51 protein-coding genes and 5 pseudogenes (2 of these 56 cut by a window edge) are annotated in these 57,671 nt (G+C 43.1%); 35 read left to right on the forward strand and 21 right to left on the reverse strand.

The genetic code is table 11. The features are described from left to right. The 3 genes from IX91_RS17165 to IX91_RS17175 form a co-directional block, all read left to right on the forward strand. Positions 1 to 1,175 carry the 3' portion of a hypothetical protein gene (locus IX91_RS17165; RefSeq protein WP_004744005.1) on the forward strand. It extends 568 nt beyond the left edge of the window, so 1,175 of the gene's 1,743 nt are visible here — the last part of the coding sequence; its start codon lies beyond the left edge, outside the window; it ends in the stop codon at positions 1,173 to 1,175. Continuing rightward, positions 1,159 to 2,907, forward strand: a complete 1,749-nt coding sequence (locus IX91_RS17170) for a hypothetical protein (RefSeq protein WP_004744006.1) — start codon at positions 1,159 to 1,161, stop codon at positions 2,905 to 2,907. The genes IX91_RS17165 and IX91_RS17170 overlap by 17 nt, the downstream gene beginning before the upstream one ends. Positions 2,908 to 3,131: 224 nt before the next feature. Beyond that, the gene (locus tag IX91_RS17175) at positions 3,132 to 5,522 is read left to right on the forward strand and encodes a hypothetical protein (protein WP_004744007.1); all 2,391 of its coding nucleotides are present in this window, start codon (positions 3,132 to 3,134) and stop codon (positions 5,520 to 5,522) included. A gap of 394 nt (positions 5,523 to 5,916) precedes the next feature. On the opposite strand, the gene IX91_RS17180 is transcribed toward IX91_RS17175, so the two are convergent. From IX91_RS17180 to IX91_RS17205, 6 genes are all read right to left on the reverse strand, one after another. Further along, complete coding sequence (locus IX91_RS17180) at positions 5,917 to 6,819, reverse strand: DMT family transporter (RefSeq protein WP_071881319.1); 903 nt, start codon at positions 6,817 to 6,819, stop codon at positions 5,917 to 5,919. A 75-nt stretch (positions 6,820 to 6,894) separates the two neighbouring features. After that, positions 6,895 to 7,521, reverse strand: a complete 627-nt coding sequence (locus IX91_RS17185) for a LysE family translocator (protein WP_004744009.1) — start codon at positions 7,519 to 7,521, stop codon at positions 6,895 to 6,897. A gap of 65 nt (positions 7,522 to 7,586) precedes the next feature. Continuing rightward, a complete protein-coding gene (locus IX91_RS17190; protein WP_236642957.1) occupies positions 7,587 to 8,069 on the reverse strand; it encodes a hypothetical protein in 483 nt (160 codons plus the stop codon). A 53-nt stretch (positions 8,070 to 8,122) separates the two neighbouring features. After that, positions 8,123 to 9,220, reverse strand: coding sequence for a YHYH protein (locus IX91_RS17195; RefSeq protein WP_004744011.1), 1,098 nt, complete (start codon positions 9,218 to 9,220; stop codon positions 8,123 to 8,125). A gap of 3 nt (positions 9,221 to 9,223) precedes the next feature. Then, entirely contained in the window at positions 9,224 to 9,895 is a 672-nt protein-coding gene (locus IX91_RS17200; protein WP_004744012.1) for a hypothetical protein, read from the reverse strand. A gap of 113 nt (positions 9,896 to 10,008) precedes the next feature. Further along, on the reverse strand, positions 10,009 to 10,560 hold the full coding sequence (locus IX91_RS17205; RefSeq protein WP_004749450.1) for a helix-turn-helix domain-containing protein: 552 nt from the start codon (positions 10,558 to 10,560) through the stop codon (positions 10,009 to 10,011). Positions 10,561 to 10,741: 181 nt separating this feature from the next. Here IX91_RS17205 and IX91_RS17210 point away from each other — a divergent pair, with 181 nt between their 5' ends. From IX91_RS17210 to IX91_RS17245, 8 genes are all read left to right on the forward strand, one after another. Next, positions 10,742 to 11,362: a LysE family translocator gene (locus IX91_RS17210; protein ID WP_004744014.1), complete on the forward strand. Its 621-nt coding sequence runs from the start codon at positions 10,742 to 10,744 to the stop codon at positions 11,360 to 11,362. A gap of 309 nt (positions 11,363 to 11,671) precedes the next feature. Further along, positions 11,672 to 12,721, forward strand: a complete 1,050-nt coding sequence (locus tag IX91_RS17215) for a hypothetical protein (protein ID WP_004744015.1) — start codon at positions 11,672 to 11,674, stop codon at positions 12,719 to 12,721. A 52-nt stretch (positions 12,722 to 12,773) separates the two neighbouring features. Continuing rightward, a complete protein-coding gene (locus IX91_RS17220) occupies positions 12,774 to 13,823 on the forward strand; it encodes a hypothetical protein (protein WP_004744016.1) in 1,050 nt (349 codons plus the stop codon). A gap of 135 nt (positions 13,824 to 13,958) precedes the next feature. After that, positions 13,959 to 15,947 (forward strand): sensor histidine kinase, encoded by a 1,989-nt coding sequence (locus IX91_RS17225; RefSeq protein ID WP_004749451.1) that lies wholly within the window; start codon positions 13,959 to 13,961, stop codon positions 15,945 to 15,947. Between the two features lie 99 nt (positions 15,948 to 16,046). After that, positions 16,047 to 17,114 carry a threonine aldolase family protein gene (locus tag IX91_RS17230; RefSeq protein WP_004744018.1) on the forward strand — a complete coding sequence of 356 codons (1,068 nt, stop codon included), beginning with the start codon at positions 16,047 to 16,049 and terminating at the stop codon, positions 17,112 to 17,114. Between the two features lie 29 nt (positions 17,115 to 17,143). Next, positions 17,144 to 17,485: a MerR family transcriptional regulator gene (locus IX91_RS17235; protein ID WP_004744019.1), complete on the forward strand. Its 342-nt coding sequence runs from the start codon at positions 17,144 to 17,146 to the stop codon at positions 17,483 to 17,485. A 58-nt stretch (positions 17,486 to 17,543) separates the two neighbouring features. After that, positions 17,544 to 18,413, forward strand: a complete 870-nt coding sequence (locus IX91_RS17240) for a PhzF family phenazine biosynthesis protein (RefSeq protein WP_004744020.1) — start codon at positions 17,544 to 17,546, stop codon at positions 18,411 to 18,413. Positions 18,414 to 18,617: 204 nt separating this feature from the next. Then, on the forward strand, positions 18,618 to 18,878 hold the full coding sequence (locus tag IX91_RS17245) for a DUF5062 family protein (protein ID WP_004744021.1): 261 nt from the start codon (positions 18,618 to 18,620) through the stop codon (positions 18,876 to 18,878). A 377-nt stretch (positions 18,879 to 19,255) separates the two neighbouring features. On the opposite strand, the gene IX91_RS26850 is transcribed toward IX91_RS17245, so the two are convergent. From IX91_RS26850 to IX91_RS27000, 3 genes and pseudogenes are all read right to left on the reverse strand, one after another. Further along, positions 19,256 to 19,492 carry a phytanoyl-CoA dioxygenase family protein gene (locus IX91_RS26850; RefSeq protein ID WP_236642985.1) on the reverse strand — a complete coding sequence of 79 codons (237 nt, stop codon included), beginning with the start codon at positions 19,490 to 19,492 and terminating at the stop codon, positions 19,256 to 19,258. Positions 19,493 to 19,500: 8 nt separating this feature from the next. Beyond that, on the reverse strand, positions 19,501 to 19,737 hold the full coding sequence (locus IX91_RS26855; protein ID WP_004744023.1) for a hypothetical protein: 237 nt from the start codon (positions 19,735 to 19,737) through the stop codon (positions 19,501 to 19,503). Positions 19,738 to 19,773: 36 nt separating this feature from the next. After that, positions 19,774 to 19,827 (reverse strand): annotated as a pseudogene (locus IX91_RS27000) (hypothetical protein); the annotation flags it as partial. Positions 19,828 to 19,860: 33 nt separating this feature from the next. Between IX91_RS27000 and IX91_RS17260 the strand changes: the two are divergent. Further along, positions 19,861 to 20,577, forward strand: a pseudogene (locus IX91_RS17260) (IS5 family transposase); the annotation flags it as partial. 88 nt (positions 20,578 to 20,665) lie between these two features. On the opposite strand, the gene IX91_RS17265 reads toward IX91_RS17260, so the two are convergent. Continuing rightward, positions 20,666 to 23,542: an HD domain-containing phosphohydrolase gene (locus IX91_RS17265; protein ID WP_004744025.1), complete on the reverse strand. Its 2,877-nt coding sequence runs from the start codon at positions 23,540 to 23,542 to the stop codon at positions 20,666 to 20,668. Between the two features lie 474 nt (positions 23,543 to 24,016). On the opposite strand from IX91_RS17265, the pseudogene IX91_RS26190 reads away from it, so the two are divergent. Beyond that, positions 24,017 to 24,644 (forward strand): annotated as a pseudogene (locus IX91_RS26190) (transposase); the annotation flags it as partial. Here IX91_RS26190 and IX91_RS25910 read toward each other — a convergent pair. Then, positions 24,623 to 24,760: a beta-eliminating lyase-related protein gene (locus IX91_RS25910; protein WP_081469096.1), complete on the reverse strand. Its 138-nt coding sequence runs from the start codon at positions 24,758 to 24,760 to the stop codon at positions 24,623 to 24,625. The pseudogene IX91_RS26190 and the gene IX91_RS25910 overlap by 22 nt on opposite strands. Positions 24,761 to 25,416: 656 nt before the next feature. Between IX91_RS25910 and IX91_RS17280 the strand changes: the two genes are divergently transcribed. Both IX91_RS17280 and IX91_RS26415 read left to right on the forward strand, forming a co-directional pair. Further along, positions 25,417 to 26,121, forward strand: a complete 705-nt coding sequence (locus tag IX91_RS17280; protein WP_004744028.1) for a hypothetical protein — start codon at positions 25,417 to 25,419, stop codon at positions 26,119 to 26,121. A 98-nt stretch (positions 26,122 to 26,219) separates the two neighbouring features. Further along, a pseudogene (locus IX91_RS26415) lies at positions 26,220 to 26,342 on the forward strand (IS3 family transposase); the annotation flags it as partial. Positions 26,343 to 26,514: 172 nt separating this feature from the next. Here the strand turns inward: IX91_RS26415 and IX91_RS26420 are convergent. Next, positions 26,515 to 26,693: pseudogene (locus IX91_RS26420) on the reverse strand (IS5/IS1182 family transposase); the annotation flags it as partial. A gap of 352 nt (positions 26,694 to 27,045) precedes the next feature. On the opposite strand from IX91_RS26420, the gene IX91_RS17285 reads away from it, so the two are divergent. Next, a complete protein-coding gene (locus IX91_RS17285) occupies positions 27,046 to 27,432 on the forward strand; it encodes a winged helix-turn-helix domain-containing protein (protein WP_004744029.1) in 387 nt (128 codons plus the stop codon). Positions 27,433 to 27,513: 81 nt separating this feature from the next. Here IX91_RS17285 and IX91_RS17290 read toward each other — a convergent pair whose 3' ends face one another. Continuing rightward, positions 27,514 to 27,939, reverse strand: coding sequence for a YybH family protein (locus IX91_RS17290; RefSeq protein WP_004744030.1), 426 nt, complete (start codon positions 27,937 to 27,939; stop codon positions 27,514 to 27,516). A 194-nt stretch (positions 27,940 to 28,133) separates the two neighbouring features. Here IX91_RS17290 and IX91_RS17295 point away from each other — a divergent pair, with 194 nt between their 5' ends. Then, positions 28,134 to 28,472, forward strand: a complete 339-nt coding sequence (locus tag IX91_RS17295) for a winged helix-turn-helix transcriptional regulator (protein ID WP_004744031.1) — start codon at positions 28,134 to 28,136, stop codon at positions 28,470 to 28,472. A 104-nt stretch (positions 28,473 to 28,576) separates the two neighbouring features. Here the strand turns inward: IX91_RS17295 and IX91_RS17300 are convergent, their stop codons facing one another. Continuing rightward, entirely contained in the window at positions 28,577 to 29,473 is an 897-nt protein-coding gene (locus IX91_RS17300; RefSeq protein WP_004744032.1) for a LysR family transcriptional regulator, read from the reverse strand. A gap of 101 nt (positions 29,474 to 29,574) precedes the next feature. Here IX91_RS17300 and IX91_RS17305 point away from each other — a divergent pair, with 101 nt between their 5' ends. The 3 genes from IX91_RS17305 to IX91_RS17315 all read left to right on the forward strand — a co-directional run bounded on the left by IX91_RS17305 (position 29,575) and on the right by IX91_RS17315 (position 31,564). Continuing rightward, a complete protein-coding gene (locus tag IX91_RS17305; protein WP_004744033.1) occupies positions 29,575 to 30,183 on the forward strand; it encodes a short chain dehydrogenase in 609 nt (202 codons plus the stop codon). Between the two features lie 20 nt (positions 30,184 to 30,203). Next, the gene (locus tag IX91_RS17310) at positions 30,204 to 31,100 is read left to right on the forward strand and encodes an SMP-30/gluconolactonase/LRE family protein (RefSeq protein WP_004744034.1); all 897 of its coding nucleotides are present in this window, start codon (positions 30,204 to 30,206) and stop codon (positions 31,098 to 31,100) included. A gap of 119 nt (positions 31,101 to 31,219) precedes the next feature. Further along, positions 31,220 to 31,564: a YajD family HNH nuclease gene (locus IX91_RS17315; RefSeq protein ID WP_004744035.1), complete on the forward strand. Its 345-nt coding sequence runs from the start codon at positions 31,220 to 31,222 to the stop codon at positions 31,562 to 31,564. 20 nt (positions 31,565 to 31,584) lie between these two features. Here IX91_RS17315 and IX91_RS17320 read toward each other — a convergent pair whose 3' ends face one another. Then, positions 31,585 to 32,013, reverse strand: coding sequence for a winged helix-turn-helix transcriptional regulator (locus IX91_RS17320; protein WP_004744036.1), 429 nt, complete (start codon positions 32,011 to 32,013; stop codon positions 31,585 to 31,587). A gap of 99 nt (positions 32,014 to 32,112) precedes the next feature. Between IX91_RS17320 and IX91_RS17325 the strand changes: the two genes are divergently transcribed. Then, on the forward strand, positions 32,113 to 32,763 hold the full coding sequence (locus IX91_RS17325) for a glutathione S-transferase family protein (protein ID WP_004744037.1): 651 nt from the start codon (positions 32,113 to 32,115) through the stop codon (positions 32,761 to 32,763). A gap of 129 nt (positions 32,764 to 32,892) precedes the next feature. Here IX91_RS17325 and IX91_RS17330 read toward each other — a convergent pair whose 3' ends face one another. The 4 genes from IX91_RS17330 to IX91_RS17345 form a co-directional block, all read right to left on the reverse strand. After that, positions 32,893 to 34,485, reverse strand: coding sequence for a hypothetical protein (locus IX91_RS17330; RefSeq protein WP_004744038.1), 1,593 nt, complete (start codon positions 34,483 to 34,485; stop codon positions 32,893 to 32,895). Positions 34,486 to 34,656: 171 nt separating this feature from the next. Beyond that, positions 34,657 to 37,521 (reverse strand): aminomethyl-transferring glycine dehydrogenase, encoded by a 2,865-nt coding sequence (gcvP, locus tag IX91_RS17335; RefSeq protein WP_004744039.1) that lies wholly within the window; start codon positions 37,519 to 37,521, stop codon positions 34,657 to 34,659. A 121-nt stretch (positions 37,522 to 37,642) separates the two neighbouring features. Then, on the reverse strand, positions 37,643 to 38,023 hold the full coding sequence (gcvH, locus tag IX91_RS17340) for a glycine cleavage system protein GcvH (RefSeq protein WP_004744041.1): 381 nt from the start codon (positions 38,021 to 38,023) through the stop codon (positions 37,643 to 37,645). 36 nt (positions 38,024 to 38,059) lie between these two features. Beyond that, positions 38,060 to 39,355: a serine hydroxymethyltransferase gene (locus IX91_RS17345; RefSeq protein WP_004744042.1), complete on the reverse strand. Its 1,296-nt coding sequence runs from the start codon at positions 39,353 to 39,355 to the stop codon at positions 38,060 to 38,062. A gap of 369 nt (positions 39,356 to 39,724) precedes the next feature. Between IX91_RS17345 and IX91_RS17350 the strand changes: the two genes are divergently transcribed. The 6 genes from IX91_RS17350 (at position 39,725) to IX91_RS17375 (ending at position 47,143) form a co-directional block, all read left to right on the forward strand. Next, positions 39,725 to 40,348 carry a helix-turn-helix domain-containing protein gene (locus IX91_RS17350; protein WP_004744043.1) on the forward strand — a complete coding sequence of 208 codons (624 nt, stop codon included), beginning with the start codon at positions 39,725 to 39,727 and terminating at the stop codon, positions 40,346 to 40,348. Positions 40,349 to 40,606: 258 nt separating this feature from the next. Next, the gene (gene gcvT, locus IX91_RS17355) at positions 40,607 to 41,725 is read left to right on the forward strand and encodes a glycine cleavage system aminomethyltransferase GcvT (RefSeq protein ID WP_004744044.1); all 1,119 of its coding nucleotides are present in this window, start codon (positions 40,607 to 40,609) and stop codon (positions 41,723 to 41,725) included. Between the two features lie 106 nt (positions 41,726 to 41,831). Beyond that, the gene (locus tag IX91_RS17360; RefSeq protein ID WP_236642959.1) at positions 41,832 to 42,794 is read left to right on the forward strand and encodes a S1 family peptidase; all 963 of its coding nucleotides are present in this window, start codon (positions 41,832 to 41,834) and stop codon (positions 42,792 to 42,794) included. 73 nt (positions 42,795 to 42,867) lie between these two features. After that, positions 42,868 to 43,896: a S1 family peptidase gene (locus IX91_RS17365; protein ID WP_004749051.1), complete on the forward strand. Its 1,029-nt coding sequence runs from the start codon at positions 42,868 to 42,870 to the stop codon at positions 43,894 to 43,896. A 131-nt stretch (positions 43,897 to 44,027) separates the two neighbouring features. Further along, positions 44,028 to 44,696, forward strand: coding sequence for a LuxR C-terminal-related transcriptional regulator (locus IX91_RS17370; RefSeq protein WP_038197018.1), 669 nt, complete (start codon positions 44,028 to 44,030; stop codon positions 44,694 to 44,696). Between the two features lie 161 nt (positions 44,697 to 44,857). Next, entirely contained in the window at positions 44,858 to 47,143 is a 2,286-nt protein-coding gene (locus IX91_RS17375) for an ATP-binding protein (protein WP_004745589.1), read from the forward strand. 24 nt (positions 47,144 to 47,167) lie between these two features. Here the strand turns inward: IX91_RS17375 and IX91_RS17380 are convergent, their stop codons facing one another. Then, positions 47,168 to 47,431 (reverse strand): DUF3012 domain-containing protein, encoded by a 264-nt coding sequence (locus tag IX91_RS17380; RefSeq protein WP_004745590.1) that lies wholly within the window; start codon positions 47,429 to 47,431, stop codon positions 47,168 to 47,170. 309 nt (positions 47,432 to 47,740) lie between these two features. On the opposite strand from IX91_RS17380, the gene rbsD reads away from it, so the two are divergent. The 7 genes from rbsD (at position 47,741) to IX91_RS17415 (ending at position 55,378) form a co-directional block, all read left to right on the forward strand. After that, the gene (gene rbsD, locus IX91_RS17385; protein WP_004745591.1) at positions 47,741 to 48,160 is read left to right on the forward strand and encodes a D-ribose pyranase; all 420 of its coding nucleotides are present in this window, start codon (positions 47,741 to 47,743) and stop codon (positions 48,158 to 48,160) included. 24 nt (positions 48,161 to 48,184) lie between these two features. Continuing rightward, entirely contained in the window at positions 48,185 to 49,690 is a 1,506-nt protein-coding gene (rbsA, locus tag IX91_RS17390) for a ribose ABC transporter ATP-binding protein RbsA (RefSeq protein WP_004745592.1), read from the forward strand. Further along, positions 49,687 to 50,670, forward strand: a complete 984-nt coding sequence (gene rbsC / locus IX91_RS17395; protein WP_004745593.1) for a ribose ABC transporter permease — start codon at positions 49,687 to 49,689, stop codon at positions 50,668 to 50,670. Before rbsA ends, rbsC begins: the two co-directional genes overlap by 4 nt. 60 nt (positions 50,671 to 50,730) lie before the next feature. After that, complete coding sequence (rbsB, locus tag IX91_RS17400) at positions 50,731 to 51,609, forward strand: ribose ABC transporter substrate-binding protein RbsB (protein ID WP_004745594.1); 879 nt, start codon at positions 50,731 to 50,733, stop codon at positions 51,607 to 51,609. 142 nt (positions 51,610 to 51,751) lie between these two features. Continuing rightward, complete coding sequence (gene rbsK / locus IX91_RS17405; RefSeq protein WP_004745595.1) at positions 51,752 to 52,672, forward strand: ribokinase; 921 nt, start codon at positions 51,752 to 51,754, stop codon at positions 52,670 to 52,672. 29 nt (positions 52,673 to 52,701) lie between these two features. After that, complete coding sequence (locus tag IX91_RS17410) at positions 52,702 to 53,703, forward strand: substrate-binding domain-containing protein (RefSeq protein ID WP_004745596.1); 1,002 nt, start codon at positions 52,702 to 52,704, stop codon at positions 53,701 to 53,703. A 127-nt stretch (positions 53,704 to 53,830) separates the two neighbouring features. Then, entirely contained in the window at positions 53,831 to 55,378 is a 1,548-nt protein-coding gene (locus tag IX91_RS17415; RefSeq protein ID WP_004745597.1) for a DUF3369 domain-containing protein, read from the forward strand. Here the strand turns inward: IX91_RS17415 and IX91_RS17420 are convergent. After that, positions 55,375 to 57,333, reverse strand: coding sequence for a PAS domain-containing sensor histidine kinase (locus tag IX91_RS17420; RefSeq protein WP_174329863.1), 1,959 nt, complete (start codon positions 57,331 to 57,333; stop codon positions 55,375 to 55,377). The two genes, IX91_RS17415 and IX91_RS17420, sit on opposite strands and share 4 nt — an antisense overlap. A 118-nt stretch (positions 57,334 to 57,451) precedes the next feature. Here IX91_RS17420 and IX91_RS17425 point away from each other — a divergent pair, with 118 nt between their 5' ends. Further along, positions 57,452 to 57,671, forward strand: the start of a protein-coding gene (locus tag IX91_RS17425) for an ABC transporter substrate-binding protein (protein WP_004745599.1). The gene runs 746 nt beyond the window's last position; 220 of the gene's 966 nt are visible here — the first part of the coding sequence; its start codon is at positions 57,452 to 57,454; its stop codon lies off the right edge, out of view.

A 57,671-nucleotide genomic window follows, 5' to 3' on the forward strand; every position in this document is an offset into this window, starting at 1 on the left:
GTGAAGTGCAAGCTTGCACTATTTGGGAGCTACTTTGTAACAGTGCCACTAACGAGGAAGAAAGTGGCTGCCGTGCTGCAATACTAAGGGCAATACTTCATTTTGGAGAAAAGTTCCCAACTTACTGGACGCAAATCGAAGACCTTATATCTACCTTTTCAGAGGTTACTCACCCAGAGGCACTATATGTAATTTCGGAACTTACTGCCTTTCAAAGAATCAATTTTCCAGAAAGTGTCATGAATCTTCTGCTAAATAAATTAGCTAATGTTGCCCCAGACCACAAAGGCACTATTGATAATATTGATCATTTGCTAGTCAAGTTGGTAGAGAAGGGAGCGTCTTCAGATGCCGTCGAGTTACTGGAATCGCTTGTGGCCGCTGATGTGGAAATTCTAGCATTTGACTATTTCTCCCGCGAGTTATTGACAAGACACAGAGATTTATTGAGTCACATCATTACAAAATGGTTGTTGTCTGGTACATCTTCACTTTGTCGTGGTGTTTCAGATCTACTTAATGATGTTTCAGGCAAGGATATAGAACTAGAAGCCGAAATTGCATTAGTAGGCGATGGAATGAAGCAAGAGTTTGTTGGTCACAAGGCTGTTGGTTGGCTGTTTACTCGCCCTGTTGTTGCGGTGAACTTCATTCTATCCATCTACGATGTAGCTTCGGAACCCACTCGTAAAGAACTTGAACAGGTATTGTATGACCCATTACTTTTAAGCTATCCAGGAGAGCTCAAGCAGTTCTTCCAATCATGTGTTGTTAAAGGTGTTCAAGTTAGTTTATGTGAACGTCTACTTGGCAAACTTAAGGCTTACCATGCTGATATTGAGCAAGTATCTGGTTTGAAAGAGTTAATGGCTCCGAGTGAAAATTTACAGGCGTATTGGAAAAATTCTAATAAAGATATGCAAGCAGCATACGAAAAAGCATCAAGATCATCATTCATAAGCCAAATTGTGACGACACAACGATTATTGTACGGGAATAGCTCTATTTACTACGTGCACCAAGGAGATGGAAGTCGAGTACGGCAAGAAATGCAAATGCACTCTTTCACTCACTCTACCGAAATGCCAAGGCTGAACGTTTTAGATCCTGAGAACTTAGATTATAAATTACGGGTTTACCGCTACGGGAGAATGAAAAATGAAGTTGATTCTTAAGCAATATTTAGCTTCATTGAAAGAACGAAAAGAATTAGATGCTGTGCTGCCAGATTTGTTGAGCAGTATAGGAATGAATGTGTTCATTTCACCCACTCGCGGTGTCAAAGAATATGGTGTCGATATAGCAGCGGTAGGACGGTTAACTGATGAGGAAGAAAAGGTATACTTGTTTTCCGTTAAATCTGGGAACCTTACTCGTGACACATGGAATGGAAGCGCAGATCAAGCTCTTAGACCTTCGTTAGATGAAATTCAAGACTCATTTATCCCTAGTCGTTTACCACCTGAACACAGAGATAAAAAGATTGTAATCTGTCTATGTTTTGGGGGCGATGTTAACTCAGGGATCAGGCAAGAAGTATCTGGCTATGAGCAAAGGAACACTAGAGACAATATTACTTTTGAGGAATGGAATGGTGATAAGCTGTCGGAGTTGATTCAACAACATTTGTTGAAAGAAGAGCTACTTCCCAATTCTAGTCAGGCTCTGTTGAGGAAGTCCTTAGCCTTACTCGAAGAGCCTGAGAGCTCTAGCCAACACTTCTCATTGTTAATTGAACAGTTAATGTCAAGCGCTAACGATGCAGATTCGGTAGCATCATCTATAACGCGAATTAACGTTTGTTTATGGGTTCTATACTCATGGTGTCGGGATGGTGGGAATTTAGAAGCTGCATATCTTTCATCGGAGCAAGCATTGCTATTAGCTTGGGACAAGGCTAAAGAACATTACACAGGAAGGAATAAGGCTTCAAAATCATTCGATAGCATTCTCGAAACATATCAACAAATAACAGATTGTTACGTAGATCAATGCTTAATACCATATGTTGGATTAAAGTATGCGATATCACACGCAGTCCAATCCCCAAGTTCCATCGATGTAAATATTAAGCTGTTTGATGTTTTAGGACGTTTGTCAGTGAAAGGACATTGGATTTTAGATGCGCTGATAAAAAGTTATACGGCAACTCCGCCAACAGATGGAGAGAACCAAGAGCAAGAACTGCTGCGCTTCCGTCTCAGAGAAATCACTAAGTCTATTAACCTTTTGGTGATTAATAATCCTCTACTACTGTCACCGTATAAAGACTCCCAAGCGATTGATTTAGCGCTTGCTTTAACTCTCCTTTCAAACAATTCAGAACTTGATGGGTTTGTTAAGAGTTGGTTGTCGGAAATGGTTAATATGTGTATGTTCGCTTTTGATAGCAATGGTATGTATCCAATTGTCCACAACTCCTTCGAGAAGCTGCTTGAGCATAAAAACAAAGACAGAGCAGATGGTAACTATAAGAACAAAGTTACTGAGGCTAGTATTTTATACCCACTTCTAACGGTATTTTGCTCTCTTTATGGACTCAATTCAGTTAGTCAAGAACTGGAAGAATTTGCTACAGATAAGCTAGCGCATTGCACGTTACAATACTGGTATCCGAATGAGTATAGTGAGAAATTTATGTATTCGAACTCAGATATGCACGGTTCGGCTTCGACCAACTTTCCAATGAACAATGATTTAGCCATAGAGCATATAACTCAGGAATGTGATTCGTCAGATTCGTTCAAGAAAATGTCTGCTGCGGTAGAAGGTAAGTTGCCACTGCTCCTAACAGCTTGTCGTTGCTACCGATATCCAGTTCCTTTTCATTTTCTTGAGGGTTTTATTGAGGATATTTTGAACGCTACAAGCGCCGCTTCAGAGCTCAGCCATGTTGAAACACAGTGACTGATACGAACCTGATTTTGAATTATGAAAACATAGTAAGTGAAGCGACAAATGAATCATTACCCATAACGAGGTTTGCAACTCTTTTAGCAAGTTAACTCAGCATAAAGTAACGCCCCGTCAAAAATTCATGCAAGTGGAGTTTAAGTTTATACATTCTGTTTTAATCGTTTGAAAACGTGCATTTTTGAGCATTGAAATTTATCTTATGAAGGAGGTCTTGTTTGACAAACAACGGCGGTGGAGCGGCTACAAATGCTGGTTCAGATTATCAGCAAAGAGTCTCAGCATACTTTGTACTGCAAATGGGGCTCGATATGGATTGTTCGAGTTCGTTAGATAAGCGAAATAAGGAAAAGATTTTAAAGGTCGCCTTTGAAACTGATGATAGTGTAGACGACATAGTACTAACCCACGAAAACTCAAAGTCATATCTACAGGCTAAAAGAAAGTTGGCTCTGTCAGATAAAGATGGTTCAGAATTTTGTAAGACAATAGATCAATTTGTGAAGCAGTCCCGAGCTTCTCAAAATGAGAGAGATTCCTACATAATCATCACATCAAACGAAACGTCGAAGTCAATAAGCAAGCATTTAAGAAAAATAACTAACTCTACACGTTTGAGCAGAAACGCTTTAGAACACAACCCACTCAGCAAGCCTGAACAAGCTGTTTATGGAAAATTAAAACGATGTATCCAGAAGTCTTATGAGAAGAACGGCTTTGGTAGTGTGACTCAAAATGATATTGATAGGATTGTTAGTAAAATCCACATCGTAATATTGGATGTTGAACGAGGTGGTATCCATGAGAAATCTTTTGTTGAGTCTTTGACTAACAAATTTAATGTAGAATCTGGTTTGATATGGAACATGGTTATAGCTCAAGCATTAGACTGGTCTAAAAGCCGTCAGTCCGTCGATTGTAAGGGGGTAAGTGAGTTACTAAGTAAATTTAAGCTCAAAGAATTTGAACAAAAAGCTAGTTACTTAGATAACTACTTCAAAGTTAGGTTTGATGCTGATAACGATATTATATGCTCTGGAAGGGAGTTAGTCTTAATGAAAAGCCCTTACCCAGAGCATAGCTTCCAATTGGTAGAATTGAAAAGATTTGATGAACAAGGAAATTTTAGAGTTGAGTTTAACGACAATTCTATCAAGTTGAGTAATGGGTCTACGTTTGAAATTTATGGACGATTTTCAACATATAAGGGAGCGGAACGATTTCTTGAGGAAAAACCTGAGTTTGCTGACAATCTGTTGTTGATACCAATTAACTGTGACGATAGTGGAGAGTATGATAACTCTGCTATAGCTAAAGCTTACTCAGAAAAAATCAGGCGGCATGTTCTGGAAAATCAAAATGCAACCAAGTGCATTCATTGTGAAAATGGGCTTTCTTTCCCTGCAATGCTGATAGAAGTTCAAGAAGAGGGAATTCCATTTGATGCGGGTAATATCCATGTAGAGTGTTTGCGCGTTTCTGACAGGGTTTTGGGGAAAACTGGAAATGGTGAGGTAGAGCAAACTCCTGAATTTAGCAATTTTGACTTTAATAAATGGATTTCGCTACTAGATAGAAGTCAAGGCTTGTGGGGTGGTTTGAGAGAGACTGTAAATCAGCCAGTAAAGAATGTCTTTTGGAACTCAAATCCTTTGGGAGATCCAAATGGCGCATATTGTATCAAAGTTAAAATGAAAGATGAGACTATTCAGTATTGTCTAGAGCGAGGAAAAGTTCAGAGATACAACTTAGGGGTGGCACAAGACATTTGCGACAGGCTAGAAAATTGGCGCCTTGACTCAATAAAGGGCAATAATCCTCTATGTTTGTCGACCAATGGTGAAGTTTTTGGAACGCAATTGGAGGCTCACAGGTTATCATCTAAGCTTCTAGATTTAGTTGAGTGTGAGTCATTCTCTGTAGCAAAATTTACCAGAGGCATTGCAATGGAATACAACAAGTTAAACAACTTCTATGCCCCATTGGTAGCCTTCACCAATATAGTTACAGGTGAATATATAACATTCAACAATTTGATTTTTCTTATTACTAACCCTACCGAGCTAAAGCATTATATTGAGAACTGGAGCAAGGTTGACTTTACTCTAGGTTCTTATAGGTTAGATATCATTGAAACAGATCCATGCTTTGATAAGTTTATGTTTTGGGCTACTGACAACAACCTCAAAGTGGTCGTCGACCCTTTCTTTGACCATAAAGCAAGCCTTGTGCGAGGTTCAATTGTTGAAGATTTAGAAGAAATAAAGACTCGCAGCGAAGCAAATGATTTGGAGAGTGTCGAAAAGTTTTCTCTTTTGTTCACTATCGATAATGATGAAGGAATGTACACTCATTTGTTTCGTGATTTTGTAAATGATGTGACTCTTCTTTTGAATGACAGGTGTACTTCGCAAGATTGTAGATGTCGCGGCTGCCAGATGTATGATGAAATGATTTTGCGCGATGGTAGGAATAATCTTGATTTAAGAAAATCAAATGACAAAACGCTTGTATTAAATGTAAGTGATCTTGAAGTTCGTTGGACTCAAGAAGAAATGGATAACCTAAATTTAGATTGGAATTATTGGGAAAAAATTGTGTTTCAGTGATAAACCCAAGGGACTGCTCCCGATTATGATTCTGAATTGCTGCCGTGTTGGATTCATCATTGATTTTTTCTACAGTGAGTTTAAGATGTACACGACAATTGGCAAATTCGGCTTTTGAACAAAAATCGTAAGTCACTGTAAAATAAGCGCTTTAATATTGCGGATATAGCTTTCAAATCCCTATCTCTCCGCCACATTTAAAAAGCCCGCTGATTTCAGCGGGCTTTTTGCGTTTTCTGTTGTATGTTCTTGAGTATTTTTACTAAAGAGCAATTGTTATGCCTGTTTTGTTATTTTATATAAAACAATGACTTATGTTTTTAGTTAAGTTGGCTGAGCAAATATTTACCTAGCATAAGCAAAAAGCTGTTGAACCATGAGCAACATGTTGATTTTATCGGTTTGACGTCAATGGTTTCAGTAGCCGTTTACCGAAGACGTTAATCAGTGCTCCAGTCACGATCAAACTTCCCCCCAAATAAGTCCATACGGAAGGAACTTCGTTAAATAGCCATACGCCAAGTAATGCGGAAAACACGATTTGGATGTAAGAGTAGGCTGACGCTTTTCCTGCTGCTTGGGTTTGCATCGCTTTGGTTAGACCATACTGTCCGACTTGGGTAAAAATTCCGACCAGTACCAAAATGAATGTGAGTGGTAAGCTTGGCCAGACAAACTCGTTCCATACTAAGAATAGGGAAGTGGGCAGGGCGACGAGCGGAAAGTAAAAAATGATGACGGAGCTGTCTTCAGTTTGGCTTAGCTTTCTGACAATCACGTATGCAATTGAACTGCCGAAAGCCCCAAGTAATGCCGTGACGACACTAAATAGTGGTAAATCTGAGCTTTGTCCACCACTCATGGTGGGCTGAACCATAACCCACAATCCGGCCAAGCAGAAGGCAATACAGATCATCGTTGAGGACTGAATACGCTCTTTCAAGAACAAGACGCCGAGTAAGGCGGTAAACACAGGGTGGACGTACTGTAAGATGGTTGCCTCAGCAAGCGGAAGCGTTGTGACCGCATAGTAAACGCACATCAATGCCACGGTGCCAACGGTTCCCCTGACTAAAAGCAAAGGTCTGTTATTGCCCCAAACCGAGATCCTTTTGCGTTTGACATCTAGATAGCTAATGACCAAAGAAACGAGAGCCCGCGCCGCGACAATTTCAAATACGGGAATGCCATGATTACTGACGTACTTTACACACGCAGACATTAGAGCGAAGCCTAGTGCGGAAAGAAGCATGAAGCGAACCCCTACAGGGATTTGATTGAGTGTATTGTTTAGCATGGTATCTAGATTGGGTGAGTTAGAATAAGGGTGACTAGCGCCACCCTTGGGTAAAGTCAAAGTAGTTAGGTGAACTTACTTATTAATGGCTAGATAGGTTCCGGCAGCAATCATAATACCGCCCGCTCCTCGATTGAGCTTTTGTTGCGCTTTCGGCGTCTTGATCACTTTGGCTAACCTACCTGCTCCTATTGCGACACTCATCAATCCAGTCATCAAAGCCACCATTGTGAGCACAACGGCAAGGGTAATATCTTGGCTACTTAGAGAGGTGAGATCCATAAATGTTGGCAAGAATGAAATGTAGAACAAAATCACTTTAGGGTTGGAGGCTGAAATGAGAAAACCCTGTACAAAGCCGGATAAACTAGATTGTTTATTAATTTCTGCACCTTGTTCAAGCGCTTCACTTGCTTGAGGCAGCGCTTTGATCATCTTGTAACCTAAATAGATTAAGTAAGCGGCGCCAACGTATCGGATTGCGACAAACAATGTTGCCCAGTTTTCGGCGATAGCGGCAAGGCCGAAACAAGCAAGAAGAAAGTAGATCACATCACTAACAACCATTCCCGCAGAAAGAGCAATACAATTCCGAGCTCCTGAAACCATTGCGCGAGCGATAATGGCAAAGACACCAGGGCCGGGTGTAACGCTGAAGATCAACATTGCGATAAAAAAGGTAACAGCACTTTCAAAGCTCATACGCAGACGCTCCGGTTTTCATTGATTCTTTGCACACTAGCACCTTTTTCTATGAGTGAAAACGACTAATGTTGGAGCGAAAAGTTTTGAGCAGTGCCTGCTGGTAGCTGGCTATAAACTGGACGAGATAATGAAAAATGCACGTCACCGAGAGATTTGGGGAAGCGGATCTCAATTTCTTGAGGAGACTGAAAAGTGTGCGTAGCAGAAAACCGAAATTCTACGACATGGCTATGTTGTGATTCGGCTGTTTTAACAGGCGACAATGGAATAGGCTTTCCGTCTATAGTGAGTTTAACGCCATTCTCGAGAAGCTTGTAAAGTTCAATGTTCAGGCGGCTTGATGTAAGTTGTGGCTCAGTAAGGAGAACTTCGGTATCCCCTAATAGCCAAGCTTGAGGATCTTGCAGCCTCATAAGCCAAGTTTCTATATCTACGTAAAGTCTTAGTTCAGCCTGTCCATCGCGCAAAATGAGTTGTGAAGAGGTTTGCGCTAATGTGTGGCTTGAGGATATGGCTGGGAACAGTATCGCGACTAGACTAGTCAAACACCACAATATAAGTTTCGTTTTATATAACATAATTGACGTCTGTTTGGTTATTAACGGCAGTAAGTTCCTGACTCAATGGCACCATTATTACTTATGGTTTTTTGTACGAACTCATAGCAGTTAGGCTTTGATTTTGATGGCGAATAACGTGAATAATATTCGACACCTTGATAAGTATAGGAGAGCTCCCTCGTTCCGTCTTCTGACTCAATGTGTTGCAAATTTTGAACTCCACTCTTCGGCGGTTTTAAATTCGCACGGGCCTTTGCTCCTTTAAGTGGGGCCACTCTAGGTAGAATCTTGGTGTCTACTTTCCCTACTAAGCATTGAAATATGTATGGGGGTTGTGGAGAGGTATGATAACGATAGCCATAAGTGGGGTCTGTTTGCCCGTTGCAAATATCGAGAGTGCCGTTTTCGATCTGGGTTCCATTTGGGTTTCTATCGGCAAACAGAGGGTATCCGTCGTAACCCCAGCCTATGATTGATGAATCCCCCCATTCCGGCATGGATTCGATCATGCAAACTGGCTTTGCGTGATAGTGGTAATCATCGCCTCGACCTGCATGCCCACCACATTGGTCTAACTGACCAAGCTCTACGGTATCTTTGGCTGATTGGTATCGCTCTGGGTTAAGTTCCCCTTGAGCTGAATAGTCGTAGATTGGGACACCATTGATGGCAATTCCAAGAGCGGCATCTATCGATGTGTAAGATTTGGCTTTCTCAGGAGAGAGTCGGATTGGAGCAACGTATTGACTGGCTGGGACGGGGATCTGTTCGTTTGTCCCCGTAATTCCATTCATTACGTCATGCTCAGGGTACGTATCTGACTGAACATATGCGTAATCCTCGTCACATACAACAGAGACATTAGAGAAACCGGCTTTGATAAAGCTCTCTTGTACTTTTGTACACTCAGGGCTATCGATACTGGTTGTTGGCAGTACTATGGTAGTTGGACGGTTACCACGCTTTGGCTTTTTGTCTTTTTTATAGTGTCTAATCGGGGCTTTCAGCACTTCAACTGAAAATTGGGTAGAAAGCTCTAACCTCGCTCTACTTTTGCCTTCAGACGCTGAAGAAAGTGAGGAAACAGAAGTTAGAGTAAACGCCAATGAAATTAGCAGTTTGCTGCCCAGCTTCATATCCTAAACCTCTTCTGAAGTGAGAGTTGCTCGACACAAAATCGTGTTGTCAGTCTCTAAATCTGCTGTCCATATTAACTTAGCATCACGATGCCATCGAATTAGGTCGTAGCCACCTTTTGGTTTTACTTTAGATTTTGGAAATGCACTCGCATTTGGCCACTGTCTATCGTCGAATGACGTTGTTTTCCAGTCGTGTGGTTCGGAGGTTATATCGCTCATGCAGTCTTTATTAGGTTGGCTAGATTTTTCGCAGCGCTTGTCGATTGGAGCAATATGGATCGGAAAGCATCGCCAAGCCTCGTTGGAAACTAGCAGAGTTTTGTTATTACTACTGTCAGTGAACTGCGCAATAAATCCGCCATCACCCATCTGTTGCTTTCGAGAACCGATATATTCTAAGCCCGTATCATTTTGTTTGTAGTCTTTTATTACAAAGCTCAGCGTTACGGGCAATGAAGATTGGAAGACAAAACTCTCTGCATTAAATGACCGCTCTGTATTAATGGAGACTGAGTCTTCCATGATCATTTGATCTTCTATGTACATGGCGAACCAGTTGTCTGCCCATACATCTGCTTGAATCTTGACCATTTCAGAACTGCTTGCATATGGCGTTGAAAGTGCAAGTGCAGATATAGCGAGAGTGGAATAGAAGCGAGAGGTTTTTAGCATAAAGTCATCAATCCTTTGACAGCGGTGCTCGCTCAAATAGTAGAACGGGATTTTAACTGTTCAAGATAACCTTCTTTTAAATGTTACTTTGGTCATATTCTCAACCACTTAGACTACCGATACTCCGACACTAACATTGCACGTGTATTTGGTTCTAATGCCTCAAATATATGAGCTTGATCTCCAGGATAGGTAATATAGTCGCCTTCACCGAGTTCATGCTGATCGGATAATAGCCCTAATCGAGCCCTTCCTTTGACAATGATCATATGTTCAATCACACCGCGATTGTGCGGCTCTGAATGAAACGGCGCACCCGGTTCGACTTCTAGCCAATAAATATCGCGGCTGACACTCGGAGGGCATGCAGCCAGTAAGGTTGCTTTGTAATCTTCATTCTTCGAGAAAACAGATACGCCTTCACCATAACGGATCACCTTGGTTTTTGCTGACGGTTCTTCTATCAAACGAGAGAAGGGGATATCCAAAACCACGCAGATTGACCATAGGGTTTCGATACTTGGGTTTCCAGAGCCATTTTCAAGCTGAGAAAGCGTTGATTTTGCGATGTTGGCACGTCTTGCCACCTCTGCGATGCTTAGACCAGAGCGCTGCCTTTCTGCACTAAGTGTTGCTGCTATCTGAGCAATTGGTGCTTTATTCATTGTCATAGGGTTCCAAGTTTCCTTACTCTTACTTCACCATGTTCATTATAAAAAACGAATGTACGGTTTGACAAATATTATTCCGGTGTTCAATATATAATCTCATCGTTCATTAAATCGACTGTTTGATTGAGGGATTGGCTGTACGCAATTAAACCAAGAGTAAAAGAGGAAGTTTGTTGTGGAGTATCTATTATCCGTAGCCTTGTTCGCTATTTCATCATCGGTAACACCTGGACCGAACAATATTATGGTAATGACGTCGGGAGTGAATTTTGGTGTTAAAAAAACATTGCCTCTGCTTTTGGGGATATGCGTAGGCTTTACCATTATGTTGCTATTAGTCGGGCTTGGATTTGGTCAGTTGTTTTATGTGTTTCCCCAGTTAGACTTGGTCATTAAAACGCTCGGAACGGCTTATTTACTCTATCTTGCGTGGCAAATTGCTCAGTCTGGAAATGTCTCAGCGGCAGGAGGTCAATCTAAGCCACTGGGCTTTATGAAAGGGGCATTGTTTCAGTGGGTAAACGGGAAAGCGTGGGTAGTGGCGATTGGTGCCATTTCGGCTTTTACGACCGTTGGCGATACTTACATGTCGCAAAACCTAACGATTGCTATGACTTTCTTTGTGGCTTCCTTTCCGTGCGTCGGAGTTTGGCTGATGTTTGGTTCAGTTTTGAGGCAATACTTGCAAAAACCAAGTTATTTAAGGTTGTTTAATCTCACCATGTCGATTCTGCTAGCCATTTCGGTGTTACCCGTTGTTATCGATATTGCCGCTGAACTGAATATAGTCGTGTAGAGATAAGCCTCTAGTCTTTTCCATTACTAAAAATCCCTACTTCAACATTTTGCTACAGATTTGAGGCGTAATGCATAAGTTGAGATTTGCGTATGACAAGTTTACGTAAATCTGCCATATGTCTCAAAAAGCAGGCTTATAGACGTTGTTTTTTTAACCTAGTGCAAAAGCTCTCGTCGGATGAGTTGATTGATAATCGCTCAGCTACTAACTCTATTAATCGAGCAGAAGTGGTTTCGATGTTTGAATTTTTGCTCCTTCTTTAAAGTAATGAAGCGAATCAAAGGATGATAAAGGTCAAATAACATCATGAAAAATATTATAAAAATTGCCTCTATAGTCGGGGCTGTTGTGTTTTCTAGTTTCACAAATGCTGCAATAGGTAACTATAAAGTCGTCTTAGTTCATGGCTTTCAATCTGATCAACTCCAGTCTAAACCCGATAGAGCGCAAGTCACTTTAGAGGGGGAAGATTATTGGAAAGAGTACTGGTTGCAATACGCCGATGCTCGTATCGATTGGCCTGCTTACGAACGGGTAGAAGGCAAAATCGCTAGTGATTATGCGTGGCCAAAATTAAAGGAATTGTCGCAACAAGGCACATGCCAAACCGGCTGTATTTTTGTCACTCACTCTGCTGGTGACTTAGTGACAAGATATCTGCTAGACAATCAGGAGAACTGGCTGACTAATGCGGGATTGACGCCATTGAATATCGTGGCCACGTTTGACTTTGCTGGGGCTGGTGGAGGCTCTGAATTGGGTGACATTGTCATCAATATCATTGAGGGTGGCGGCTTAGCAAACAGTGCGATGCGATATGCGATTTCTCTTTGGTTAGGGGAAATGCCAAACCAGCAAAACTCGGGCGTACTAAATGATCTAAAGGTTGCCAACGCTCGACAAATCGCAAGGCTATCCGAACATAGGACCCCACGTATTCGCTTTATAGGGAATGGCACAGATTACTTCAAAACGACATCGGCATTTTTGCCCGGTAACGACGACGGTGTCGTAGCAGCACATTCAGCCTGTGGCGCATCAAGTTCTGGGAAATTTGACAGTTGTTCAACAAATTTGGCCATGAACGGAAAGATTTCGAATCAGAGTAAAGGAGTCTCTAGCTTCATGCCAGAACATTATCCATTAATCATGGGTAATAGCTATAGCCATAGCGATGTCGTTGGGTCAAAACATAAAGGTGAGGTGACTTCCAGTGTGAATAAGGTTGAGCTAACGAACGGGCAGTATGTTGAGCTAAACACTTATAAAGAGCGTGGCTGGTGGGGAACTAAATACTTGTATGTTAAAGACTCTGCAAAACGCACTATGTCAGAACTAGCCGTCGCTATGAACTAATTGTCCGGAGGCTATGGTTTTGTTCCATAGCCTCGAGCAAAAGGATTGCTCTATGTATTTGAAACACAAGGCCTCTGTTTTGTCTCTGTCGATCGCGATATGTGGTGGAATTATTTGGCTGTATGAACAGGACGAGGAGCTTTCGTTAGAAGCTAACACCTTAGCTGTGTCAGTAAACGCTCAAAGCAGAGCGATAACAAGGCCACAAGTCGAAGAGACAACAGAACAAAAGAGCGCGGATGAAGGCGCAAGCACACCTGTTTTGACCTCTTTATCATTGCCTTTAAAGCAAGTCGCTTATATGCATCAACAAAAGCTGCAGTATCCATCTTATTCTCAGCCAATAACAAGCGATGATAGCCCATACCTTAACTGGAATGAGTTTATCGAACTGTCTCTCCCTGTGTTGGACGGGAAGTCGACGGCTTCACTAAGTGTTAAGAAGTTCAGGCATTTTTATCCAGATGAAATAGAAGTGGTGCTAAAGACGAGTGAACCCCTTATCTCCACTGTACTAGAGGTGGTGTCAGTAGAAGAGCAAAATGTTTTGGCGTCGCTCCCTTCAGACAGCAAACAATGGAGTATCGTTCCGGACTCGAACTGGCCTGAAGAGATTCGCTTGGTTGCAAACCTTGATTTCGAGCGAGGGGAGGACGTAGTGAGTGCTGACATTCGGTTTTATCATCCTGTCGCTACCATTCTAAGTGTTGGGCAAGGCTACGCGTCTGGCCCAGATATGTTGTTACCAGTGACTCTGGATGTTAGCCAAGCTGGAATCTATCGAATCAGAGCAAATCTGTATCAGAGCGAAGGGAAGGCGATTGCATCTTTAGTTCAAAAACAGCATTTATCTGAAGGCGACCAAACTCTTGAACTCAAGGCATTCAAAAGCGTTCTGCCCAAAGGGTTAAATAACTTCGAGTTGAGGAACATCGTTGTTGAAAGAATGTCGGGCTACCCAGGAGAGAAAACTGGCTATGGGCTTTCTGAGTCAGAAAGTTATCCCGTAGGGACATTTAACTCGGAAACCCTTAGTGATGAAGAGTATCAAATGAGTGAACAAGAACGGCAACAGGTGGCTTTTTTAGAACAATTGTTATGATAGCGGCAGCACACCCAATACGGATTTAGTGACTATGCTTTAGGAACAAATACGTGTAAGCGGGTTGTTATGCTAAGTCTACAGAGAATATTAAGAAAACTGTCGATTAGAAACAGATTGCTGTTCGGCTATTTGATGTTGTTCATAGTCGTGATTAATATTGCTAACCTCGCTAACTATCTGTTGATGAGAGAGGTGGTTAAGCAAGGCGTAGAGAAAGAGTTAACGTCTGCAACCGAGTCGATCACCAATAACATTGCTAACACAGTCGATATAACGATTCGCAGCTATTTACGTGGTATCTCAGAGCAAAATCTCCAATATATTGAGCTGTGTTTTCAGCAGTATCAACGTGGTCAGATTACAGAGCAAGAAGCAAAGCAAAAGGCAACTAACTTCCTATTAAGCCAATCGATAGGTGAAACGGGATACCCCTATGTCGTCGACTCTTCGGGAGTGATTAGGGTTCACCCCAAACAGCCACTGTTGAATACCAGCCTAATTTCCTTTGATTTTATTAAGCAGCAAATTGAGCTAAAGAGGGGGTATCTAGAGTATCAGTGGAAAAACCCTGATGAACTGGTTGAGCGGCCAAAAGCTCTGTACATGGTCTACTTTGAACCTTGGGACTGGATCATCACTTCTTCCTCGTACAGAGAGGAGTTTGCTAGCTTGATCAATATCGATGATTTTAGAGACTCTATCTCCAAGCTAAACTTCGACGAAACGGGTTACTCTTACGTACTGAATCAATTGGGTGACCCTATTGTGCATCCATTCGTAACGGGCAACTTTTATAACGTTACTGATTCCAATGGTAAATTTTTCGTACAAGAGATGATTCATCAGAAAAACGGCACGATTACTTACACGTGGAAAAATCCTCATGATGAAGGCTATCGAGAGAAGATAGCGGTTTTCAGATACCTACCGGAGTACGATTGGTACATAGTTTCTTCAACCTATGTGGAGGAACTCAATCAACCTCTGGTGGATCTAAAACTGGTACACGTTGCCGCGCTAGTGTTTGCAATTGCTTTAGTGATTCCATCGAACCTAATTCTTAGCCGCTCGATAGTGTTACCGTTAAAAGGCATGATGAACTGGATCAGCCAAGCATCTATGAGTAATCATCCTACATTGATGAAAGACAACTCTGGTTCGACAGATGAGCTCGCTCAGCTAACGGTCTACTTTAATCAGTTCTTATCTGACTTAGAAAAAGCCAATCAAAAACTACATAAAGAAATAGATGTTCGTATTGCAGCCCAAAAGCAGCTTGAAGATTTAAATGAAAACCTTGAACACAACGTAGCGCAACGCACACTTGAGCTCAAGCAGAGCTTAGAACGACTAAAACAGACTCAAGACCAATTGATAGAATCTGAGAAACTGTCAGCACTAGGGGGACTTGTTGCTGGTATTGCTCATGAAGTCAATACTCCTCTTGGAATAGCAATTACTTCCGCCTCGTTGGTCGCTGATGCAAATAGTGAGCTTAATTCTGCTTTTCAGAATCAAACTCTAACGAGCGATCAATTTGAATCTAATATGCAGCACCAATTAGAGGCTTTGGCCTTATTAAAAGAAAACTTAAATCGTGCTTCTTCACTTGTTCAAAGCTTTAAACAAACAGCAGTGCACCAAACCTCTGAATCACTGAGTGAATTTGTCGTTAGAGATGTACTTGAGTCATTGATCGCTAGTCTCCATCCTGAAACTCGAAAAGTATCAGTAGAGCTAATGTTAAAAGGTGACTCTAATGTTTCAATGACAAGTCTATCTGGCGCGCTGACACAAGTGTTTTCAAACCTGATCTTGAATAGTATCCATCATGCATTCGATCAACAGCCACAGCCTGAAATAGTGATCGAGTTCTTTGAACAAAGCCAAGATGTGGTATTTGTTTATCAAGACAACGGGTGCGGGGTTGAGCAAGGTTTACACAAGAAAATCTTTGAACCTTTTTATACAACTCGACGCGGCAGCGGGGGAACTGGAATCGGGCTTAATATGGTTTTCAACTTAGTTATTCAAAAGCTGAAAGGCAAATTAGAGTTCTCTTCAGATAAGGGCGTAAAGTTTGTGATTACTCTTCCTAAGCAAAGGGTGTCGGAGGACTAATCCGCACTGCGGGAAGTAAGCTTACCTATTTTTTAGAGGTATTTACCCTTCGTTTTTAACAGGTTACATTGTTGACACCTTAAATCGAAGGAATGAACCATGAGCGCTCATCTAAAACAGCTATGCGGTACCCATCTACCTGGAAATAAAGAGGATTCACCGGCAGAACACTTCAAAAAAATGGCTAAGTGGTGTGAAGACAATGACGTGAGCCATGATGTCTATGGTGAGGGTGAAACTATCCAAGCTTTCGAGCAGAAGGTTGCTGACTTGTTAGGGTATGAAGCTGGGCTTTTTGTGGTCACGGGCACAATGACACAGCCAACAGTATTGGAACTAGTGGCAAAAAAAAAGCGAAACCCAAATGTAGGCATGCACCCATCTAGTCATATTTATGTACATGAAAGACAAGGCTACCAACTTCAAAATCGATTCAATGTATTGCCAATAGGCAATCAGTTCCAAACATGGAAACTCGAAGATCTAAAAGCGTGGCCCGACGAATTGGCGGCGGTTTTGTATGAACTGCCTATGCGTGAAATTGGTGGTCAGCTACCTTCATGGCAAGAACTTGAAGAGATAAAAAGCTACTGTGCGGACAATAGCATTCATCTCCACATGGATGGCGCGCGATTATGGGAAGCGGCTGCTTACTATCAGAAAGAGTACAGAGAAATCGCGCGAGGCTTTGATACAACGTATGTATCGCTTTACAAGGGGATTAATGGACTTGGTGGTTCTATGCTACTTGGCTCAAAAGAGTTTATTGATTTAGCATCAATCTGGATGAAGCGCCAAGGTGGGAATGTTTACCACAGAACACCATATGTGGTTTCTGCGGCGATGCAGTTTGATGAAAGGTTAGCGAAGTTACCAATACTTTTTGAGCGTACGAAAGAGATATACAAAATCATTTCAGAGTTTCCAGCTCTAGCAGTGAATCCTATTCAACCACAATCTAACATGCTTCACCTAATCCTTCCGTTTAGTTGCCATGAAGCCAAAGAACTCCAGCAGGCTTTTGCGACGGAAAAGGGCATATGGTTTGGTAATCCACAAGTGACAGCCAATCCAAATCAGTCAGTTGTAGAATGGTATGTGGGCGACAACCTGCTAGAAATCGAAGATGAAGAGTTAAGAGACTTCTTTAAGGGACTCATTAACTGAAGGTAATAGTGGTTATAGGTGCCTATGAAATGAAAATTGGAATTGTCAGCGATCAAACAGGAATGAGCATTCACACTATTCGTTATTATGAGAAACAGGGGTTAGTTAAAAAGCCTGTTAAGGATGCTAGCGGTCATCGCTCTTATACCTCAAAAGATGTGGATGTCCTCAATTGGATCTCTTGTATGAAAAACTCTGGTATGTCGCTAAACACCATCAAAAGATATACAGAAGCTTTTTATCAAGGCAATGATTTAGAATGTATCGCATTTCTAGAAGAACACCTTAATCACCTTTATAAACAGCAACAGGATATCGAGCACTATATTGAGGTGACAGAAAACAAAATAAATCGCTTCAAAAACGCTTGACCTAGAGTATGGTCTAGATTGCTAACCTCATTGAACTAATCCAGTGAGGAGAAGCAAAATGGAAGTGAAAGTAGCAATTGTAGATGCGTTTGTTGATGGTGAAAACGGTGGCAACCCTGCGGGTGTTGTTTTAGAAGCAGATGCTTTAAGCGCAGAACAGAAACTAATGATTGCCAAGCAAGTGGGCTTGTCTGAGACTGCGTTTGTTTCAGAGTCGACTTCTGGCGCAGATTTTAAACTCGACTTTTTTACCCCAGATAGGCAAATAGCTCATTGTGGTCATGCCACTATTGCGACTTTTAGTTACCTTTCCCAACAGGGGGTAATTTCCAATCCAAATACGTCTAAACAAACGATTGATGGAAATCGGCAGATCCGAATGGAAGGCGAGTTAGCTTATATGGAGCAGTTAAAACCTCACTACCTCCGCTTTGAAGCCGATGCGGACAACGTTTTAGATGCGTTAGGTCTCACGCAAGACAACATTTTAACAACACCGATTATCGCGAGTACCGGAAATGCCTTTGCGCTAGTCGGTGTTAAAGATATTGATACCCTAGAAGCCCTTGCGCCAAAGGTGGACGTCATTGATGAGTTGTCAGAAAAATATGACTTGATAGGCTTCTATGTATTTACACTGGAAACCAATAAAGCGGAGAGGGATGCGTCAGCACGAATGTTCGCGCCTCGCTATGGGATTACAGAGGAGTCAGCGACAGGAATGGCTGCTGGACCGCTTGGGTGTTATTTATATGACTACTTGGGAGTCAAAAAGAGCGAGATACATATTGAACAGGGGTATGCGATGACAACACCGTCGCCAAGCTGCATTAAAGTGTTGTTAGCACTTCAAGATAATAGGATTACTTCTTTGTTTGCGGGTGGAATTGGCGTGGCTTTTAGTTCTAAATCTATCGTTTTAGAATAGTGTTAATTAGGAGCTTATTGTTCTGTGCTCTAAGCCTGAATAAACAGCCAGCTCATTTGTTCACCTATTTGTCAAAAAAAGACCTTTGAGTAGGAAGTAGGCTGGCAAAATCTATCTATGTCGTTGTTATTCTGAGAGGTTGCTAACACGCCTACTTACGAGCTTGATGTATTCTGGATGGAGTCAGGAAAGAGGAATTTATTAATGTCAAAAAGCTCCAAGCTTCACAATGAAGATAAACTGGTAAAAAAGGCACTAGAAATTGGTGAGAAAATGGCAAAGATGCAAGGCTTTGATTTGCCCAAATCACCACAGCCTGTCAGGGTGAAAGCGGTTTATCTATTTTTGGTTGATGCCAAACAAATTACTCCGTTACCTGACAGTAAACTTGATGGTGCAAACATCAAACATAGACTCGCGCTCTGGATTCATAGCGCATTGCCAGATAACGACCCTTTGAAGTAAACGATTCTCATAGGTAAAAAGGCGAACCATTTAGTTCGCCTTTATCTTATCGTAAGCAAACTTTCACAACACTAGGTTTGCGCCTATATCCTAAAAACTCCGCATAGAGGGAAAATACGGTTATTTCGTCCAATAGCGCCGCCTGAAGCTCTAGAGCCAAAATCGCAACTCAGTAGTCGGCGGGCGTGTAAACTAATAGGATCATCTGCAGCCATAAGGTTAATTCCAGTCTTCCTCACAGTGTCGTGCCGTTCTATTAGCTCTCGTAGCTTTTGATAGAGCTCGCTAGAAGTAGACCGTGCAACTAAGGCTGATGCATCATTCAAAATATCCATATTATGCATTTGTTGATTGATAATCACTTTTTCTCCTCCTTATCACGAATAAATATTACGTGTCTTGGACGGAGCTTTACCAGAGAGCAGTAAACTCGAATGCGCAGTGATATCTATGTTTGAACCATCAATAAAGTCACCCAAATGTCGAAAAGGGTAGATTTCCGTATCTATTGTCGTAACTCTAAAGTTAATAGCAAACCTATCAATAGCAGATGTATTTGGAAGAGAGCCATGCATAGTTCTTTCAGAGAAGATAACAAATTCTCCCTTTTTCATAGGGATAGTCACAATATCTTCTTGCGTCTCATCAACACCCGACGTTTTTTTGCCGGTAGTTTTTCGAGTTCAGTTAGAACGTAGGCTTTCACATCCTCGAATGATTTCCCGCTGACTTGATAATCTTCAAAAAGCCCGCTTGTATCAACATCCAATACTAGTGTGTAATTATTCGCCCGTTCGACAAGGTCATCAATGGTCTTGCAGTCGATAAATGGATCATGCCAAAACTCAGATTCAGTCATAGGAACCATGGTTTTAGGATATTGTTTTTTATGCGAGCCACGAATGAAACGTAGAGGCGCACAATTAAGGTCAACATCAGTAAGAGCGATCCAAACTGTTAGGTTCCACCAACTATTGCGCCGCTCTTCTCTCTGCCATTACGTGCACTGCAAGGCTTTATCGACTCGATTTTTAAGCTATTGGATGTTCCGCTGACATCCCCTGACTACACCTGTATCAGTAAACGCACGAAGACTGTTCAGGTCAATTATCGCAATAAATCTAGAGGGGCTATTCGTCATATCGCCATTGACTCGACTGGCCTCAAAGTCTTTGGTGAAGGTGAATGGAAAGTGAAAAAGCATGGTGCAGAAAAACGCAGAACATGGCGCAAACTGCACTTAGCTATTGATGTGGATACTCACGAAGCGATTAGTGCGGAAGTCAGCCTTGTCAATGTTGGCGATAGTGAAGTGCTACCTACGTTGCTCAACCCACTACGCAGAAAGATCATTGCTGCATATGCTGATGGTGCATATGACACCAAAAATTGCCACGAGACTCTGAAAAAGAAAGGTTGTACCCCGTTAATACCACCTCGAAAGAATGCAGCACTTTGGGAAGATGGCCATCCCAGAAATGAAACCGCAACAGCGCTGAAAAATGGGACAATAGCGGAATGGAAAGCCAAGTCTGGTTATCACTGTCGCTCAATATCTGAGAGCACAATATCCCGATATAAAGGATTCACAAGCGGTAAACTGAGCTTGAGATGTTACAACGCTCAAGTGGGCGAAATCATGGTGAATGTCAAAGCTATTAACAAAGTCATAGGACTAGGTATGCCCTTCAGAAGCTAACTGCTGGTATATATGGCATCGTTGATCCTCAAGCTGATTTGATCAACAACGCCTTTAGAGAATAGTTTTAGATAAATGGATTTATACATCAGGAAGCCTCTCTTGCTATATGTTGGCGCAGCTCCTCGATGAGGGCGTTTCTATCTACTTCGCTCTGTTGTTCTTCTAATAAAAATTTTTTTGCATAATAAATATCCAACTTGTTTTCCAACATGACTAGATAAATGTCGGGATCTAGGTGGCCAGATGTTGCCATTTTGAGCATGATATTGTGTGCCTCGGTTAAAGACTTGGCCTTTTTATAGGGTCTGTCTGAAGATGTCAGTGCTTCAAATACGTCTGCAAGTGCCATCACCCGTGCTGGAATTGAAAGTTGATCGCCAGACAGGCCTCTAGGGTAGCCCCTACCATCAATACGCTCGTGGTGGTTGCCTGCGATGTCTGGTACTTCTCGCAAGTGATGTGGCAAGGGTAGGGCAGACAGAAAACGCTGTGTTTGAATGATATGATCGTTGATCATAAAGCGCTCTTCTGAATTGAGTGTGCCTGCACGTATGGCTAAATTATGACGTTCTCCCCGGTTGTACTGATAGGGTGATGGGACCAGATTATACCGCTCTGTCCATTGCTCAGGGGGATAGTGCCCTTCCACCCAGGGAACCAAGTGAACAGGTTTGTCTGCCAATAACGACTCGGTCACCGGTAAAGTTTCTTGACTCTCGCCATGACGACTGAGCTCCAACCAAGAAATGCCAATTCGATCGCTGAGAGTCCGTGTCCATGTCCTCTGAGCTATAGTATCAAGTCGGGCTAATGCCGCATCGTCCATCCATTCGCTACCCAAATTGCATCGGGCGACAAACTCAAATTCTTCATCTAGTTGTTGTAAGGTTTCATCACGTTGTTGTATCGCCTCTTGTTGCTCTCCCCCTCCAGCGAGTGTTTGCCAGTAGTGGGTATGCGCTTCTTGCTTTAACAGCTCAAATCGCATGCGGACCTCGTGTATACGGTCATACAAAGTTTCCAGTTTCGTGGCTTTATCAACCACGAATTCTGGTGTGGTGATCTTGCCGCAGTCGTGGAGCCAGCCTGCTAAACGAAGTGCTTCCCACTCCTCCTTGTCTAGGCGGAAATTGGCAAACTGCTCTTGGTTATTTTCGAGCGCTTGAGTTAGAGCTTCGGTTAAATATGGGACACGTTGACAATGCCCCGATGTGTACGGCGATTTTGTGTCAATCGCTGAGGCTAGCAGCTCAGGAATGGCTTCCAAAAAGGCTTGCCTCTCCTTAACGTGAACAATATTCTCAGCCGCAATGGCCGCGAACTTTATCAACTGTCGAACAAAAGGGTGTCGCGCGGTTTGAGTGGTTCCCGGTGGCGTGTCATAACCAATCAACAAGACTCGGATGAGTTGGTCAGATTTATCGTGAATTGGGAACAAAAACCAATGGCACCCGTCAGGAGATGCTCCTAATGCGATGGTGTAGGGCTTGCTCAAGTTGGCTTGGATCTCGGGAGATTGTATCCGCTGTTGGATCCACTGCCAGTTATTTGTGCTGGCAATAGATGCTTGTTCTGGCTTCACGAACTGATATTTCTGCTGCTCGTTTTGCTCGACAACTAACATGGTGACCAGCTCGGTTTGCGTGACCGTGGCACAATGTTTGAGCAAGCGTTCAATGACTTCATCAATATCGACGCTTTTGGCGGTTTCCGCCAATAAAGCCAATAAGTCTGAAATGGTATTTTCCATTAATTTGATCGCTTGGTTGAGCTCGTTAATTTCCAGAATGTGGCTTTCGCAATAAACGTTCTTATTAAATGAAAATTGGCTGATGCTGTAGGTTTTCTGAGCCAGTGACTTAATTGGACTGGATAAATGGAGTGAGGCCCTCCACACCGCAACGGTGCCAAGAATGAGTAACATCAACGACGTTATGATTTGCTGCTTTCTTAAACTCAAAATATCTGCGAGTAAAATACGTCGAGGAGTCGCCTCAGCAAGATACAAAGTGATTTCTTCATCAAGGGTTACGGGAGTGAGCGTGCGAATCCAACTCTCTCCCTGCCATTCAACTTCTTCGACCGCCGGTGAGGTGACGGGCTGGGTAAACCTGTTAAAAATTGTAGTTTGTAACTTCTCGGGTTCAATGAATGGCATCCTCTCATCCCAACCCAACCCTTGGTGCGCCAAGATATTCATCTGGCTATCGAGTAATACCAATTGTGTTGCCTCGGATAACATGAGTGATTGCATGCTAGTGCTGAGGTTGCTTAGTGTGGTGTCGGCGGCAATGATATGCTGGCCATCGTAGCTTCGGCGCGACAAAGTGACGCCATAACTCCCAAGGCGATAGAAACGATACGGCTCGGTTAACTGAATGTCAGTTTGACTCAACGCACTGATAAACCAAGGACGGCTACGAGCATCAAAGCGTACCTCCGGCTGATCGACTTTGCTCGACAACAGGGTTAATGTTGATGAATAAAACTGTCGCTCACGCACGCCTTGCATATTGGTAAATCCGAGCATAAATGTGCTGTTCTCTGGAGCACCAAGCCGTTCTCTTTCTGCGTCATTTGTCACCGGTCGAAGAATTGTAAATGTACCCTTATCAGAGGCATAGTAGAGAGATGTTAAGTAGGGGAGGCGTTCAAAGGTCTCCTTGATGGAGTACAGCCACTCTTGCTCTTGAGCGGGTAAAATGGTGCTTTGGATCAGCGAACTCGAACTGATTAAGTCTAATGTATTGACCACTGGGCTCATGGAGAGTTGAAATGAAGATTCGATCTTGAGGCGATTGTTATGGCTGAGGTCGAGCGCATTCTTGCTCAGTAACTTGTTGGTATGATAGTCGCTCAGAACGACAAGAATAGCTCCAATAAGAAGCGTTAATCCACTGAAATAACAACTGAAGTATAGCCACAGCGGCCAAGGTTGTTTTTTCAACTTTGGGGAGTTCATAAGGGTATGACTCTAAGCGATGAGCAATGTTTTGAGTATAGCACCGTCTCGTTGTTCAATACAGGCTCACCAGTTGACGGGCTGACGTATGCTACCTTTGAATAACCCTTATCTCCTCCTAGGTGTAGGGGTATGAAGCCCAATGGAACAGAAAACAACTATAAGGACTTCCGCCCGGTGTCAAAGGGGAATTTTTAACGCAGCAATAATTAAGATTAAGATGCAGTATTATAAACGGTCATGTTGAAGCCAGTTTTAATACTTCTTCGGACCAAAATGAAAGACGCTCGCAAGAACCTCATATGCTAATCGGATATTTGACATCCTTAAGTTTTTACACGCCCCTCTTTTGGAGTTTTAACCCTTGTCATATTTGCGTTGGCATCATAAAAGGTCGATTATTCGTCTATGTCGAGTAGCAACTTTCGAATGACACTCCATAATGAAGGCTTGCCCATCAATCTTCGTAGCCTCATGTCTAAACCTCGTTACAAAACAACCAACTGGAAGCAGTACAATCAAGCCTTAATCAACCGTGGCTCTTTGACCTTTTGGATTGATGAGGAAGCGTTCGCCGAGTGAAAACAAAGCAAGCAAGGCAAGTGTGGTAGACCACGCCGATTCAGCGACATAGCCATTACTACCGCACTGATGGTGAAACGAGTTTTTCTCTATGCCGTTGAGAGCACTGCAAGGATTTATAGACTCATTATTTAAATTAGCTGTTATCCCGCAAGTTTGTCCACATTACACCTTTATAAATCGTCGAGCTAAGGAAGTTTTGGTTTCATTTAAAACCAAAACTAGAGGGTCGATACAGACAAAGATGAAATCATTGCCGCTGAGTTAAGTTTATCGAATGTGAGCGACGGTAAAGCGCTCCCCAATTTGCTCAAACAAACTCGCCGAAGAATCGTAGAGATATCTGGTGATGGTGCTTATGACACAAGATTGTGCCACGAAGCCATTCGCATCAAACGAGTCACACCGCTCATTCTATCAAGAAGAAGGCGCAGCCACCAGGGAACAAGGTCATCCTCACCATTTAACAGTCGGTTGCCAGAAGCTATATGGTTCAAATCAGCATTGGGAAAAGAATTTTTCCGAACTTCGACCTTGGAGAGTCGGTAAAAAGTACTCGTAACCAAAGACTTCTCGGACGGATTCAGTGAGCGCTTCAATACTTCGACTCCCTGAATAGGCTTCATCACCGACTATTAGTTCGGCCCATTGGCCTTGACTGAGTGCTCTAGTCCCCCCCCCCCCCTCCCGAGTCTGTGTAGATCAATATAGACTTCACGGCTTTTCAGACCAAAGAGGCTATAGCCAGAGTCAATCAAGGCTCGTTGTCTTGCTTGCTTCCTTGGATAAAAGTCGGATTGGCTCGACGGTTATGATTTTGTAGGCGAATGTGGCGAGTATGCTGCTTTCCGTTGACATAACAGTACTCCTACCATTCCGAGTTGCAAAACGAACAACGAGCTTGGATTTATAAGGGAAAATCCAAGCTCCTTTAAAAATTTACAGTCTTAAAATACTTAATTATCTGGATGCTGGTCTTTTCCAGAGCATTTAATTAATAACTACTAATAAATATACATTCTCCTTCTTTGATACTACGCTATAAAAATATATACAATTTTTAATTTGGTTCTAAATCTATTAAATTTCTTTTGGGATTTAATATCTAAAAATTCAAAGAATGAAAGAGGTCGAACACCATCTCAGAACGAAAATATTGCTGATGAATAATATAAATGTTTTCAAAGCTGATTTTTTAAAAAAATGGGGGTGAAATTATGAAATGAAAACTTATACCATATAACAAAGACCAGTGTTAATAGTATGTTACATTTTATAGGTAGGATTACATTATGTATAAAGTTATTACAACATTAGAATTAATTCCAGTTGAGCCATGTCCACCAGTTGGTATTATTCCAACTCCAGTTGAGCCATGTCCACCATTTGTTACTATTCCAACTCCAGTTGAGCCATGTCCACCATTTGTTACTATTCCAACTCCAGTTGAGCCATGTCCACAAGTTGTTATTGATCCAATTTCACCAGTTGATGTGACTCAAGGTGGTGGTTCGTGGAGAGTTTCTTTGAGAAAAGGGATGATGAAAGGTATTAGTATCCGAGTTGACGGACCGGGTGCATGGGCAAAGTTAAAAGGCAAGTCAACATTCAAAATGCACAAATTGGAAAGTTCCAAAACATATAATAAGATGCAAAAAAAATATAAAATTGGTGCTGGTATTAGTGGTTTTTTTAAATGGATTGGCCTTGGTCGTAATTCGGAAAAATATAAAGAAGAAATTAGAAAAACGTTAAATGAACTATCTGACACCCAGATGTATAATGGTAGTGTGGATATTGATATGTATGTTTCTGGGAGTATACCAGGATTTGAAGTTACAGCAACAGCATATATTTTTGTAATGAATTTTGAGGACTCATATGGTAATAAATACACTGTAACTTCAGGCCAGCAACCAAAGGATAATACGGGCGGAGCTGACGATAATGGAAATAGTTTACCGCAGAAAGGTAATAATTCAACGATAATTATTTAAATAGCATCCAAATTTCTACACTCTTATAGAAAAGGTTATTTTTATGTAAATATTTCTTAGGTTTGCGATTATGATTATATAGCTATCGCATTTTTAGGCGCAGCAAATATGCGGGGTTGGAAGTAAACGAAGCGAAACGCCTAAGAGAGCCTGAGAACAACAAACTCAAGCAACTGCTCGCCGAGCAGTTGCTTGAACTGATGAAGGACTTCGTCTCAAAAAGTGGTAACACCATCTTCTCGAAATCTTGTTGCCCGATATCTCATTGATACGCACCAACTTAGTGACAGAGATTGCCAATCTTCGTAGGTTCATGTCTAAACCTCGTTACAAAATAGCCAACCGTAAGCAGTGCAATAAAGCCTCCCCAGTATAATAATTCATAATCCAGTCTATATTATGAACCATAAGAGTCGTCGTAATCGCTAAATAACTAAACAGCGAGGTCTTCCGAGGTTTCCCTGCTTGATTTGCTTCCATAGCTGAACGGTCCCTTCATCAATCCCAAATGTTAGTGAACCGCGATTGATTAAAGCTTGGTTATAGTGTTTCCAATTAGTTGGCTTGGCCATTGTTATAAGTATTTGAGTGAACGTATCCGATTGGTTCATCGGTTGGTGATTTAGTTCACGGAACTAGGAAACAAAGTCGAGTTACCAATTCATAAGCAATTGGTTTTGTGTTGTTTGTTATTAATAATAATTAATATAACTTATGTTGTGATTCGAACACGCCGTCATAGAAAAACTAATGGGATGATAAATCGGAGTTTTCTGATTAAAAATCAATATTTGTGGTTATTTTTCAAAGAATAACGCAAAGCACCTGCTCTAATATATTGATTCACTTGCTCTAATATATTGATTGAAATAATCAAATATTCTATTTCAAATAAAAGAGTGGTTCAAAGAGGAAGGAGGAGTTATGACGGCTGTTGAATGCACCAAAATTTCGTGCGCATTTTGCCGAGACATCTGCTTGATTGAGGAGGTATTAGGAATTCAAATTCGTTCGTCCAAAGGCAAACTATCTATCGTCAAAGACAATCAGCGTATCGGGTGCAGTCTGAATGCAGTGCGAGCGATGTGCTATTTTTGCAAAATGCAGGACTGCCTCGTGACTACGTCAGAAATCGAAGATTACGTCTGGCAAGGAAGGATCGTTGGCATGAGTAGTTTACCGGTACTGATACATGAAGTCCGGCGCCTGATTAAGCCCGGACCCTACGAAATTGTCACGCTCAGAAACAGAGGGTTTGTCTTTCATAACGTAAGAAACAAGCGCATGATTGATCAGGAACTTGAAGAATAAATACATGCACCCTTGTCACCCTTTGTGATGTGCGCTCTTCCAATGTTCTTGAATGTTTCTTCCGTGTTTATCGAGCCGCGATTAATAACCATTTGGATTGTCGATGATGTACACCCAGCCACCATCTACGTAATGCATGACCTCTAACGCCGTTCCTTGTATGGTCTTCTGTTGTAGGGCGTTCGATATTTCCCAATCAGAGCGAACCATGGCTACGTCCTGGTTAATGTGGATAGAGACACTTTTGGTGAGGATACTAACATCGTCTTTCATGTAACCCTTTAACACCTGCTTAATCGCTTTTCTTCCCTTAGCTTGGTTACCTTCTTTATCTAAAACAAACACGGCGTCTTCATGAAAAAGCGTACCTAATCCCTCTAAGTCATTGTTCTCAAAATACTGACCAAATAACGAATGTAACTCAGAGGGTGTTTGTGGTTTTGAATAAAGGGTCTCAGCATTTAAGCTAACTGAGATAAGATAGGTAAATAGTAAAATGTAACGCATGGTTTAATCCTCATATTGTTGGCTCAGATACCACCGATACCCTTGCCTTGTGGCTATGGAGTAACAATAGAGAAGTTGGTTTCTAATTAAAACTAGGTACTAAAAGGTAACTAGTTACCCATAGATAACTAAAGGATAGTTATACCGTGCGTTATTAAACTGCGCTTTGGCAATGAACGAAATAAGGAAGAAATATGTCGACAGAAGTGAATCATCAATTACAGCCAGACGACTATTGTAGTGTGGACAAATACTTAACATTGATATCAACTAAGTGGACTGCACACATAGTCTGGTTGTTAGGGCAAGAGGAGATGATGCGTTTTGGTCAAATACGTAAGCAGTTGGCATTGGTCTCAAGTAAAGTACTCACTGAGCGTTTAAAGTTGTTACGACAGCATGGATTTGTCTGGCGAAAACAAGAAGAGACAATACCTGTCACAGTGCACTACGGTTTAACCTCTAAAGGCAAAGAGCTTGCTGATGTGGTTGATCTGATCGTACAAAAAACGTATGACTGGGATGATATGTAGTTCATGTGATAATGGGCTTGTAACCTAGTTAGGGCGACTCGCGTATAGAGAGATTTTTACCTGCTAACTGAGTACTGTGGAGGCTAGCCTTTATTAATCTACCCCTATATCATGTATGAGTTTTTAGACTCCAACCATTGTTTTACAGCAAGATTAAAAGTGACCAGTTTCTTGGGGGTAACTCGCCGCTGTGCATATATGAGACTTAGCTTTTGAGCCTTTACAGACCACTCAGGAAGAACGTGGACAAGTTTGCCACCCTTAATAAGGTCTTCGACTTGATAATATGGCAAACTAGCAACCCCCATTCCCTGTAGTGCTAACTCTAATATCGAACTGTATGTATTAGAGCGAAGGTTTCCTGTTACTTCAATATTATATCTTTGTTCGTCTCTGATAAGATCCAATTGATTCCAGCACTCATTTTGGCTGTTAAGAATGAAGGAGCACTGATGAATATCTTCAATAACAGCGACCCTGTTCTCTTTTTCATAATTACCGCTGCAAACTAGTACATTTCGGATGAAGCCCAAGTCTTTTGCTACAACATCGCCTGGCAATTCATCATAAGCTCGAAAAGCGACATCATAATCACCAGACTCAATTTTCTTCTTTATGGGGCCGAAATCGAGGATTAAATTAACCTTCGGGTACTGTTGTCTAAAGGGAGGGATTACATGGTGACAAAGAGCACGTCCAAACTCAATTGGAGCTGTTACCTTTAGGTCTCCAGTGACCTCTTGCGTCATATCATTTACACGCATTTCCGCCTCAGTGGCGAGTAACTGAATTTGCTTTGCCTTTGAATACAACTCTTCTCCTACTTCAGTCAGGCTGATAGAGCGAGTCGTTCGATGAAACAGTTTAGAATTCAATGCTTCTTCGAGTTTTTGTACATGCCGAGATACTAAGCCTTTCGAAACATCTAACGCTTCCGCTGCTTTGGTAAAGCTTTGCTCTTCGGCGACAGCCAAGAAAGTCTGTACATAAGTTAAATTCATGATTAGACCCATTTTGTAAACAGTGAGGTCATTTTCTGTTGTTTTTCTCGCGGGTTCAACTAGCTAAGATTCAAAATGTAAACACAAGGGAGAGAAATACTATGAAAGTTCTTGTAATTGGTGCATCGGGCACAATCGGCAGCGAGGTTGTAGAAGCTCTAGGTGAAATACATGAAGTTATCACAGCCGGCAAAGGTAGCGGCGATGTCCAGATTGACATTACCGCCTCCGGCTCTATTCGCACGGCACTTGAATCAATAGGCCAGGTGGACGCAATCATTTGTGCTACTGGAGATGTTGCATTGAACGCTTTCACAAGCTTATCGCGTGACGACTGGGATGTGGGCATTAATAGCCGACTTATGGGGCAAGTGAACTTGACGCAGATTGCTAGTGAGTATTTGAATGACAACGGCAGTATCACTTTGACAAGCGGTATTATCGCTGATCAACCAATTGCTTATGGCACTAGTGCAGCAACGCTTAACGGCGCAATACAGCATTTCGCAAAAGCAGTATCTAACGAGCTGCCGCGTGGTATTCGCATAAATGTTGTAAGTCCATCAGTCGTCACCGAATCGCTGGGTACTTATGGAGACTACTTCCCTGGGTTCCACTCCATCGATGCAAAAGATGTAGCCAAATCTTATATTCGATCTGTATTAGGAGTTGAATCGGGAAAAACGTTTAAGGCCTTCGCAGGCAACTGAGTTAGTAAGAGGTATTTAAAATGAATAAATTAATGTTTATGGCCGCCGTCACCGCCTTCTCGATTGGCGCTTCTGCTAGCTCTTTAGTGGAAGGTGATCCGACTCTTGTGGGTGATTCTTTTGGGTTTGTTGAAGGCCCCGTGTGGGATGCAAAACACCAACGTTTCTTGTTTAGTGATATCCCAAACAACAAAACGTATTCATATGTTCCTGATGGTAAGCTGAGTGTTTTTGACAATAACTCTGGTTATGCCAATGGTCTTGCTATTGATCTGAAGGGCAACCTTTGGGCAGCCCGTCATGATAGAAAACTGTCATACCGTCAGGAAAGTGGAGAGAAGGTCATTGCTGCCGCGACATACAACGGCAATCTGCTCAATAGCCCAAATGACCTAACCGTTAACAGCGATGGAAGCGTTTGGTTCACTGATCCTCCATTTGGTATCCAAGGTTATGGCCCTGCTAAGGCGGAGTCAGAACAACCCGTCAACGGTGTTTATCGATATCTAGATGGTGATCTAAAGCTGATGACTGGAGAGTTAGAGTTACCCAATGGCATTGTTTTTTCTTCTGATGAATCGTTGTTATACGTTGCCGATACTTCTGATGGCTGGGTATACCGATTTGATGTTAATGATCAATCAATCAGCAATAAAACTCAGTTTGCTCAGGTGAAAGCAACCTCCGGTTCTGAGCCTATGGTCGACGGTATTGCTGTGGATTTTCACGACAATCTTTTTGTCGCAGCACATGGTGGTGTTGGTGTGTTTGATAAACAGGGTAAACAAATTGACTTCATTGCTATCGACGCGGACCATATCAGTAACCTAGAAATTGGTGGCGAGCAACAAGACTTACTGATGGTGACCGCATACAACAAAGTGTTAGTGTTCAAAATTAAGTCATCGACAAACTAATTTATGGACAAAAGCAGGGATTGGTAGATACACCAGTCCCTTTTTATTAGGCCTGATCATTTTTTCCCAACTGTGTCCATGCTAGCATCTGACTGAATCAATGCCTATGGGGTAGCAAAATGTCTTCAGATTTTTACGGAACCAGTGCTAGCTATGCACGCAAAGAAGCTGATTATCGGGAAAAAGCGTTAAAACTCTACCCTTGGGTATGTGGAAGCTGTGCTAGGGAGTTTGTTTACTCAAATTTGCGTGAGTTGACAGTTCACCACAAGGATCATGATCATACAAATAATCCAGAAGATGGAAGCAATTGGGAGCTGCTGTGTCTTTACTGCCACGATCATGAGCACAGTAAATATCTAGAGCATGATCGTTATGGCAGTGAGATAAAGCCGGGTCAAGATGATCATCAAGGGGCGACCTACAATCCGTTTGCAGAACTCGCGAGTATGATGAAAAAATAGTCCAACCATTTTTGTTGCACTTAATTATTTTTCGATTCTGTAGTTAAGCCTTCTCGCAACTTTTGACGCAAGCGTTCAGGTTCTTCACGTAGTGTGCGAATGAAATCAGAAGGAACTTCGGTTTTGGTGTCGTATTTTTCGGACCAATCGATCATCGCTAGCATCATAGGTAGCAAATCTATTCCTTTGTCGGTCAATGTGTAGACGAACTTAGAACGCTTAACAGTATCACGTTTTTTACTGATTAATCCGTTTGATTCTAAATCCGCAAGTCGGCTCGCCAAGATGTTAGTAGAGATACCTTCGCCTGCCTCTAAAAACTCTTGATAGTAATGCCGACCTTTAAACATCAAGTCTCGAAGAATCAGAAAGCTCCATTTATCTCCGAATTGGCTCATGCCAAAACGAACCGGACAGCCTGACCACTCTTTAGTTTTTTTATCTACCATTCATTAATCGTACTCGTTTTAAATTTAACTTGCAAAATGAAAGTTAATTTTCTAGGGGTATTTTACTTGCAAAAAACAAGTTAAATTCAAGGAGGACACATGAAGCTATACGCAATTGTAGGATCGCCCAACTCTCGTAAAGTATTGGCAGTGATCAATCATCTAGAGCTAGATATTGAAATAGAGTATCTAGATTTGTTTTCTGGGGAGCACAAACAGCCCCAATACCTGAGCCTAAACCCGAATGCCATGGTGCCGACGTTTATTGATGGTGATATTTCACTGTGGGAATCTAACGCCATTATTCAGCATTTAGCTGAGACTTCAGGTACAAATGACCTATATCCAAACAATCAAACAGTAAGAGCGGATATCAATCGTTGGTTATGTTGGGAGCTCGCCCATTTCAATCAAGCCTTTGGAACGTTAGCGTTAGAAGCCGTCGCCAAACCCAAATTTATGGGTATAAAAGGCGATGATGCTGTTATTAATTGGGCCAGCCACAACCTAGTTCGATTTGCTGAAGTATTAGAGCAGCACCTACAAGGGCGCCTGTTCATGGTTGGTGATGCAATAACATTGGCGGATTACGCAATGGTGCATGTCGAGTTTTTTAAAGAAAGCATCCCTTTTGATTGGGAACCCTACCCCAACGTCAACGCGTATTTTGAACGCATGCGTAAGGCCCCCCATTGGGCTGCTACAGCATCAAGCAAAACTGAAGAGATTGGTAAATCAACGAAAGGGTAGTCCCTTACTCGATGAGCGTGAGGCATGAAATAAAAAAGGCGAACCATTGGGTTCGCCATTCTTCTTTACAAAACATATTCAATAATACAGGAGAAAAATTACTTAATAATCACTCTTACGATGATTGCTCTATTTTTGATTGAAAGAGTATAAGTTTCCAGCCTTGGTAAATATTTTTTCGATATAAGTTTCATCTATTTTAGAGTCCAACCTTGTTCCCAGTGAGACTAGTTGTAACTGAGCTCGCTGACTTCTAAGTGCAGGAGTCAGCTTGATACCCTCATCATTACTTAACTCAGACAGTTTATTATTAATTGAATCTACATTTCTGACATAGGTATAAGAGTCAATTTCCTCTCGATTAAGAGAAACCTCTAGTAGGTATAACGAAGAAACATAGTAATCCAACGCAGCTTCTATTTCAGACTGTTGCCTATATAATTCAGCTTGGAAAGACGAGCTGAATATGGCTTTATTTATCTCTCCATGATCTAGAAAGTAGTTCAGTGACGTCTCACCATGCTCGATTGCTTTTTTATAATCGCTATTATGTCTATACAGCATAGACTTAAGTTGCATTACTACACCTAAGTTATACGTGTAGGTGTGATCTTTCATGAATTTTTCTACTTGAGTTAAGCGTTCTTCTAATCTAAAAACATCATCTTTAGATAGTTCACCCTTTTTAAAAATATTGTAGGACATAAACTCGACGTAGCTAAGGTTCGCTCTAGCTATTAAAAGTTTGCTTTCTGATTCTTTAGCTAATCGTAGATGCTGTTTGTATAGGTACTCAATTTCATCTCGACTTGTCTTTGAGCCTTGATTTAAATTGGCGTGATAGCTAATGATTCTTCTATCATGACTTAGGGCTTCTTTCAGGTTGCCTAATTTAATAAAGTGGGCCTTAGCATTTTCCCAAGATACCAGAGCATTACCCTCTTGCCCTATGGTTGAGAAGATGAAACCATTTAACTTGTGAAGTGAAGCCATAGCATTCAGAGTTCCGATATTAACTAACTCCCTTCTAACCTTATTAAGCAGTTCCACTCTCCACGCAGAGTCTGATTTATATCCGAATACAACTTTTAAATATTCCAATTCTAGAATACTCTTCTTGTTTACTAAGAACTGATTATTATTTATTAACTCATTCAATTGTCCGAAGCTCAATAAATCATTTTTAATCAAGTAGTGATCTAATAGAATCTTAGCAACATTAAAAATTTCTTTGTTGTCAAGAGCATGCCTAAAAAAATACCGAGAACATACAAAACTATCTAGTAAACAAGTAGGTTTTAGGTGACTTCTGACAAGAATTAATAGCTTCTCATGCATCAAAGGCGATTCTATTCCGTTACTTTCCACCTGTTTAACTAGTACTTTAGACTGAGAATGTTGAAAGTAAATATCATCCATTTTAAGATTATTGGTACTCTCTAGGAGTTGAGTCGCTAATTCTTGATTTTTGGACTCCAGTAACTCACTAATTCTTTGATTGTAAATGCTTTCTAGATGCCTTTGATTGATTTGAACTAGTGAGGCGTCGACTAAATTAAAAACTGGTACAATTGCCGCTATAAGAACCGCAGGAATCCCAATTATTCTGAGAATAAATGATAGTCTTTCAAGAAGTGATTTAGGCTCGGGTTCGTTATTTTTAAGTGATTTTATTGTTTTGTTTAGTCGAGAAATGTTCCTAGCTAACTGAATGTTGTTCATGGTGATACCATTAACTTTATCTATGTAATATACAGATTAGACAACAGTGTTAAAGAGATAAAAATTGTTATGCGTTCTGAGGAGTATGTCACTATTTCAATTTTAGCGTTTAATAATGACAAACTAAAAAGGCGAACCATTGGGTTCGCCTTTGACTTACTGTAAAGAAACTTAGTCTTCGTAGCTGTCGATGCTTGGGCAAGAACAGATTAAGTTACGGTCACCGTATACGTTGTCTACGCGGTTTACTGTTGGCCAGTACTTCCAAGACTTGGTAGCAGGTGATGGGAAGCAGCCTAGTTCGCGAGAGTATGGGCGATCCCATTCATCTTTCGCTAGGTCTACTTGCGTGTGAGGTGCGTTGACTAGAGGGTTGTTTTCTAGTGGCCACTCACCGTTTTTCACCTTCGCCATTTCTTCGCGGATTGCGATCATCGCTTCGCAGAAACGATCGATCTCTTCTAGATCTTCAGATTCTGTTGGCTCAACCATCAGCGTACCCGCTACTGGGAACGACATGGTTGGTGCGTGGAAGCCGTAGTCCATTAGACGCTTGGCGATATCTTCTTCGCTGATACCTGTTTCTTCTTTCAGTGGACGAATATCAATAATACATTCGTGAGCCACACGGCCGTTAGTACCACGGTAAAGAACAGGGTAGTGAGGGCGTAGACGCTCCATCATGTAGTTTGCGTTAAGGATTGCGACCTTAGTTGCTTCTGTTAGACCCGCTTCACCCATCATCGCGATGTAAGCCCACGAGATTGGCAGGATAGAGGCACTACCAAGGTCTGCTGCTGATACCGCAAAGTCTTCACCTTCGACACCGTTTTCGATGTGACCCGGTAGGAAAGGTGCTAGGTGAGATTTAACACCGATAGGACCCATACCCGGACCGCCACCACCGTGTGGAATACAGAAGGTTTTGTGCAGGTTAAGGTGAGAAACGTCAGAACCAATCAGGCCAGGAGAGGTTAGACCAACCTGAGCGTTCATGTTTGCGCCGTCTAGGTAAACCTGGCCGCCAGCCGCATGAACCATTTCACACACTTCTTTCACTTGCTCTTCGTATACGCCATGCGTAGAAGGGTAAGTGATCATGATGCTTGAAAGATTATCGGCATGCTTTTCAATCTTGGCTGCTAGGTCTGACATGTCGATGTTACCGTCGTCGTCACACTTAACAACAACGACTTTCATTGACACCATAGATGCCGTCGCTGGGTTAGTACCGTGCGCTGAGCTTGGGATCAGACAGACGTTACGGTGACCTTCGCCACGGCTATCGTGGTAGCGTTGAATCGCGATAAGACCTGCGTACTCACCAGATGCACCAGAGTTAGGTTGCAGTGAAAAGTCATCGTAGCCTGTGATTTCACATAGCTTCTCTTTGAGATCTTTCGCTAGCGCTGAGTAACCCGCCGCTTGCTCGATTGGCGCGAATGGGTGGATAGAACCAAATTCTGGCCAAGTCACTGGGATCATTTCAGCGGCTGCGTTAAGTTTCATTGTACAGCTGCCCAGTGGGATCATACCGTGAGTTAGCGAGAAGTCTTTGTTCTCAAGCTGTTTCAGGTAACGCATCATCTGCGTTTCACTGTGGTGAGTATTGAATACTGGGTGAGTGAGGTACTCAGACGTACGGCGAAGTGCTTCTGGGATCGCTGCAAATTCGTTGCCTGCGATCTCTGAAGATAGAGTACTAACTTCTTCTTTCACGCCAAAGACAGCAAATAGTGCTTCAATATCATCCGTTGTCGTTGTTTCGTCTAAACTCACACCTAGCTTGCCTTGAAGTAGGCGAAGGTTGATATCAGCCGCTTGCGCTTTTGCGTATAGCGCTTCAGTATTATCAGCAGTATTGATAGTGATGGTATCGAAGAAGCTATTGTGAGCGAGCTCGAAACCAGACTTAGTCAGGCCAGCCGCTAGAATCGCAGTCATATGATGTGTGCGACGAGCAATCGTACGTAATCCTTCTGCGCCGTGGTAAACCGCGTAGAATGACGCCATGTTGGCTAATAGTGCCTGAGCAGTACAGATGTTAGATGTCGCTTTCTCGCGGCGGATGTGCTGTTCACGAGTCTGCATTGCCATACGCAGTGCTTGGTTACCGTTAGTATCGATAGAGACACCGATAACACGACCAGGCATAGTGCGCTTGTGTTTATCACGTGTTGCCATGAATGCAGCGTGTGGACCGCCGTAACCCATAGGAACACCAAAGCGCTGAGCTGAGCCGATAACTACGTCCGCGCCCATTTCACCAGCAGGTTTCAGTAGCGCAGATGCAAGAAGATCAGTTGCTACAGTAACCAGTGTTTTGTTTGCTTGCGCTTTTGCAATGATATCCGTTAAGTCGCGAACTTCACCTGTTGTACCCGGGTACTGAACAAGTGCACCAAACACGTCTTGCTCTGGCAGAGATTCTAGTGAGCCTACTTGAACATCAAAGCCGATGTATTTAGCACGAGTTTTTACAACTTCTAGCGTTTGAGGGTGAACATCGTCTGCTACAAAGAAGACTTTACTCTTGCTCTTACCAGCACGCTTACATAGCGTCATCGCTTCGCCAGCCGCCGTTGCTTCGTCAAGAAGTGATGCGTTAGCAATGTCCATTGCTGTTAGGTCCATCACCATCTGTTGGAAGTTAAGTAGCGCTTCTAGACGACCTTGAGAAATTTCTGGTTGGTAAGGCGTGTATGCTGTGTACCAACCTGGGTTTTCAAGTACGTTACGTAAGATAACGTTTGGCGTGAAGGTGTTGTAGTAACCTTGACCGATGAAAGTACGCTTAATTTGGTTTTGGTCGGCAAACTCACGCATCGCAACCAACATGTCTGCTTCGCTTTTTGCTTCCGCAAGAGTCATTGGTTTTTCTAGGCGAATTTGCGCTGGAACGGTTTCTTCAATCAACGCATCTAGGTTTGCTACGTTGATTGCTTCCAACATTTTCTGTTGGTCTGATTTGTTTGGGCCGTTGTGGCGAGCAACGAACTCGTTTTGTGTGCTGAGGCTTTGAAGTAATTCAGTCATTGTCCTTTACCTACTCCGTAGTCCGGGTAATGGATATCATTACTGATATATCTAATTATACGTCCGAACTTAGAAAAAAAGCTGCCACCCAAGTCGGGGGCAGCTTTCTGCATCTTCCTAATTACTCGTCTTCGATTGAGTTTAGGTACTCTTCTGCGTCTTTAAGGTTGTCTAGTTCAGATGCGTCAGACATCTTCACTTTAACAATCCAGCCGCCTTCAAAAGGTTCTTCGTTAATAAGCTCTGGGCTATCTTCTAGTTCTTCGTTGATCTCTACGATTTCACCAGTGATTGGCGCGTAGATGTCTGAAGCTGCTTTTACAGATTCAACCAGAGAGAAGCTATCGCCTGCTTCGATTTCATCTTCTACTTCAGGTAGGTCAACGAATACTACGTCACCTAGCATTTCTTGAGCGTGCTCTGAAATACCGATAGTTACTGTGCCGTCACCGTTGTCACGTACCCACTCGTGGCTATCTGCAAACTTCAGTGTTTTGTCCATTGCTTAATCTCCAAAAAATAACTTTGATTAATTTGTTTATTGGTAAAGTGGGAAGCGAGCACACAGTGTTTTCACTTCTTTGCGAACGCGTTGTTCTACTTCTGCGTTACCTTCAGGGTTGTCTACTAGCCCATCTAGTACGTCGCCAATCCAATTACCGATGAGTTTGAATTCTTCAGCGCCAAAGCCGCGGCTTGTACCCGCAGGCGTACCCAAACGGATGCCCGATGTAATCATAGGCTTCTCTGAATCGAATGGGATGCCATTTTTGTTACATGTGATCCCTGCACGTTCTAATGCTTCTTCAGCTTTGTTACCTTTCAAGCCCTTAGGACGAAGGTCAACCAACATTAGGTGCGTATCTGTTCCGCCAGTCACAATGTCACAACCGCGAGTTTGCAACACTTCAGCAAGAACTTTTGCGTTATTGATCACTGAATCGATATAAGTTGAAAATTCAGGACCTAATGCCTCACCGAATGCAACCGCTTTTGCAGCGATAACGTGCATTAGAGGGCCACCTTGAAGGCCAGGGAACACTGCTGAGTTGATTTTCTTGATGATGTCTTCGTGGTTAGTCAGAATCATACCGCCACGAGGGCCACGTAGTGTTTTGTGCGTTGTTGTCGTAACAACATGCGCATGTGGAATTGGGCTAGGGTGTGCACCTGTCGCGATTAGGCCAGCAATGTGCGCCATATCAACCATTAGGATGGCATTAACTTCATCCGCGATTTCACGGAACTTAGCGAAATCGATAGTGCGAGGAATGGCACTACCACCTGCGATGATCATTTTTGGCTTATGCTCAACAGCAAGCGCGCGAACATCTTCGTAGTTGATTTCTAGAGTTTCACGGTCAACGCCGTATTGAACTGCATTGAACCATTTACCTGATAGTGCAGGGCGCGCACCGTGAGTAAGGTGACCACCCGCATCAAGAGACATACCTAAGATGGTATCACCAGGTTGAAGTAGAGCCAGTTTCACAGCGCCATTCGCTTGCGCGCCTGAGTGTGGCTGAACGTTTACATATTCACATTTAAACAGTTGCTTAGCGCGTTCGATTGCAATCGCTTCTACTGTATCGACGTGTTCACAGCCACCGTAATAGCGACGGCCAGGGTAGCCTTCTGCGTACTTGTTGGTTAGGCAAGTGCCTTGAGCTTGCATTACCGCTTTAGAAACAATGTTTTCAGAGGCGATAAGTTCAATTTGTTCGTTTTGACGTGTGAATTCCGCTTGGATTCCAGCGAAGACAGCGTCGTCAGTAGCAGCAAGGTTAGTAGAGAAAAAATTCTCTAGGCTGTGATTTTGAAACGGTTTGTTCATGGTAGATGACCTTCCATTCATGCCAACGAGATTCTTATGTCGTTCATTATTCTCGTTAGTTCTACTTCTATTACTACTCTTAACAAGGTAAGAGCAGGGTGAATTTCCAACCCCAAACGGTGGGGAAAACCGAAACTGAGCGTTAAAACAGTTAAGCACTGAGCTCGGAAATAACATCTCTACAACTAACAAGTTGGTAACATAGCGGTTGTAGCAAGAACAATCAACCAAAAATTTCCTATTGGAAACAAGGTTTCTAATTTTGTTAACAAGAGCACGGTTTATTTCTTGTTCGACGCTTTCTTCCACTATCTGCTTCGTGCACAATGAAAATGAAACAGGAAGTCGCAGTAATAAGTAGAGGGAAGCATGCCCGAAGATATCTATGATGAGTATCCATCTTTGACTCTTGCGAAAGAGTCATTGGACGAGAATATTGAGCCATTAAAGCTTGGCCAGAGAATTAAAGACATTCGTAGCAAGCTTGGGATAACGTTAGAAGAGGCCAGTCAGCGCACCGGATTAGCGCGTTCTACGTTAAGTAAAATAGAGAACGAGCAGATTTCGCCGACCTTCCAAGCAATGCAAAAATTAGCGTTGGGCTTACAGATAGATATGCCGCAACTCTTTGAGCCACCTAGAAAAAAGGTGGCGACAGGTCGTCGAGATATTACTAAGTCGAATCAAGGCAAACCCCATCCGACCCCGACTTACGAGCATGAACTTTTGGCGACACAACTATCTAATAAAAAGATGATGCCCTTTAAGAGCCAGGTTCACGCGCGCAACTTTGAAGAGTATGGAGATTGGGTCAGACATGACGGAGAAGAGTTCCTTCTTATCTTATCTGGTTCAGTGATGTTTTACTCTGAATTCTACGAACCCGTAGAGATGAATGAAGGCGATAGTGTTTATTATGATGCAAATATGGGTCATATGTTGATATCGACCAGTGAACAAGATGCACACATTCTTTGGGTCACTGCGAAATAATGTAGATTTAATGTGAATTTCCTATAGTGAATGCAACCGTTTGCTTTCATTTTGTTAGAGTATGATTTAGCGCCATTTTGGATGGTTTATATCCGAAATGGCGTTTTTGTTTTTTCTTTTTGTTGTGAATATGATGTTAAATGTCACATTTTGAATGTTCATCGTTAGGTTAAGAGTGCAAAAAATCCTCACTCATGTTTATTATTGGAAACAAGGTTTCCTCGAACGGAAAACGAACCTGATTAAATGGAGACAACAATGACTCAAGAACTACTTAAAACCCCTCTACACGCACTGCACGTTGAAGCTGGTGCGAAGATGGTTCCTTTCGCTGGCTACGATATGCCTGTTCAATACAAGCTTGGTGTTAAGAAAGAGCATTTACATACGCGTGATGCAGCGGGTCTGTTCGATGTTTCGCACATGGGGCAACTGCGCTTACACGGTGAGGGCGCGGCAGCATTCCTTGAGTCATTAGTTCCTGTCGACATTGTTGATTTGCCACAAGGCAACCAGCGCTATGCTTTCTTTACCAATGAGCAAGGCGGCATCATGGATGACTTAATGGTGGCTAATCTAGGCGACCATCTATTTGTTGTTGTCAATGCAGCATGTAAAGAGCAAGACATCAATCATCTAGAAGCGCATTTACCATCAGGTGTTGAGCTAGAGATTATTGATGATCGCGCACTTCTAGCACTGCAAGGCCCTAAAGCGGTAGATGTGCTTAAGCGTTTCAATGCCGAAGTTGCTGACATGCTGTTTATGGATGTGAAGAAGCTTGAGATCTTGGGTGTTGAATGCATCGTTAGCCGCAGTGGTTACACGGGTGAAGATGGCTATGAAATCTCAGTTCCAAATTCACATGCGCAAGAGTTGGCACAAAAGCTAACTGGCGAAGAAGAAGTTGAATGGATTGGTCTAGGCGCACGTGATTCGCTTCGTCTAGAGTGTGGCCTGTGCTTATACGGACACGATCTTGATACAACGACGACACCTGTAGAAGCAAGCCTACTTTGGGGTATTCAGAAGATCCGCCGAGCAGGTGGTGAGCGTGAAGGTGGCTTCCCTGGTGCCGACATCATCCTTAAGCAGATTGAAACTAAAGATGTTTCACGTAAGCGTGTTGGCTTAGTTGGGCAAACTAAAGCGCCAGTGCGCGAAGGTGCTGAGCTGTTTGACGCTGAAGACAACAAAGTCGGTGTAGTAACCAGTGGTACAGCAGGTCCTAACGCAGGTAAGCCAGTATCAATGGCGTACGTACGTGCTGACCTTGCTGCGATTGGTACAGAATTGTTTGCTGATGTGCGCGGTAAGAAACTACCGATGACAATTGAAAAAATGCCATTTGTGCCACAGCGTTATTACCGCGGCTAATTATTGTATGACATCATACACTTCGTGTGTTAAAACCTCTCTTAGGAGAGGTTTTTTATGCGTATAATTCTGCACAATTAAATGGATTTGATGAATGGAAATGATTATGAGAAAGATTTCAGTGGTGCTTTCTTGCCTTTGGGCGGCTGGTGCTTATAGTGCAGATATAAGCCCATATATAGTTAATGGCTCTAATATTAGTGCTACCACGCACCCGTCATTTGTAAGTTTGTTCTACGATAGGATTGATTATGACGGCCGTTATGGTTCTGGGCCTTATTGTGGTGGCACTCTGTTGAACAGCCAACACGTGCTGACAGCGGCTCACTGTATATACAGCTCGACGGGGTATCAATTGTTTACTTCGGTTGTTCCACAACTGCAGAATGAAACGGATTTCCCCAATTCAGTACTGCAACGAGTGATGGTTAGCGAGATTTATTTCCCAAGCAGTTACAACCACAGCACGCTGGCTAATGATATTGCGATATTAAAGTTGGCCTCTCCAATCACTGCGGTCTCTAGCTACGCGACCCTAGCTGTACCTGCTAATGAGAGCAACTATAGGCAAACGTCTCCGACTCAAGTGTTTTATGCGGTAGGGCATGGCAATACTCAAACCAATGTAGACGCTAGTACCAATTTACAAAGGACTCAGCTTCAGTATGTTCCTAACGCCAATTGCAATGTCTATACAAATGCAAATACAAGCGCAAATCTGTGTATGACAGGTGCTGCAACCGTCGTATACGATAATGCGACTTGTCAAGGGGACTCTGGTGGACCTTTGTACTGGGATGACTCAGGTAGTTTTATCCAAGTCGGAGTGACTAGCTTTGGTCCTCAAACCTGTGGTGATCCAACGATTACAGCGAATTCTGTCTTTACCGAGGTGTCAGATCATCAGGCTTGGATAAACTCTGTACTGTCTGGTGGTGAAACACCAAAAGTTCAAGCTACCGAAGCGTCAAGGAATTCGTTTCTTAACCCAAGTTCAGGTGGAGGCGGCTCTCTAGGTCTCGCCTTTCTAACTCTATTAGGTTTCGTTGGCTGGAGACGCAGTAAATAACTCTCCAATGATCTGACGCACTTTCTACATCGTAATCTAAACTTAAAGGGTGATTACGATGTAGGAAGAAAGCATGAAAGCGTCAATTCGTTTAGTTTGCCTACTTTTGCTCACCAAGTTGAGCTATGCCGTTGAAGTTACTCCCTATATCGTTAACGGTAGTGATGTTAATATTGTCAATTACCCTTCCTTCGCCAGTCTTTTCTTTCGCAACGGTAACTTATATAGCTCGTCATCTTACTGCGGCGCAACGATGATTAATTCGCAGTTCGTGCTTACTGCTGCCCACTGTATCTACGATGATGACAATTTGATGCTGTATACCGTTGTCGCTCCTCAACTGGATGATGAAAGTAACTTTCTCTCGAATCAGCAGGCCAAAGCTTTAGAGTTTTACTACCCGGATACATATATTGATTCATCTGCGGAGCTTTGGCCTGATGACATTGCCATTATCAAGTTAGAAACGCCGCTGGCAGTTTCCAATTATACCTCTCTTATAAACACGACGATTAACAATACGTTTTCAGTCAGTGATACCTTTAAAGCGATAGGACATGGACTGATTGAAGGAAATGTATCGGGCGGAACGAACCTTTTGGAAACGACTCTTACTTATGTCACGACATCGGATTGTCAAGTTGAATACGGTAGCAAGCTTACCTCAAGCCATCTTTGTTTCAGTGGACCAATCAGCGGCGGTTATCGCAACTCAACTTGTAACGGGGATTCTGGCGGGCCTGTCTATTGGTATAATGGATCTCAGTACATTCAAATTGGCATAACGAGTTTCGGACCAAGTACGTGTGGCGATACTAGCCGAAATGTGACCTCAGTTTTTACCGATGTACATGATTACCAAGCTTGGATATCTCGCGTTATCAATGGTCTTGAAACCCCGAAAGTTTATGTCGCAACCGTTAATGGTGTGCGCACATTAGTGAAAGGGGCGTCATCACCACCAGTGACAACAACGAGTGGAGACAGTGGTGGCGGGAGTACAAATCTGCTAATACTTCTCTATCTTCTGCTAGTACTTTTAGTCCGTTTCCGGTCGATATTCACGATGCGCATATTCAATTTGTGCGCTTCTCATAAATGAGAATATTTGGCTAATTTTATGAAATTTAACGATATTTCCTGCATCATTTGCTGCTGTTTATGATTTGTTAGGTTGACTATTTGCCACTAAACGATAGTTTTAACTTATCGATAAATCGAGCAGGAATTACCATGATGAATAATGATATTTATAAAATTACTCTTGTTTCTGATGTCACTATGCAATCGAAACTGCTGAAAGATTCTTTGGAAAAAGGGCTGGATCTCCAAGTAACCATGGTTACTTCCGAGGCGCTAGAAGAAATGGAAGAGGGGAGTTCATTACTTGGCAATCTTGTTCTTATCGATTACCACTATCTGGATGAAAGTAAGTTTGAAGCGTACAACGAAGCCAAAATGGTTAGCCAATACACGGTCAAAGAAATAGTGTTTAACTGCCCTAATGAAGCGCCTTCAAGCCATCTTTTTAAGTGGCGTAATCTAGTCGGAGTTTTCTACGTTGATGATGAGGTTTCTTTACTGCTCAAAGGTATGGAAAAGATCATGAATGATGAAATGTGGCTATCGCGTAAAGTCGCTCAAGATTATATCGAGCATTTCCGTTGTGCTAATACCGTTACTACATCCCAAGCCTATGCGAATTTAACTAAGCGCGAGAAAGAAATCATGCGTTTACTTGGGCACGGTGCATCCAATATTCAAATTGCAGAAGAGTTGTTTGTCAGTGAAAACACGGTGAAAACGCACTTACACAATATTTTTAAGAAAATTAATGCCAAGAATCGCCTCCAAGCGCTGCTGTGGGCAAACAATAATATTGCTCTAGAAGAGCGGGTTTAGTTGTATTAATAGTTAATTTTCTTTGCCAGGCCAAGCATCAATGCTTGGCCTTTTTTGTTGAAAAATCTTATCGATAAACAACAAATTGCCTAGCATTATTGGATGGTACTTATAGCCTAAACTACGCTTAGTTAAGTGATTGAATAACCATTAGGTGTGGAATGGCAGACAAAGAGCTAATTTCATTGCTCTGGTTGCTAGGGTGTACCTGTATCGCCCTGTTTATGCAGGCAGGTTTTACCTTGATCGAGACAGGCAGTGTGCGTGCCAAGAACTCGGTCAATGTCGCGATGAAAAACCTTGCTGATTTTATTGTCGTGACCGTGGCTTACATCGTATTCGGATATCACTTGAGCCAAGGTGATAGCTTGCTCTCTTTCGAGACGCTAGCTATGGACAATGAGCACTTACCTAAATTGTTATTTAACGTCATGTTTGTGACGACTGCAGCGACGATCGTTTCAGGGTGTGTCGCAGAGCGCATGAGTTACAAAGGTTATATATATACTTCCTTTTTTATCGCAGTTATCACCTATCCTATCGCTTCCTATTGGACTTGGAACCCATACTCTTGGCTTAACTCAAGTGGTTTTTATGATTTTGCTGGTGGCACTACTGTACATGTTGTTGGAGGAATGATCGGCTTGGTAGGAACCATGATTGTCGGGCCGAGAAAAGGCCGTTTTGACAGCAAGTCTGTACGTGAAATCCCTTCTTATAGCCACACACTCGTGACGTTAGGCGTGTTCTTAATGCTGTTTGCTTGGCTTGGCTTTAATGGTGGAAGCTTATATACCTTCGATTTGCGAGTGCCCAAAATACTGTTTAACACTTTAGTGTGCGGTGCTATCGCTGGGTGTACAACTTTGTTTTGGCTACATCATTATCGCCATGTTCCAGTGTTTGTTGTTCTCAATAGTGTTCTTGGCGGTTTGGTGATCGTTACGGCGGGTGCTGACATTATGGCAATGATCGACTTGTTGCTGCTCGGTATGTTTGCTTCAGCGTGCGTCATTTTAGGTGATCGGATGCTAATCAAAGCTAAAATTGATGATCCGGTTGGCGCGATTCCTGTCCACCTATTCTGCGGGGTTGTTGGAACACTGTATGCGGGTTTCAAATTAGGATGGATTGAAAACCAAGACGTCGTTAACCAGTTACTGATGCAAGTTACCGGTTTAGTAATGGTCGCTGGCTGGGCGGCGCTCAATGCCGTGACTATATTCATGCTTCTGAGAAAAATGCACCTAGATCGAGTGACAGAGCGAGAAGAGGAAGTGGGTCTCAACGTTAGTGAACACGGCGTTAGGATGAGTTGGCTCGAAACCGTCAATACCATTGAGCAGATAAGCCAGCATGGAGACTACTCACGTCGAGTTCCGATTGAGTTTGGTACTGAGGCGGGGGATGTGGCGATATCATTCAATAATTTGATGGACCGACTAGAGAGTAACATTGATGTGCTCCATCAGGTTGCTAAAGGAAACCTCGAAGACTTAGACGTGACGCCAAGCAGTGATCGAGACATCATGTCTAACTCACTGAAAACAATGATCCTTGGGTTGCGCTCACTTATTGATGATGTGGAAGGCCAACTACAAAAACAGGCCTCACAGGGTGACCCGCATACTTTACAAGCGTTAATAGAGCGGTTTAAGCGCACGCAAGACCAACTCATGGAAGCGGAAAAAATGTCCGCACTGAGCGGTATGGTGGTAGGCGTGGCCCATGAACTGAATACGCCTTTAGGGGTGTCGGTCACGAGTCTATCTATCTTAAATGAACGCCTTTTTTCAATTCAAAAAAGCTTTCAGGATAAGACGATTTCGCAGGACGATCTCACTGAGTTTCTCTCAGTGGCTAACCAGTGTATGGAGATGCTTATCGCTAACATCAATCGCTCTGTTGAGTTGGTGAGTAAGTTGAAAAGTGTCGACCAGAAAATGACGGTAGAAGAACCCAAGTTGATTGAATTATCGCAACTGTTTAGCGACGTATTAACTCATACTGAGGAGCTGTTCGATGAACACAATATCTCTGCCCGATTAGAGTGCGATGAGAAACTTCGTGTTTACGTTGCGCCGATTTCGTTGGCGTGTGTTATTGAGGAGCTTTTAACCAATAGCGCATTGCATGCATTCTCTGATGAACAGAGCTCCCAACGCGAGGTTAGGCTAGTTGCCAGCCAAGATCATCAACATACTTATATCAGTGTTGAAGACAATGGCAAGGGGATCAGCGAACAAGATCAGACCAAAATATTCCAACCCTTTTTCACGACACTTAGAGCTAGAGGAGGAACAGGGCTAGGGATGCATATGGTTTACAATATTTGCAGTCAAAAACTAGCAGCAAATATTGAACTGGAAAGTACTTTAGGCATGGGGACGAAATTTGTCATTACACTTGAAAACCGAATTGAACCGGAAGGAAGAGCATCTGCATAACTGTAAATGCTCTTTAGATATCGATTAGAATACACAATGCTTGGCGTAACTCGTTGCGTCGTTCGCACTCCAGTCGCCTTTTGGCTTGTCTTCTAAATCACTACACCAGCCTTCACTTCCGACAGCGTCTTGCAGCACACAGTGCTTAGCGTAATCAACAGCGCCTTGGGCATTCCATTCGCTCTTAGGCTTATCTGACATTTCGTCACACCAGGCTTGTGTGCCCACTTCTGTTTGGCAGGCACTTAGCGTTAGCAGCGCAACGAAAGAAAATGCAATTTTTTTCATCTCAATTTCCAAGTCTTCTTAATGCCCCACACTATACCTTAAAAGATCCGCTGCTCTGCTTAATCGAGCGAATAAATATAGAAAATGGCATATCGAAACGTTTCGATGGGTGATCTTAATCACTTTGATAAGAGAATAGTCACTAGCAAAGCGGATCAATTTCACACTCTATAGAATCGAGTCTCGAATTTCTGAAGTGACGGACTATTATGTCATCGAAACGTTTCGATGAGTATTTTCTCAATAACAAGCATGACAGAGAAAATAGAGCTTGCCGTACGATAAACGTATTTTTGAAAGGTCGATGAGATGAAGAAAAGTACCCTTATAAATTCAGAACTTTCTTACTTGGTGGCGACATTAGGTCATACCGATGAGATTACCGTTTGTGATGCAGGCTTACCTATTCCTGATGAAGTGCAACGTATCGATTTAGCACTAACGCATGGTGTTCCTTCATTTCTAGAAACAGTCCGAGTGCTATTAAGTGAGTCTCAGATTGAAGGCGTCATTATTGCTGAAGAATTTGCCAAAGTGAGCCCGGCTCATCATGAAGCTTTAGTCAAAGAACTTGCGACAGAAAGCGAGTTAAACGGTAAGAAAATTGAAGTGACGTATGTGTCGCATGAAGACTTTAAAGCTCGTACTCAGCAGAGTAGAGCAGTAGTTCGTACTGGTGAGTGCACACCATATGCGAACGTTATATTTCAAGCAGGTGTGGTTTTTTAAGCCGCGCGATCGTAGGGAAGAATTATGACTCAAGCCATTCTTCAGCTGAGCTCCATTGAAAAGGCTTTCCCAGGTGTTAAAGCTCTGGACAAAGCAAGCCTGAATGTTTACCCCGGACGTGTTATGGCACTGATGGGAGAAAATGGAGCAGGTAAGTCGACTTTGATGAAAGTGCTTACGGGCATTTACACCAAAGACAGCGGCAGCATTCAATATCAAGGTGAAAGCGCAGCCTTTAAAGGCCCAAGAGACTCTCAAGAAGCTGGGATCAGCATTATTCACCAAGAACTAAACCTGATTCCGGAACTGACTATTGCCGAAAACATTTTCCTTGGTCGAGAATTTACCAGTGCATTTGGTGGCATTCAGTGGGGAAAAATGTATGACGAAGCGGACAAACTACTGGCACGCTTGAACGTCAAACACAGCTCTAAGACCTTGCTGGGTGATCTGAGCCTAGGTGAGCAGCAAATGGTTGAGATTGCGAAAGCGCTGTCGTTCGAATCTAAGGTCATCATTATGGATGAGCCAACGGACGCCTTAACCGACACAGAGACTGAATCATTATTTAAAGTGATCAACGAGCTTCGTGCTCAAGGTTGCGGCATTGTTTACATCTCTCATCGCCTTAAAGAAATTTTCGAAATTTGCGACGACATTACCGTTCTTCGTGATGGCAAATTTATCGGTGAATGCCAAGTTTCTGATACCGATGAAGATGGCCTAATTGAGATGATGGTTGGTCGTAAGCTTGATGAGCAGTATCCGCGCATCGATGTTCGTCATGGTGAAACCTGCCTAGAAGTGATCGGTTTAACAGGTTCTGGAGTCCAAGACGTCACTTTTACTCTTAAACGAGGCGAGATTTTGGGTGTGTCTGGCTTAATGGGCGCAGGTCGCACTGAGCTAATGAAAGTCATCTACGGCGCACTGCCGAGTGAACGTGGTGTGATTAACCTAGACAACAAAACGATCAACCCCGTCAGCCCGCAAGATGGACTTGCGAATGGTATCGCCTATATCTCTGAGGACCGCAAAGGGGATGGCTTGGTACTAGGGCTTTCGGTTAAAGAGAACATGTCTCTTTGCGCGTTAGATAAGCTGACCAAGGGTGGTCGTATTCAGCATAGTGATGAAGTGGTCGCTGTTGAAGACTTCATCAAGCTTTTCAACATCAAAACTCCGACTAGAGATCAAATCATAGGCAACCTATCTGGCGGTAACCAACAGAAAGTAGCGATAGCTAAAGGGTTAATGACCAAACCTAAAGTGTTGATCTTGGATGAGCCGACTCGTGGTGTTGACGTCGGTGCGAAGAAAGAGATCTACCAACTTATCAACAAATTTAAAGCCGATGGCATGAGCATCATTCTTGTCTCATCGGAAATGCCCGAAGTGTTAGGCATGAGCGACCGCATCCTCGTTATGCACGAAGGTCGAATCAGCGGCGAGTTTGATGCAAAAGACGCCGACCAAGAAAAACTACTCGCCTGTGCCGTAGGCAAAAAGATTAATGAGGAAGCAGCATGAGTACCAATACCATGAGCAAACCAACGGAAACAAACAGCAAAAAACTGTTTAGCAAAGAGTGGTTGATTGAACAGAAATCACTGATTGCACTTTTGTTTTTGATTGTTGTCGTATCATTCTTAAACCCGAACTTTTTTACGGTCGACAACATTCTTAACATCCTGCGCCAGACATCGGTTAACGCCATCATCGCCGTCGGTATGACTTTGGTCATCTTGACCGCGGGTATCGATTTGAGCGTTGGATCAGTATTGGCTCTATGTGGTGCCTTCGCTGCGAGCTTAATCGCGATGGAAGTACCGGTTTTGATCGCGGTTCCAACCGCACTGTTCGCCGGTGCTGCACTAGGTGCGATCAGCGGCATTATTATCGCTAAAGGTAAGGTTCAAGCCTTTATTGCTACCTTGGTGACGATGACGCTTCTGCGCGGCGTGACCATGGTGTATACCGACGGTCGACCAATTTCTACAGGCTTTACTGACACAGCAGATGCGTTCGCTTGGTTTGGTACTGGCTACGCATTAGGTATCCCTGTTCCAGTTTGGCTAATGGTTATCGTATTTGCAGCCGCTTGGTACCTACTTAACCACACTCGCTTTGGTCGCTATGTCTACGCCCTAGGTGGTAATGAATCTGCGACTCGCCTATCTGGTATCAACGTTGATCGCGTGAAGATTGGTGTCTATGCCATCTGTGGTCTGCTCGCGGCGCTAGCTGGCATCATCGTTACATCACGACTGTCATCGGCACAACCGACTGCGGGTATGGGTTACGAGCTAGACGCGATTGCCGCAGTAGTACTGGGTGGCACTAGCCTAATGGGTGGTAAGGGCCGCATCATGGGCACACTGATCGGTGCACTGATTATCGGCTTCCTAAACAACGCCCTAAACCTACTCGACGTTTCCTCCTACTACCAAATGATCGCTAAAGCAGTGGTAATTCTACTTGCGGTACTGGTAGACAACAAAAACAAGTAAATCATAACTAAATCGAGCCAAGTGACGTGTCTTGGCTCACCCTACACAAGGACTGAGAAAATGAAAAAACTAACGACTCTTATCTCTGCTGCACTACTTTCGTCAACCGTTTCTGTTTCAGCGCAAGCTCAGGACACGATGGCAATCGTACTGTCTACGCTGAACAACCCTTTCTTCGTTACGATGAAAGATGGTGCTGAAGCAAAGGCAAAAGAGTTAGGTTATGACCTAATCGTACTAGACTCGCAAAATGACCCAAGCAAAGAGCTGTCAAACATTGAAGATCTGACTATCCGTGGCGTTAAGGCGATTCTAATCAACCCAACGGATTCAGATGCAGTATCTAATGCGATTCGCATGGCAAACCGTTCTAACATCCCAGTACTGACTCTAGACCGTGGTGCGAGCCGCGGTGAAGTGGTGAGCCACATTGCTTCAGACAACGTTGTTGGCGGCGAAATGGCGGGTAACTACATCGTTGAAAAAGTGGGTATGAAAGCGAAAGTTATTCAACTTGAAGGCATTGCGGGTACTTCTGCGGCACGCGAGCGTGGTGAAGGCTTTATGAATGCGGTTAAAGGCAGTGAAATGGACGTTCTTGCGAGCCAACCTGCAGACTTCGACCGTACTAAAGGTCTTAACGTAATGGAAAACCTGCTAGCGGCTAACCCAGATGTGCAAGCGGTGTTTGCTCAGAATGATGAGATGGCTCTAGGTGCTCTACGCGCAGTTCAAGCATCGGGTAAAGATGTGATGATCGTTGGCTTCGATGGCACAGATGACGGCATCGCAGCGGTTAACCGCGGCAAGCTATCTGCAACTATCGCTCAGCAACCAGATCTTATCGGCGCACTTGGTATCGAAACCGCTGACAAAGTACTGAAAGGCTCTCAAGTAGAAGAGTACATCCCAGTACCACTGAAAGTTATCACTAAGTAATGAGTTAGCCAATTTTGTCCTTCTCCCCGTTTATATCTGTCGTTTAGGGGAGAAGGGCGAATAGCCATGCGCTTTTTTACAGAGTCCATCGCTATTACTCCTGTTCACATATAAGTGGCTCAAGCGAGCCGAGGATTACCTTATGAATAAGTTAGTGGTTTTAGGTAGTGTTAACGCTGACCATGTTCTTCAAGTGCCTTCTTTCCCTCGCCCTGGCGAGACGTTGCATGGTCGAAACTATCAAGTTATTCCTGGTGGTAAAGGGGCAAACCAAGCGGTAGCAGCTGCAAGATTAAATGCGGATATCGGCTTTATTGCTTGTGTCGGTGATGATGCGTTTGGTATCAATATTCGCGAAAACTTCAAGATGGATAATATCAACATTGCCGGCGTTAAAATGGAGCCAAACTGCCCAACCGGTATTGCAATGATTCAGGTCGCCGATAGCGGTGAAAACAGTATTTGTATTTCCGCAGAAGCGAATGCAAAACTGACCGCTGATGCTATTGAGTCAGATTTAGAGCAGATTCGTTCGGCAAAGTACCTGCTGACGCAATTGGAAACGCCGATCTGTGGTATCGAAAAAGCAGCGAAAGTGGCGAAAGAGGCGCGCACCAATGTGATTTTAAATCCTGCTCCGGCTCGTCCACTTTCGGATGAACTGCTCGCCTGTGTCGATGTTATCACGCCAAATGAAACAGAAGCGGAAGTGCTTACTGGGATTACCGTGACGGATAACGATAGCGCGCAAGAAGCGGCGAACGAACTGCATCGTAAAGGGATCGAAATCGTCATGATTACCCTTGGCGCGAAAGGGGTATGGCTGAGTCAAAATGGCCGCGGAGAGTTAATTCCTGGCTTTAAGGTTGATGCCACAGACACAACCGCAGCAGGAGATACCTTTAATGGGGCATTGGTCACTGGTCTGCTCGAAGATTTACCTTTAGAATCAGCGATCAAATTTGCTCATGCAGCAGCGGCTATCTCTGTGACGCGTTTTGGTGCTCAGACATCCATCCCATCAAGAGAAGAAGTCGATGCTTTCTTAGCAGAGCAAAGCTAACGTCTAGCCACAAGCAAGGAGAGAATGACATGGCGACAATGAAAGATATCGCAAGAGTTGCGGGTGTATCGACCTCTACGGTGAGCCATGTCATCAATAAATCTCGTTTCGTCAGTGAAGAGATCTCTGAGCGCGTCAATAATGCCGCTCGTGAACTTAATTACCGTCCATCTGCATTAGCTCGCAGCCTTAAAGTCAATCGCACTAAAACCATCGGCATGCTAGTGACCACTTCGACCAACCCGTTTTTCGGTGAAGTGGTAAAAGGGGTCGAGCGCAGTTGCTATCAGCAAGGTTATAGCCTGATCCTGTGTAATACCGAGGGCGATCACGAACGGATGCGCGAGTCGATCAATACCTTGTTGCAAAAACGTGTCGATGGCTTGATCTTGATGTGTTCTTCACTCGAAGGTGAGCGGTTAGAAATCTTTGAGCAATACCAAGACATTCCAGTTGTTGTTATGGATTGGGGCCCCATGCTGTTTACCAGTGATAAGATTCAAGACAACTCATTGCGCGGTGGTTATCTGGCGGCGAAGCACTTAATCGAGTCTGGTCATAAACAGATTGGTTGTATCACTGGTCCATTGGTCAAACACCAAGCTCAAATGCGTTATGAAGGGTATAAACGAGCACTAAACGAACACGGATTGGAGTTCAAAGCCAATTGGATCATCGAGTCTGACTTTGAGTGTGAAGGCGGCTACGAAGCGTTCAATAAAATGGTCGCTAAAGGACCACTACCAAGTGCAATTTTTGTTTGCAATGACATGATGGCGATGGGGGTAATCAATGCTGCACACGAGAAAGGCATTCGGATTCCGGAAGAGTTGTCTATCATTGGCTACGATGATATTCATATCGCAAAGTTCATGAGCCCATCTCTCACCACGATTCATCAACCTAAATACCGATTAGGAAAAGCAGCTGTAGAAGCGCTACTCAAGAAATTAGAAGGTGAATCAACAGATACTCAGGTGGTTCAGTTAGAACCAACTCTGGTCAGCAGAGCAACCGTTCTTAAGTTGTGATAAAGGCAAAATCAAGCGTCAAACAATGAGTATACTGAATTAGCTTTTGCTTAATGAGTAAGTAGTAAATATCTGCAAATTTGTGCTAAACCTAAAGAATGAACTCATTTGCGATATTAGGTACTACATGGAGTTGTTTGCCGACCAAAGACAGCAAGAAAGTCCTCTGAGCGATGGCCCGGTTGATGAGGTTATCCCATCAGTGCCGTGGACAGTGCTGCTTGTAGATGATGACGCCCAAATGCATCAAGTGACTCGCTTGGCCTTATCTGGCTTTACCTTTGAAGGCCGCAAACTCAATCTGATCTCTGCTCACTCGGCTCAAGAAGCCAAAGTTATGTTTCAGCAAAATAGTGATATTGCTCTGGCGCTGGTGGATGTGGTGATGGAAACAGAGCATGCAGGATTAGAGCTGGTAAAGTTCATTCGCGAAGAGCTAGGTAACAACCTTGTTCGAGTCGTACTACGCACCGGACAGGCAGGGCAAGCACCTGAAGACATTGTTATCCGTGAGTATGAAATTGACGATTACAAAGAAAAGACGGAACTTACCACCCAAAAACTCAAAACCTTGCTCTACTCGATGTTGCGTTCTTATCGAGACTTGTGCCTTATTAACCAGCAGAAGTCAGGGCTTAAGAAAGTGATTGAGTCTTCCGCGAAAGTTCAAAATACCACCACTTTACAAGCCTATGCCGCCTCTGTTTTGGAACAGCTTACTTCGTTGCTTCAGTTAGAAAAATCAGCATTTTACTGCCTAGTAAAACCAAGACCCAATGGTGAAGTTACGCGAGCATTGACTCTAGCAGCAACGGGCGAATACGTGGATTGCTACAGTGAATGTGCATTTAACAAGTTACCGGAAGAGGTCGCCAATCGATGCAAACAAGTTCTTGAGCAAAGATATTCACAACACTTTGGCGATGCGTTTATTCTCTACACCAGTGATGAGCAGGGTGTCGATAGTCTACTGTATGTCAACTTCCATAAAGACCTTTCTGAACTCGATGTACAGTTGCTAGAAATCTATATGCAGAATATAGGGCTTACCTTCGAAAACCTGAGTCTTCTTATCGATATTAAAGAAACATCAAAAGAACTTGTCTATAACCTCGCTAACGCTGTAGAAGCGCGTAGCCGCGAGACTGGTGCGCATGTTCAGCGAGTCTCACTTATCTGTGAAAAACTCGCACTTCTCTATGGTTTGAATGAACATGAAGCCAGTATGATGAAGCACGCTTCGCCTTTGCATGATGTCGGAAAAGTCGCGGTGCCAGACTCGATTCTTCATAAACCCGGCAAACTTGATGCTGATGAGTGGGAGATCATGAAGAAACATGTCGATTACGGAGTGGAAATTTTAAGCCGTTCAAAACGACGTTTGATTGTGATGGCAAAAGAAATTGCGGCTTATCACCACGAAAAGTGGGACGGCTCGGGTTATCCGAATGGGTTAAAAGGCGACGAGATCCCCATCAGCGGACGTATCGCCGCGCTTGCTGATGTGTTTGACGCGCTGGGCGCAAAACGAAGTTACAAAGAGCCGTGGAGTGATGAAGATATCCGTGCGGAGATTGTGAAACAAAAAGGGGCGCATTTTGAGCCGCAACTGGTCGACTTGCTTCTCAACCACTGGGAGGCGTTTATCGAAATCCGTAACTCTCTGCCTGACTAGATGTTGTAATCTAAATGGTGGTCAGGAGAGTCATTGCTGGGTAAGTCCCTTGGTAGCCTAAGTTCGAATCGTACTCCTTGGCCGACTTCAGATTCAAATATCAGTTCACCTTTCAGTTTCTGTTTTACCAGATTAAATACCAAATTCAGCCCCAAGCCTGAGCCGCCTTTGCCTCGTTTTGTGGTGTAGAAGGGCTCGAAAATCTTTTGGTGCAATGATGCCTCTATGCCACTGCCGTTGTCTCGGTATTCAAACACCAGAGTATCTTCATCTTGATGGAAACGGATTGATATCTGCGGTGTGCTCTGTTCGTGAAAAGCGTGATTGATGCTGTTCATAATCAGATTAGAAATAACCTGAGTTAATACGCCGGGTAGACTGTTCATAGTTAAACTGGTATCGCCTTCAAGAACAGGAACTACCGGGAGCTTACGTGTCTCTGGGTGTAAGCTGGCAATTAATGCATCCAATACTTGGAATACCTGAAATTGACTACGGCTTTCTGACACCTGATCAACCGCGGTCTGTTTGAAGTCTCGGATCAGTTTCGCGGCTCTATTGAGGTTGTGTTCGAGCATAGTGCTACTATCGGACATTCTCTCCATAATAGATTTAAATTGATCTGTTGTGAGAGTTTGACTGGCAAAGGCTTGATTCGCTTCATGTGTCACATCGCGAATGACGGAAGTTGCCGTTACTGCTATACCCAACGGTGTATTCACTTCGTGAGCAACTCCTGCCACAAGCCCCCCAAGTGCTGCGAGTTTTTCAGATTCAACAAGCTGTTCTTGGGTATGTTTGAGCTGCTCCATACTTTGTTTCAAGTCTAGGGTCCGAGTTGCTACTGTGTGTTCAAGGTTTTGGTTTAGCTCTTCAAGTTCAATCTGAGTCAGCTTCAATTCGGTTATATTGATGGCAGTGCCGCGAAACCCAAGGAAACGATCACTTTCATAACGCGCTTTGGCTTGAAAAAGCAAATATTGGGTAATGCAGTTGAGTGTGATGGTCTCTTCACACATTGAAAAGGTGCTTCGTTGGCGGAGTTTTTCATGCAGTGACGCACAATGCTCTAAAGCCGAAAGCTGATTCATTACTGGTTTACTGATGTTGTCTATGCCAAGCGCTTCTCTCATGCTATCTGAACAATAAACAAGATGCCCTAACTCATCAGTCTCCCATAGCCAGTCTGAAGAGATGTGGGCGAACTCTTTAAGGCGCTCTTGCTCTTGCTTGATATTGTCATATAGACGAGTGACATTGCTGGTTATTTTATTGGCTTCTTCGGCAAGCCAGTCCAACTCGTCATCCTTTTCAGAGATCCAAGCTTGATGTTCAAGTTCCAAAGGATCGGCGGGGTGGCGCGGGTTGTATTTACGAAGGTACTTAGCGATTGCGAAGATCCTTTGATTGACACTGCGATGGAATACCATCAACACCAGATAACAAACCAGTAACGTCTTACCTGCATTGAGAAGTAGGGTGTAAACCGCTTGCCAGATCAGGTAGTCGTAGATCTCTTGTGCATCAGACTGAACGTAAATATGACCGATTTCCTCGACGCGCGAAGTATTTGGATGCTTGTATATCAAAGGATACTTTTTGGTGATTGCGTTTTCGATGACTTCTGTGCCGGCTTCAAAAGTGTAGCCGCCACTTTCGACTCTGAGATAGTCCACTCTCGGCAAGTTCACCAAGCCATCAATCTCTTGCTGAAGAATTAAAAGGTCAAAGTCCCAAACTGAAGAGGCAATGATTGGAGCGTGTATATCGCGTATCTCAAATTGACGCTGTTTAACGGTATCGAACTCTTTCCTGTAGTCCCACGATAACTGCAGAAACGTGGTAAATACGGTGATCAAACCACTCAGTAGCACCATAATTAGGATGATACGTCGTCCGATCCTGCTATAGAAAGGGCTGTTTTGGCTTTCTTCGATGTCTTTGCTACGTGTCATGGTACTAATTCGAAAGTTTATTTTTGAGTATAGACGTTCAAATACTAATTGAAGGCGAATGCCAGTGGAGACTTGAGCTAAGGCAACTACACTAATAGAAAAGCAAGAGGAAACACTCATGCGTTGGATATTACTTTGTCTAGTTTTTTCGTCCCAAGCATTTGCAACTAAAGTGTTGCTGATTGAAAGCTATCATTCAGAATACCCTTGGGATAAAAGTTATGTTGAAGGCATACAGGCTACGTTAGCCGATACGGTTGAGTTAGAAACTTTCCAAATGGATACCAAACGTATCCCTAAAGCAGACTACGCGGGAAAAGCCAAGGAAGCGTTTGCCA

It is taken from the genome of Vibrio tubiashii ATCC 19109, from assembly GCF_000772105.1.
Taxonomy (GTDB): Bacteria; Pseudomonadota; Gammaproteobacteria; order Enterobacterales; family Vibrionaceae; genus Vibrio; species Vibrio tubiashii.

What these genes read in the sequence shown, in the direction of transcription:
- IX91_RS17290 (WP_004744030.1), bottom strand. Translation starts at nt 27,939, where the DNA reads ATGCGTTACATTTTACTATTTACCTATCTTATCTCAGTTAGCTTAAAT.
- IX91_RS26855 (WP_004744023.1), bottom strand. Translation starts at nt 19,737, where the DNA reads ATGACTGAATCTGAGTTTTGGCATGATCCATTTATCGACTGCAAGACC.
- IX91_RS17245 (WP_004744021.1), top strand. Translation starts at nt 18,618, where the DNA reads ATGTCAAAAAGCTCCAAGCTTCACAATGAAGATAAACTGGTAAAAAAG.
- IX91_RS17310 (WP_004744034.1), top strand. Translation starts at nt 30,204, where the DNA reads ATGAATAAATTAATGTTTATGGCCGCCGTCACCGCCTTCTCGATTGGC.
- IX91_RS17345 (WP_004744042.1), bottom strand. Translation starts at nt 39,355, where the DNA reads ATGAACAAACCGTTTCAAAATCACAGCCTAGAGAATTTTTTCTCTACT.
- IX91_RS17315 (WP_004744035.1), top strand. Translation starts at nt 31,220, where the DNA reads ATGTCTTCAGATTTTTACGGAACCAGTGCTAGCTATGCACGCAAAGAA.
- IX91_RS17195 (WP_004744011.1), bottom strand. Translation starts at nt 9,220, where the DNA reads ATGAAGCTGGGCAGCAAACTGCTAATTTCATTGGCGTTTACTCTAACT.
- IX91_RS17360 (WP_236642959.1), top strand. Translation starts at nt 41,832, where the DNA reads ATGAGAAAGATTTCAGTGGTGCTTTCTTGCCTTTGGGCGGCTGGTGCT.
- rbsA (WP_004745592.1), top strand. Translation starts at nt 48,185, where the DNA reads ATGACTCAAGCCATTCTTCAGCTGAGCTCCATTGAAAAGGCTTTCCCA.
- IX91_RS17280 (WP_004744028.1), top strand. Translation starts at nt 25,417, where the DNA reads ATGTATAAAGTTATTACAACATTAGAATTAATTCCAGTTGAGCCATGT.
- IX91_RS17240 (WP_004744020.1), top strand. Translation starts at nt 17,544, where the DNA reads ATGGAAGTGAAAGTAGCAATTGTAGATGCGTTTGTTGATGGTGAAAAC.
- IX91_RS17295 (WP_004744031.1), top strand. Translation starts at nt 28,134, where the DNA reads ATGTCGACAGAAGTGAATCATCAATTACAGCCAGACGACTATTGTAGT.
- IX91_RS17300 (WP_004744032.1), bottom strand. Translation starts at nt 29,473, where the DNA reads ATGAATTTAACTTATGTACAGACTTTCTTGGCTGTCGCCGAAGAGCAA.
- IX91_RS17285 (WP_004744029.1), top strand. Translation starts at nt 27,046, where the DNA reads ATGACGGCTGTTGAATGCACCAAAATTTCGTGCGCATTTTGCCGAGAC.
- IX91_RS26850 (WP_236642985.1), bottom strand. Translation starts at nt 19,492, where the DNA reads ATGAAAAAGGGAGAATTTGTTATCTTCTCTGAAAGAACTATGCATGGC.
- IX91_RS17415 (WP_004745597.1), top strand. Translation starts at nt 53,831, where the DNA reads ATGGAGTTGTTTGCCGACCAAAGACAGCAAGAAAGTCCTCTGAGCGAT.
- IX91_RS17230 (WP_004744018.1), top strand. Translation starts at nt 16,047, where the DNA reads ATGAGCGCTCATCTAAAACAGCTATGCGGTACCCATCTACCTGGAAAT.
- IX91_RS17305 (WP_004744033.1), top strand. Translation starts at nt 29,575, where the DNA reads ATGAAAGTTCTTGTAATTGGTGCATCGGGCACAATCGGCAGCGAGGTT.
- IX91_RS17185 (WP_004744009.1), bottom strand. Translation starts at nt 7,521, where the DNA reads ATGAGCTTTGAAAGTGCTGTTACCTTTTTTATCGCAATGTTGATCTTC.
- rbsD (WP_004745591.1), top strand. Translation starts at nt 47,741, where the DNA reads ATGAAGAAAAGTACCCTTATAAATTCAGAACTTTCTTACTTGGTGGCG.
- IX91_RS17350 (WP_004744043.1), top strand. Translation starts at nt 39,725, where the DNA reads ATGCCCGAAGATATCTATGATGAGTATCCATCTTTGACTCTTGCGAAA.
- IX91_RS17365 (WP_004749051.1), top strand. Translation starts at nt 42,868, where the DNA reads ATGAAAGCGTCAATTCGTTTAGTTTGCCTACTTTTGCTCACCAAGTTG.
- IX91_RS17410 (WP_004745596.1), top strand. Translation starts at nt 52,702, where the DNA reads ATGGCGACAATGAAAGATATCGCAAGAGTTGCGGGTGTATCGACCTCT.
- rbsK (WP_004745595.1), top strand. Translation starts at nt 51,752, where the DNA reads ATGAATAAGTTAGTGGTTTTAGGTAGTGTTAACGCTGACCATGTTCTT.
- IX91_RS17320 (WP_004744036.1), bottom strand. Translation starts at nt 32,013, where the DNA reads ATGGTAGATAAAAAAACTAAAGAGTGGTCAGGCTGTCCGGTTCGTTTT.
- rbsB (WP_004745594.1), top strand. Translation starts at nt 50,731, where the DNA reads ATGAAAAAACTAACGACTCTTATCTCTGCTGCACTACTTTCGTCAACC.
- gcvP (WP_004744039.1), bottom strand. Translation starts at nt 37,521, where the DNA reads ATGACTGAATTACTTCAAAGCCTCAGCACACAAAACGAGTTCGTTGCT.
- IX91_RS17375 (WP_004745589.1), top strand. Translation starts at nt 44,858, where the DNA reads ATGGCAGACAAAGAGCTAATTTCATTGCTCTGGTTGCTAGGGTGTACC.
- IX91_RS17235 (WP_004744019.1), top strand. Translation starts at nt 17,144, where the DNA reads ATGAAAATTGGAATTGTCAGCGATCAAACAGGAATGAGCATTCACACT.
- IX91_RS17180 (WP_071881319.1), bottom strand. Translation starts at nt 6,819, where the DNA reads ATGCTAAACAATACACTCAATCAAATCCCTGTAGGGGTTCGCTTCATG.
- IX91_RS17200 (WP_004744012.1), bottom strand. Translation starts at nt 9,895, where the DNA reads ATGCTAAAAACCTCTCGCTTCTATTCCACTCTCGCTATATCTGCACTT.
- IX91_RS17225 (WP_004749451.1), top strand. Translation starts at nt 13,959, where the DNA reads ATGTTGTTCATAGTCGTGATTAATATTGCTAACCTCGCTAACTATCTG.
- gcvH (WP_004744041.1), bottom strand. Translation starts at nt 38,023, where the DNA reads ATGGACAAAACACTGAAGTTTGCAGATAGCCACGAGTGGGTACGTGAC.
- IX91_RS17205 (WP_004749450.1), bottom strand. Translation starts at nt 10,560, where the DNA reads ATGAATAAAGCACCAATTGCTCAGATAGCAGCAACACTTAGTGCAGAA.
- IX91_RS17370 (WP_038197018.1), top strand. Translation starts at nt 44,028, where the DNA reads ATGATGAATAATGATATTTATAAAATTACTCTTGTTTCTGATGTCACT.
- rbsC (WP_004745593.1), top strand. Translation starts at nt 49,687, where the DNA reads ATGAGTACCAATACCATGAGCAAACCAACGGAAACAAACAGCAAAAAA.
- IX91_RS17325 (WP_004744037.1), top strand. Translation starts at nt 32,113, where the DNA reads ATGAAGCTATACGCAATTGTAGGATCGCCCAACTCTCGTAAAGTATTG.
- IX91_RS17330 (WP_004744038.1), bottom strand. Translation starts at nt 34,485, where the DNA reads ATGAACAACATTCAGTTAGCTAGGAACATTTCTCGACTAAACAAAACA.
- IX91_RS17220 (WP_004744016.1), top strand. Translation starts at nt 12,774, where the DNA reads ATGTATTTGAAACACAAGGCCTCTGTTTTGTCTCTGTCGATCGCGATA.
- IX91_RS17170 (WP_004744006.1), top strand. Translation starts at nt 1,159, where the DNA reads ATGAAGTTGATTCTTAAGCAATATTTAGCTTCATTGAAAGAACGAAAA.
- IX91_RS17380 (WP_004745590.1), bottom strand. Translation starts at nt 47,431, where the DNA reads ATGAAAAAAATTGCATTTTCTTTCGTTGCGCTGCTAACGCTAAGTGCC.
- gcvT (WP_004744044.1), top strand. Translation starts at nt 40,607, where the DNA reads ATGACTCAAGAACTACTTAAAACCCCTCTACACGCACTGCACGTTGAA.
- IX91_RS17215 (WP_004744015.1), top strand. Translation starts at nt 11,672, where the DNA reads ATGAAAAATATTATAAAAATTGCCTCTATAGTCGGGGCTGTTGTGTTT.
- IX91_RS17265 (WP_004744025.1), bottom strand. Translation starts at nt 23,542, where the DNA reads ATGAACTCCCCAAAGTTGAAAAAACAACCTTGGCCGCTGTGGCTATAC.
- IX91_RS17420 (WP_174329863.1), bottom strand. Translation starts at nt 57,333, where the DNA reads ATGACACGTAGCAAAGACATCGAAGAAAGCCAAAACAGCCCTTTCTAT.